The sequence below is a fragment of the Mesorhizobium sp. M0701 genome (assembly GCF_040320365.1).
Taxonomy (GTDB): Bacteria; Pseudomonadota; Alphaproteobacteria; order Rhizobiales; family Rhizobiaceae; genus Mesorhizobium.
In genome coordinates this window covers 1-57,671 of the sequence record NZ_JAMYPO010000003.1, presented here as the reverse complement: position 1 = coordinate 57,671, position 57,671 = coordinate 1, and the positions used below count along the sequence as shown (strand labels likewise).

At 60.1% G+C, this 57,671-nt stretch carries 46 protein-coding genes and 1 pseudogene (1 of these 47 running past the window's edge); 21 read left to right on the top strand and 26 right to left on the bottom strand.

All coding sequences use genetic code 11. From position 1 onward, the window contains the following. Window positions 1–334 carry the start of an arabinosylfuranosidase ArfA gene (arfA, locus tag NKI24_RS04190; RefSeq protein WP_352743557.1) on the bottom strand. 1,178 nt of this gene lie to the left of the window's left edge, so the window shows 334 of its 1,512 coding nt (coding positions 1–334); it begins with the start codon at window positions 332–334; its stop codon lies off the left edge, out of view. A 184-nt stretch (window positions 335–518) separates the two neighbouring features. After that, entirely contained in the window at window positions 519–1,445 is a 927-nt protein-coding gene (locus NKI24_RS04185) for an ArsR/SmtB family transcription factor (RefSeq protein WP_352449660.1), read from the bottom strand. Window positions 1,446–1,694: 249 nt separating this feature from the next. Between NKI24_RS04185 and NKI24_RS04180 the strand changes: the two genes are divergently transcribed. From NKI24_RS04180 to NKI24_RS04165, 4 genes are read left to right on the top strand one after another with little or no spacing between them, the layout of a single operon-like run. Next, window positions 1,695–2,573 carry an ABC transporter permease gene (locus NKI24_RS04180; RefSeq protein WP_352743555.1) on the top strand — a complete coding sequence of 293 codons (879 nt, stop codon included), beginning with the start codon at window positions 1,695–1,697 and terminating at the stop codon, window positions 2,571–2,573. Beyond that, window positions 2,570–3,391 carry an ABC transporter permease gene (locus NKI24_RS04175; RefSeq protein WP_352743553.1) on the top strand — a complete coding sequence of 274 codons (822 nt, stop codon included), beginning with the start codon at window positions 2,570–2,572 and terminating at the stop codon, window positions 3,389–3,391. The genes NKI24_RS04180 and NKI24_RS04175 overlap by 4 nt, the downstream gene beginning before the upstream one ends. 22 nt (window positions 3,392–3,413) lie before the next feature. Then, window positions 3,414–4,556, top strand: coding sequence for an extracellular solute-binding protein (locus NKI24_RS04170; RefSeq protein WP_352743551.1), 1,143 nt, complete (start codon window positions 3,414–3,416; stop codon window positions 4,554–4,556). Next, complete coding sequence (locus NKI24_RS04165) at window positions 4,549–5,727, top strand: ABC transporter ATP-binding protein (protein WP_352743549.1); 1,179 nt, start codon at window positions 4,549–4,551, stop codon at window positions 5,725–5,727. The genes NKI24_RS04170 and NKI24_RS04165 overlap by 8 nt, the downstream gene beginning before the upstream one ends. 19 nt (window positions 5,728–5,746) lie before the next feature. On the opposite strand, the pseudogene NKI24_RS04160 reads toward NKI24_RS04165, so the two are convergent. The 7 genes and pseudogenes from NKI24_RS04160 to NKI24_RS04130 all read right to left on the bottom strand — a co-directional run bounded on the left by NKI24_RS04160 (window position 5,747) and on the right by NKI24_RS04130 (window position 13,512). Further along, window positions 5,747–6,724, bottom strand: a pseudogene (locus NKI24_RS04160) (branched-chain amino acid ABC transporter permease). A gap of 1 nt (window position 6,725) precedes the next feature. Then, window positions 6,726–7,622 (bottom strand): branched-chain amino acid ABC transporter permease, encoded by an 897-nt coding sequence (locus NKI24_RS04155; RefSeq protein WP_352743547.1) that lies wholly within the window; start codon window positions 7,620–7,622, stop codon window positions 6,726–6,728. Window positions 7,623–7,724: 102 nt separating this feature from the next. Next, on the bottom strand, window positions 7,725–8,717 hold the full coding sequence (locus NKI24_RS04150; RefSeq protein ID WP_352449665.1) for an ABC transporter ATP-binding protein: 993 nt from the start codon (window positions 8,715–8,717) through the stop codon (window positions 7,725–7,727). Beyond that, window positions 8,714–9,739: an ABC transporter ATP-binding protein gene (locus tag NKI24_RS04145; RefSeq protein WP_352449666.1), complete on the bottom strand. Its 1,026-nt coding sequence runs from the start codon at window positions 9,737–9,739 to the stop codon at window positions 8,714–8,716. Before NKI24_RS04145 ends, NKI24_RS04150 begins: the two co-directional genes overlap by 4 nt. Continuing rightward, the gene (locus NKI24_RS04140; RefSeq protein ID WP_023675638.1) at window positions 9,729–10,703 is read right to left on the bottom strand and encodes an ABC transporter permease; all 975 of its coding nucleotides are present in this window, start codon (window positions 10,701–10,703) and stop codon (window positions 9,729–9,731) included. The genes NKI24_RS04145 and NKI24_RS04140 overlap by 11 nt, the downstream gene beginning before the upstream one ends. Next, complete coding sequence (locus NKI24_RS04135) at window positions 10,703–11,731, bottom strand: ABC transporter permease (protein WP_352449667.1); 1,029 nt, start codon at window positions 11,729–11,731, stop codon at window positions 10,703–10,705. The genes NKI24_RS04140 and NKI24_RS04135 overlap by 1 nt, the downstream gene beginning before the upstream one ends. Before the next feature lie 107 nt (window positions 11,732–11,838). Continuing rightward, on the bottom strand, window positions 11,839–13,512 hold the full coding sequence (locus NKI24_RS04130) for an ABC transporter substrate-binding protein (protein WP_352743544.1): 1,674 nt from the start codon (window positions 13,510–13,512) through the stop codon (window positions 11,839–11,841). 299 nt (window positions 13,513–13,811) lie between these two features. On the opposite strand from NKI24_RS04130, the gene NKI24_RS04125 reads away from it, so the two are divergent. From NKI24_RS04125 to NKI24_RS04090, 8 genes are all read left to right on the top strand, one after another. Then, the gene (locus NKI24_RS04125; RefSeq protein WP_352449669.1) at window positions 13,812–14,537 is read left to right on the top strand and encodes a LuxR family transcriptional regulator; all 726 of its coding nucleotides are present in this window, start codon (window positions 13,812–13,814) and stop codon (window positions 14,535–14,537) included. A gap of 173 nt (window positions 14,538–14,710) precedes the next feature. Next, on the top strand, window positions 14,711–15,610 hold the full coding sequence (locus NKI24_RS04120; RefSeq protein ID WP_352743541.1) for a proline iminopeptidase-family hydrolase: 900 nt from the start codon (window positions 14,711–14,713) through the stop codon (window positions 15,608–15,610). 500 nt (window positions 15,611–16,110) lie between these two features. Beyond that, complete coding sequence (locus NKI24_RS04115; protein ID WP_352743539.1) at window positions 16,111–16,359, top strand: hypothetical protein; 249 nt, start codon at window positions 16,111–16,113, stop codon at window positions 16,357–16,359. A 253-nt stretch (window positions 16,360–16,612) separates the two neighbouring features. After that, window positions 16,613–19,351, top strand: coding sequence for an AMP-binding protein (locus NKI24_RS04110; protein ID WP_502901430.1), 2,739 nt, complete (start codon window positions 16,613–16,615; stop codon window positions 19,349–19,351). After that, entirely contained in the window at window positions 19,348–20,331 is a 984-nt protein-coding gene (gene nadE / locus NKI24_RS04105; protein WP_352743785.1) for an NAD(+) synthase, read from the top strand. The genes NKI24_RS04110 and nadE overlap by 4 nt, the downstream gene beginning before the upstream one ends. A gap of 3 nt (window positions 20,332–20,334) precedes the next feature. After that, a complete protein-coding gene (asnB, locus tag NKI24_RS04100; protein ID WP_352743535.1) occupies window positions 20,335–22,356 on the top strand; it encodes an asparagine synthase (glutamine-hydrolyzing) in 2,022 nt (673 codons plus the stop codon). Beyond that, window positions 22,353–23,909, top strand: coding sequence for a class I adenylate-forming enzyme family protein (locus tag NKI24_RS04095; RefSeq protein WP_352743534.1), 1,557 nt, complete (start codon window positions 22,353–22,355; stop codon window positions 23,907–23,909). The genes asnB (NKI24_RS04100) and NKI24_RS04095 overlap by 4 nt, the downstream gene beginning before the upstream one ends. 56 nt (window positions 23,910–23,965) lie before the next feature. Next, complete coding sequence (locus tag NKI24_RS04090) at window positions 23,966–24,232, top strand: acyl carrier protein (RefSeq protein WP_023675628.1); 267 nt, start codon at window positions 23,966–23,968, stop codon at window positions 24,230–24,232. Between the two features lie 100 nt (window positions 24,233–24,332). On the opposite strand, the gene NKI24_RS04085 is transcribed toward NKI24_RS04090, so the two are convergent. Then, window positions 24,333–25,025: a N5-glutamine methyltransferase family protein gene (locus NKI24_RS04085; protein ID WP_352449674.1), complete on the bottom strand. Its 693-nt coding sequence runs from the start codon at window positions 25,023–25,025 to the stop codon at window positions 24,333–24,335. 407 nt (window positions 25,026–25,432) lie between these two features. Here NKI24_RS04085 and NKI24_RS04080 point away from each other — a divergent pair, with 407 nt between their 5' ends. Together NKI24_RS04080 and NKI24_RS04075 are read left to right on the top strand one after the other, a co-directional pair. Beyond that, window positions 25,433–27,184: a type I secretion system permease/ATPase gene (locus NKI24_RS04080; RefSeq protein WP_352449675.1), complete on the top strand. Its 1,752-nt coding sequence runs from the start codon at window positions 25,433–25,435 to the stop codon at window positions 27,182–27,184. A gap of 242 nt (window positions 27,185–27,426) precedes the next feature. Then, window positions 27,427–28,725, top strand: coding sequence for an HlyD family type I secretion periplasmic adaptor subunit (locus tag NKI24_RS04075; protein WP_352743531.1), 1,299 nt, complete (start codon window positions 27,427–27,429; stop codon window positions 28,723–28,725). A 24-nt stretch (window positions 28,726–28,749) separates the two neighbouring features. On the opposite strand, the gene NKI24_RS04070 is transcribed toward NKI24_RS04075, so the two are convergent. The 5 genes from NKI24_RS04070 to NKI24_RS04050 form a co-directional block, all read right to left on the bottom strand. Continuing rightward, entirely contained in the window at window positions 28,750–30,012 is a 1,263-nt protein-coding gene (locus NKI24_RS04070; RefSeq protein ID WP_352699395.1) for a polysaccharide biosynthesis/export family protein, read from the bottom strand. 81 nt (window positions 30,013–30,093) lie between these two features. Then, window positions 30,094–31,098 (bottom strand): SDR family NAD(P)-dependent oxidoreductase, encoded by a 1,005-nt coding sequence (locus NKI24_RS04065; protein ID WP_023675622.1) that lies wholly within the window; start codon window positions 31,096–31,098, stop codon window positions 30,094–30,096. A 74-nt stretch (window positions 31,099–31,172) separates the two neighbouring features. Next, window positions 31,173–31,847, bottom strand: a complete 675-nt coding sequence (locus tag NKI24_RS04060; protein WP_023675621.1) for a sugar transferase — start codon at window positions 31,845–31,847, stop codon at window positions 31,173–31,175. Beyond that, complete coding sequence (locus NKI24_RS04055; RefSeq protein WP_254819382.1) at window positions 31,844–32,980, bottom strand: DegT/DnrJ/EryC1/StrS family aminotransferase; 1,137 nt, start codon at window positions 32,978–32,980, stop codon at window positions 31,844–31,846. Before NKI24_RS04055 ends, NKI24_RS04060 begins: the two co-directional genes overlap by 4 nt. Window positions 32,981–33,027: 47 nt before the next feature. Next, window positions 33,028–33,750 carry a nucleotidyltransferase family protein gene (locus NKI24_RS04050; RefSeq protein ID WP_023675619.1) on the bottom strand — a complete coding sequence of 241 codons (723 nt, stop codon included), beginning with the start codon at window positions 33,748–33,750 and terminating at the stop codon, window positions 33,028–33,030. 511 nt (window positions 33,751–34,261) lie between these two features. Between NKI24_RS04050 and NKI24_RS04045 the strand changes: the two genes are divergently transcribed. Then, window positions 34,262–34,939, top strand: coding sequence for a LuxR C-terminal-related transcriptional regulator (locus tag NKI24_RS04045; protein ID WP_023675618.1), 678 nt, complete (start codon window positions 34,262–34,264; stop codon window positions 34,937–34,939). A 183-nt stretch (window positions 34,940–35,122) separates the two neighbouring features. Here the strand turns inward: NKI24_RS04045 and NKI24_RS04040 are convergent, their stop codons facing one another. After that, window positions 35,123–36,862, bottom strand: a complete 1,740-nt coding sequence (locus NKI24_RS04040) for a sensor histidine kinase (protein ID WP_352449678.1) — start codon at window positions 36,860–36,862, stop codon at window positions 35,123–35,125. 286 nt (window positions 36,863–37,148) lie between these two features. Between NKI24_RS04040 and NKI24_RS04035 the strand changes: the two genes are divergently transcribed. Further along, window positions 37,149–37,856 (top strand): helix-turn-helix transcriptional regulator, encoded by a 708-nt coding sequence (locus NKI24_RS04035; RefSeq protein WP_352743528.1) that lies wholly within the window; start codon window positions 37,149–37,151, stop codon window positions 37,854–37,856. Window positions 37,857–38,100: 244 nt separating this feature from the next. Beyond that, window positions 38,101–39,213 carry an NAD-dependent epimerase gene (locus NKI24_RS04030; protein WP_352743784.1) on the top strand — a complete coding sequence of 371 codons (1,113 nt, stop codon included), beginning with the start codon at window positions 38,101–38,103 and terminating at the stop codon, window positions 39,211–39,213. 149 nt (window positions 39,214–39,362) lie between these two features. Here NKI24_RS04030 and NKI24_RS04025 read toward each other — a convergent pair whose 3' ends face one another. The 8 genes from NKI24_RS04025 to NKI24_RS03990 all read right to left on the bottom strand — a co-directional run bounded on the left by NKI24_RS04025 (window position 39,363) and on the right by NKI24_RS03990 (window position 50,580). Continuing rightward, window positions 39,363–40,940 (bottom strand): lipopolysaccharide biosynthesis protein, encoded by a 1,578-nt coding sequence (locus tag NKI24_RS04025; RefSeq protein ID WP_023675614.1) that lies wholly within the window; start codon window positions 40,938–40,940, stop codon window positions 39,363–39,365. Beyond that, window positions 40,937–43,153 (bottom strand): GumC family protein, encoded by a 2,217-nt coding sequence (locus tag NKI24_RS04020; protein WP_352743526.1) that lies wholly within the window; start codon window positions 43,151–43,153, stop codon window positions 40,937–40,939. The genes NKI24_RS04025 and NKI24_RS04020 overlap by 4 nt, the downstream gene beginning before the upstream one ends. Window position 43,154: 1 nt before the next feature. Further along, complete coding sequence (gene asnB, locus NKI24_RS04015; RefSeq protein WP_352743524.1) at window positions 43,155–45,152, bottom strand: asparagine synthase (glutamine-hydrolyzing); 1,998 nt, start codon at window positions 45,150–45,152, stop codon at window positions 43,155–43,157. 4 nt (window positions 45,153–45,156) lie between these two features. After that, window positions 45,157–46,413, bottom strand: a complete 1,257-nt coding sequence (locus tag NKI24_RS04010) for an O-antigen ligase family protein (protein ID WP_352587405.1) — start codon at window positions 46,411–46,413, stop codon at window positions 45,157–45,159. Then, window positions 46,410–47,633, bottom strand: a complete 1,224-nt coding sequence (locus tag NKI24_RS04005) for a glycosyltransferase family 4 protein (RefSeq protein WP_023675610.1) — start codon at window positions 47,631–47,633, stop codon at window positions 46,410–46,412. Before NKI24_RS04005 ends, NKI24_RS04010 begins: the two co-directional genes overlap by 4 nt. A gap of 338 nt (window positions 47,634–47,971) precedes the next feature. Continuing rightward, the gene (locus tag NKI24_RS04000) at window positions 47,972–48,205 is read right to left on the bottom strand and encodes a Trm112 family protein (protein ID WP_352743522.1); all 234 of its coding nucleotides are present in this window, start codon (window positions 48,203–48,205) and stop codon (window positions 47,972–47,974) included. A gap of 292 nt (window positions 48,206–48,497) precedes the next feature. Continuing rightward, the gene (locus NKI24_RS03995) at window positions 48,498–49,781 is read right to left on the bottom strand and encodes a hypothetical protein (RefSeq protein ID WP_352449685.1); all 1,284 of its coding nucleotides are present in this window, start codon (window positions 49,779–49,781) and stop codon (window positions 48,498–48,500) included. A gap of 88 nt (window positions 49,782–49,869) precedes the next feature. Next, window positions 49,870–50,580: an AAA family ATPase gene (locus NKI24_RS03990; RefSeq protein WP_352743519.1), complete on the bottom strand. Its 711-nt coding sequence runs from the start codon at window positions 50,578–50,580 to the stop codon at window positions 49,870–49,872. A 425-nt stretch (window positions 50,581–51,005) separates the two neighbouring features. Between NKI24_RS03990 and NKI24_RS03985 the strand changes: the two genes are divergently transcribed. The 3 genes from NKI24_RS03985 (at window position 51,006) to NKI24_RS03975 (ending at window position 55,651) form a co-directional block, all read left to right on the top strand. Then, window positions 51,006–51,827, top strand: coding sequence for a class I SAM-dependent methyltransferase (locus NKI24_RS03985; RefSeq protein ID WP_352449687.1), 822 nt, complete (start codon window positions 51,006–51,008; stop codon window positions 51,825–51,827). 94 nt (window positions 51,828–51,921) lie between these two features. Further along, the gene (locus NKI24_RS03980) at window positions 51,922–53,031 is read left to right on the top strand and encodes an acyltransferase family protein (RefSeq protein WP_352743517.1); all 1,110 of its coding nucleotides are present in this window, start codon (window positions 51,922–51,924) and stop codon (window positions 53,029–53,031) included. Window positions 53,032–53,695: 664 nt separating this feature from the next. Then, the gene (locus tag NKI24_RS03975; protein WP_352743515.1) at window positions 53,696–55,651 is read left to right on the top strand and encodes a calcium-binding protein; all 1,956 of its coding nucleotides are present in this window, start codon (window positions 53,696–53,698) and stop codon (window positions 55,649–55,651) included. Between the two features lie 160 nt (window positions 55,652–55,811). Here the strand turns inward: NKI24_RS03975 and NKI24_RS03970 are convergent, their stop codons facing one another. Further along, entirely contained in the window at window positions 55,812–56,795 is a 984-nt protein-coding gene (locus NKI24_RS03970; RefSeq protein WP_352743514.1) for an aldo/keto reductase, read from the bottom strand. A 10-nt stretch (window positions 56,796–56,805) separates the two neighbouring features. Next, window positions 56,806–56,961 (bottom strand): YjiS-like domain-containing protein, encoded by a 156-nt coding sequence (locus NKI24_RS03965; protein ID WP_156937304.1) that lies wholly within the window; start codon window positions 56,959–56,961, stop codon window positions 56,806–56,808. A gap of 235 nt (window positions 56,962–57,196) precedes the next feature. Between NKI24_RS03965 and NKI24_RS03960 the strand changes: the two genes are divergently transcribed. After that, window positions 57,197–57,671, top strand: a 475-nt coding sequence (locus tag NKI24_RS03960) for a LysR family transcriptional regulator (protein WP_352743513.1), incomplete at its 3' end; no start/stop codon positions are given.

The following is a 57,671-nucleotide window of genomic DNA, read 5'->3' as shown; positions in this document are numbered from 1 at the left end:
AATCGGCAAATTCATGCAGGCCGACTTCGTTGCTTTCCGATGTGTGCCAGGCGAGGTCGAGGCGCACTGGGCGCTGTTCCTTGGGGCCAATGCCGTCTTCCCAATTGTAGGCCGAGACGAAATTGCCGCCGGGATAGCGGACGATCGGAACATTGAGTTCCCTGACGAGATCGATGACGTCTTGACGCATGCCGTTGGCATCCGCTGTCGGATGGCCGGGCTCATAGATGCCGGTGTAAACTGCCCGCCCCAGATGCTCGATGAAGGATCCGTAGAGCCTCGGATCGATTTCCGAGACGACATAATGCGGATGAGCCGTGACGGCTGCCTTCATGCATTCCTCCCATCGATATCACAAACGATGATTTAAATCATCTTGCCCGATATCAAAGAGGAATTGGTAGCCCTTCGTCAAGCCAAAATACCCAAATGTAGGACAATTAGACGAACGCTTTGGCACAGCAGAAAGCCAGATAGTTGAAATTGCTGCGTTATCTTCAGAACCCGGTTTCATGATATCAACCAGTTTTGATCCTGAGCAGGATGTCCTGATCGTAATTTCCAAAGCCCTTGCCGAAAATATTGATCCCGCCGGGGCGCTTGGCGTCGTCCTTGACGCCGATACGGACGCGGATTGAATGATGGCTCTTCAGATCGAGTGCGGCGAGGCCGGTTTCGGAAATCCTGAGGCCGTCGACATGGGTGCCGTCATTGGCAATTCGCCAGTTCTTCAGCTTACCGTATTGCGAGCCCTTGAGCTTCCACCAGGAGGGCGTGAAGACGCCGCGCTTGTCGCCGAAATCCCCCGGCGACGTCCAGGTGCCGACATCGACGCCATTGATCGTCAGCGTGATGTCCGAGGGCCAATCGGCGCTGGTACCCGGCACTTCCGAAGACAGCTCTATCGCAACTTCGAGTCCGGTGATCTCGGCATTGGCGAGCTTGGCATTGTTGGGGAACTGGTATTCGACAAAACCGCGCGTGAACCATAGCAGACCAGCTTTCATGCGGTCCGGATCGAGGAAAGTGTTGGGAACATCGAGCAGACCGATGATGCCGTCTGGCGAACAAAGGCCGCAGGGCGCGGTAACCTCGAAGCCGGTATAAAGCCCGATCGGCATCGACACTTCGATCGCGTCGTTCTTGACCGCACGATATTCGCTCTTGAACACGACGAGCACTTCTTCGGCCATCGGATAACAGATTTTCTGACTGCCTTTCTTCGCTTTCAGGTTCTCGGTGCGGATCAACCCCGCATCCTCCAGCACCTGGATGTTGGTCGAGACGGTCGACTGCGGAAGCGACAGCACGGCGGCGATTTCGTTGACATTCATCGGCCCCTTCTCATGCAGCAGTTTCAGCATCGAGATCCGCGCCGAGGAGGCAAGCCCCTTGAGCACGGCAATGCCTTCCTCAGGTTCAATCACCAGAAAATTGCGACTCATGAAATTGTCCGGCCCATGTAAAATCTATATCCGAAATTACCCTGTATATCGGGATATCTGATTTAATCAACATGCAGGCGGAACGCCGGGCAATTTGTTGAATCCGGCAGGGCGAGGGTCGCGCGGTGGCCCTGCACAGAATTTGTGCAGGAGCCATATGCAGAGTGGACACCTGAACGCCGATCGCCCAATCTAGTCCGGAGCCGAGCCCGGTGATGGCGGCTTGCACATAAAGTGGTTGGACGGGTCGTGACCAAAGGGTGGAAATTATACGATCAGCGACTGGCCTGGGTCCTCGTCGCGCCTGTGCTTTTACTGCTTACCCTGCTTCTGCTGCTGCCGATCGCGATGATGACGGTCTACACGTTTTTCACCTTCGTCACCGCGGGGGTGGAGTCGGCGGTGCTGACCTTCGACAACTGGAAGGAATTCCTCACCGACAGCTACTATCACGGTTTTCTTTGGAAGACCGTTCGCGTCGGCGCCATCACCGCTGTGATCTGCGCGATCCTTGGCTATTTCCCCGCCTATTTCATCTGGGCCACGACCTTCAGGCACAAATGGCTGTTGTTGCTGCTGCTCATCGTGCCGTTCTGGATCAGCTTCACCATCCGGACATTCTCGTGGATCCATATTCTCGGCGAACAGGGGCTGATCAACGTCGTGCTCATCAGGCTGGGGGTTATCAACGAACCGTTGCCAATGCTCTACACCGAGGGCGCCGTCATCATGGGGCTGCTGCATTTTCTGCTGCCCTATATGATCCTGAACGTCTATGTCAGCCTGGAAAGCATCGACCGCACGCTGATCGCCGCCGCCCGCTCGATGGGCTGTACCAGCGCGCAGGCGTTTCGCGAAGTGACCCTGCCGCTATCGATGCCGGGGCTGGGCGCCGGGCTGCTGCTCTGCTTCGTGCTGGCGGCCGGCTCCTATGTGACGCCGCAGCTGCTCGGCGGCAGCCGCGATGCGCTGTTCGGCAACTTGATCTACGACACCATCATGGGGCAGCTCAATTGGCCGATGGGCGCCACGCTTTCCATCGTCCTGTTCATTCTGCTCGGCGCGGCCGCGGCCGCCTACGGCCGCTATATGGGCCTATCGCAGATCATGAAGGGCCTCAGTGCATGAGAGCGGATCATCCCGATCGCGAAGGCAGATGGGCGTGGCGGCTGACCGGCGCGATCACGGTGTGCGTCTACGTCTTCATGTTTGCGCCGATCCTCGCCACGGTCGTGCTTTCCTTCAACGCCTCGATGTTCGGCGGCTTTCCCCTCACCGGCTTCAGCCTGCGATGGTACGAAAAGCTGCTCACCAACGAGCCGGTTCTCGACGCTTTCCGGACATCGATGTGGATTGCCCTGGTGACGGCAACGGTGACGACGCTGCTCGGCATCATGGCGGCATTGGCGCTGGTGCGCTTCGAGTTCCGTGGCAAGCAGGCGATCAACACGCTTGTCATTCTTCCCGCGCTGGTCCCCGAAACGATACTCGGCGTCGGCCTGCTGGTCATGATCAAAGCCGTCGACCAGCCGCGCAGCATGACGCTGCTGGTGCTCGGCCACATTCTGCTCACGCTCCCCTACGTGGTGCTGATCGTCCAGGCGCGCATGGTCGGCATAAAACGCTCCTATGAGGAGGCGGCGCTTTCGCTCGGGGCGCCGCGTGTGTCGACATTCCGCGAAATCACGCTGCCGCTGCTCATTCCCGCAGTGCTTGCCAGTGTTCTGCTCGCTTTCACCATTTCGTTCGACAACACCTCGGCCAGCCTGTTCTGGCGGCCGGCGGGCGTCGAGACCATGCCGACGCAAATCCTTTCGATGCTGAAGATCTCGATCAGCCCTGAGGTGAACGCGCTCGGAACCATCATGATCCTTTTGACGGTCGGCATTCCCTTGGCTGGCGGGCTCATCCTGCAAAGCCTCACCTGGTTCAAGGCAGGCAAGTGAAAATGAAAATGGGAGAATGGAAATGAAACTGACAACCACCAAACGACTGGAACGGCTCAACGAACGCTATGCCAATGGCGACATCAGCCGGCGATCATTCCTGACGCTGACGGCCGCCGCTGCCGCCGCCACCGGGCTTTCCGTGCCCTGGATGGGACGGGCGCTGGCCGCGGTTTCGGAAGTGCGCTTCGACGGATGGGGCGGCGTGGTGCAGGAGGCGATCGATAAGTACGCGTTCCAGCCTTACACCGCCAAGTCCAAGGTCAAGGTCGTCCAGGGTACCTTTGGCGACGAGAACGAGATCATCACCAAGATCAAGACGTCGAAACCAGGCGACTTCCAGATCGTCCATTCTTCCGGCGTCAACTACTACATCAAATACGTCAATGGCGGTTTCAATTCGGAGATCAACGAGGCGAACATTCCGAACATGGCGAATGTCCTGACCGCCATGATCGAGCCGTTCCGCAAGATCACGCCGAAGCTGTCGGCAGTGCCATATGATTACGGCACCACCGGCATCGCCTACAACAACAAGGTCATCTCGCCGGAGGAAGCCAAGGAAAAGGGCGCCAACCTGCTTACCGACACGAAATATGCCGGCAAGATCGGCGGCTACGCCGATATGACGACGCGCGTCTGGTATGCGGCGCTGCAGACGAAACAGGACCCCAACAACATTCAGGACATGGACGTCGTCTGGGCCAAGGTTCGCGAGACCCGCGACCTGGCCAAGAAATTCTGGAGTTCCGGCGCGGAACTGATGGACCTCCTTTCGCGCAACGAGATCGTCGTCACCGATGCCTGGTCAGGACGTGTCGCCGCCCTGCAGCAGCAGGGCCAGCCGATCGGCTATCTCGACCCTGCCGGCTCATACGCGTGGATGGAGGATATGCTAGTGCTCAAGGGTTCGCCGATGGCCGAATGCGAGGAACTGATCAACTTCATGCTGGATCCGGCCACGTCGATCGCCGTCGCCGAGGGCCAGAACTATCCGCCATCGCTTGACCCCACCAAGGTGAAGCTGACCGACAAGATCGCGACGCTTCCGGCCTTCGACCCGACTGGATCGATGAAATCGCTGACCTTCGCCGATCCGCTCTACTGGGCGAAGAACGAAGACGCCTGGACCAAGCAATGGGACAGGGTGTCGAAAGGTGCATGACGACAACAGCCACGACCCGCAGCCCCGGCCGGCTTCGGCCGGGGCTAATGGCGACCCGCTCGCCCAGAGCGAGAGGCAGCAGCCTATAGAAAAGCCTGCGGTCGAGTTTCGCGACATCGATATTTTTTACGGCAAGTTCGCCGCTGTGCGCGATTTTTCACTGGCGATCCACAAGGGTAGTTTCGTCACCTTGCTGGGGCCGTCCGGGTGCGGCAAGACGACGATCCTGCGATCGATCGCGGGCCTGGTCGACATCTCCGGTGGCCAGATCTCGATCGGCGGAAAGCGGGTCGACGACATCCCGATCTACAAGCGCAACATTGGTCTGGTGTTCCAGAACTACGCGCTCTTTCCGCACAAGAACGTCTTCGACAACGTCGCATTCGGCCTGAAATACCGAAACGTGCCGAAACCGGAAATCGTGCGCCGGGTCAAGAAGGCGCTGGATATGGTGCGGCTGCCCGGCAGTGAGACAAAGCTGCCGTCGCAGCTCTCGGGCGGCCAGCAGCAACGCATCGCACTGGCCCGCGCCATCGTCTTCGAGCCGGAAGTGCTGCTGCTGGACGAGCCCTTGTCGGCGCTCGACGCCAATATGCGCGAGGACATGCGCGTCGAGATCAAGAAAATCCAGAGGGAGACGGGCATCACCGCTATCTTCGTGACGCACGACCAGGAAGAAGCCTTGTCGATGTCCGACCACATTGTCGTGATGAACGCCGGCCTGATCGAGCAGAACGGCTCCCCCGCGCAGGTCTATGACCAGCCGGCCACCGCATTCGTCGCCAATTTCCTTGGCAAGGCCAACATGCTGCCCGGCAGCGTGACAGTGATGGACGGCAAGATGGCGACGATCGCGCTGGCCACCGGCCATGTCGTAAAGGCGGCCGCGCCGAAGGCGCTCGCGACCGGCAGCGCGGTCACCGTCGTCGTTCGCCCGCAGAAGCTTACCGTCGGTACCGCCGGTGCTGCCAACAGGCTGGCGGGACGGATCGTCTCGACCTCCTATCTCGGCGGCAATGCGGTCTACGAGATCGACATCGGCGCCGGCACGCTGGTGCGCGCCAACACGTTGATCGACGGCCAGCCGCTGCGTGAAGGCGAAGCGGTCGATGTCTGCTTCGACCCGCTGGGCTGCGTGCTTCTCGACGCGCAAGGCTTACGCATCGCCTAGCGAGGCGGAACTGAGCCGTTCAGTCTTTCGCGTCACCCTTTGGCCCGAGAAACCGCGCATAGACCTCACCGACAATACCGCGCCGGAAAACCAGCACGCAGGCCATGAAGGTCAGGCCGGTGGCGATGGTCACCGGAAAGTTCGAGGTGGCGAGCGTGTTTTCCAGGCCGACGACCAGACTGGCGCCGATGATCGGCCCGGCCATGGTGCCGATGCCGCCGAGGAGCGTCATCAGGATCACCTCGCCCGACATCTGCCAGGTGACGTCGGTGAGCGTGGCAAACTGAAAAACGATCGCCTTGAGCGCGCCGGCCAGCCCGGCCAATGTTGCCGACATGACGAAAGCCGCCAGCTTGTAGTTGGCGACGGAATAGCCGAGCGAAATGGCCCGGCTCTCGTTTTCCCGGATGGAACGCAGGATCATGCCGAAAGGCGAGTTGATGATGCGCCAGATGGCGAACACGCCGATCAGGAAGACCGCCAGCACGAAATAATAGATGTTCATCGAGACGTTCACGTCGAGCATTCCAAGCAGCCTGCCGCGCGGCACGCCCTGGATGCCGTCCTCACCTCCGGTGAACGGCGCCTGCACGCAGAAGAAGAAGAACATCTGCGACAGCGCCAGCGTGATCATGGCGAAATAGATGCCTTACCGGCGGATGGCAAAGAAGCCCATCACAAGGCCGAGCAGCGCAGCTCCCAGGACACCGAGCAGGATGCCCGCTTCCGGCGGGCAGCCCCAGACCTTGACCGCGTATGCGGTGAAATAGGCCGCCCCGCCGAAGAATGTCGCATGGCCGAAGGACAACAGCCCAGTGTAGCCGAGCAGAAGGTTGAACGCGCAGGCAAACAGCGCAAAGCACAGCATCTTCATAAGGAAGATCGGATAGACGAAGAAAGGCGCCACCGGCGGCGCCAGGATGCCGAGCCCGACCAGCGCCCATTCAAGCCGTGCCGAATTCTTGGCACACGTCTCGCGAAGTGTCAGTTCGGCCATCTCAGGCATCCCTTCCGAACAGGCCGGCTGGCCGGACCAGAAGCACGATTGCCATGATGACGAAGACCACCAGATTGGAGGCTTCGGGATAGAAGACCTTGGTCAGGCCTTCGGCGAGGCCAAGCATGTAACCGGTGACGATCGCCCCGAGGATCGATCCCATGCCGCCGACCACGACGACGGCGAAGACGACGATGATGAGGTCAGATCCCATCAGCGGGCTCACCTGATAGATCGGCGCGGCGAGAACCCCCGCAAGCCCGGCAAGAGCGGCGCCGAGGCCGTAGGTGAGGGTCAGCAGCAACGGCACGTTGACGCCGAAAGCCTGCACCAGCCCGGGGTTCTCCGTCGCCGCCCGCAGATAGGAGCCCAGCCTGGTCTTCTCAATCAGCGCCCAGGTGCCAAAACAGACGATCATCGAGGCGACCACTACCCAGCCGCGGTAAATAGGCAGGAACATGAAGCCGAGATCGGTTCCTCCCGAGAGCAGCGGCGGCACGGAATAAGGGCTTCCCGATACGCCATATACGCCATAGTAGTAACGGAACACTCCTTCGAGCACGAGCGCGAGGCCAAAGGTGAAAAGCAACCCGTAGAGCGGGTCGATGTCGTAAAGCCTCGACAGCGCCAGGCGCTCGACCACGACGCCGAAGCCGCCGACGATCAGCGGCGACAGGATCAGAGCCGGCCAGTAGCCGATGCCAAACCGGGTGAGAAGCAGGTACCCGACGAAGGCGCCGAGCATATAGAGCGCGCCGTGGGCAAAATTGATGACGCGCATCAGGCCGAATATGACAGCCAGGCCCAGGCTCAACATTGCGTAGAACGAGCCGTTGATGAGGCCGACCAGCAATTGGCCGAGGAATGCCTGAACGGGTATTCCGAAGATCATCGTCATAGCGTCGGATCGTGCGGCGTCCAGATCGGCCTCTATTCTCGCCGAAGCGACGATTACGGCTGAACGGTCCTGATCCGATATCGCTGAACGAGAATTCCCTCGTCAACCGCCGGCTGGATGATGGCAAGCAACCAGGCGGCCCTCGCCAATGCTTTGGAGAAGCGGACGGTCGCTGCGGCAGATCGGGGTGGCAGCTGGGCAACGGGTGTGGAACCGGCACCCTGAGGGTGGGCTCATCGGGCTGGGCAGGTCACCCTTGAGCACCAGCCGGCCGCGCCGCGCCCGGTCGATGCTGGGTATCGGCACGGCGGAACGCAGCGCCGCGGTGTAATGATGTCTGGGCGCCGCAAAGACCTCGTCGGTCGGCCCGCTCTCCACGATCGATCCCAGATACATCACCGCCACACGGCTCGAGATCTGACGCACCACGGAAAGGTCGTGAGCGATGAACACATAAGTCAGGTTGTACTCCTCGCGCAGGTCGGCGAGCAGATTGACGATCTGCGCCTGGATCGACACGTCGAGCGCCGAGACCGGCTCGTCGGCCACGATCAGCCGTGGCCGCAGCGCCAGCGCGCGGGCGATGCCGATACGCTGGCGCTGGCCGCCGGAGAATTCGTGCGGGTAGCGCGATGCGTGCTGGGGCGACAAGTCGACCCGGCGCAGGAGCTCGGCCACGCGGTCCGCCATTTCCGATGCCGAGAGGCGTTCATGGATGCGGAACGGATCGGCCAGCAGATCGCCGACCCGCCGGCGCGGATTGAGCGAAGCGCTGGGATCCTGAAAGACCATCTGCATCTGCCGCCGCAACGGACGAAGCTGGCGCTGGGAGGCGTCGCTGATGTCGCGGCCCTCGAATTCCAGCGACCCCGAGCTGATTTCGGTCAGACGCACCAGACACCGGCCAAGCGTGGATTTGCCGCAACCGGACTCGCCGACGATGCCGAGGGTCTCCCCGGGCCAGATGTCGAGCGACACCGTATCAACCGCATGCACGGTCCGGCGCTGCGCCGGGAAGATCGAGCGGCCGACGCTATAGCGCTTCGACAGGTCGCCGGCACGAAGCAGCGGACGTTCGCGTGGCATGGCATTCATCGTTGCATCTCCACCACGCCGCCAGGCCTCTGGGCAGCGAATTGTCTGCGCGTAGGCTCCGGCAACAGGCACGCGGCGCGATGCCTCTCGCCTTGCATGATCGGCAGTTGAACCAGACAGGCGTCATGGCGAAAGGCGCAGCGGGGGCTGAAGGCGCAGCCTTTCGGCAGGTTGGAGAGCGACGGCGGAATTCCCGGAATGGCAGCGAGCCGGGCTGAACGTGGTCCCTCCATCGGCGGGATCGAGCCGAACAAGCCCCATGTGTAGGGATGCAGCGGCGCCCGGAACACGCTGCTCTTGCCGCCCTCCTCGACAAAGCGTCCGCCATACATCACCAGTACCCGGTCCGCGACTTCGGCGACGACGCCAAGATCGTGCGTGACCAGGATCACAGCGGAACCGAACTGGTCGCGCAATCGTCCGATCAGTTCGAGGATCTGCGCCTGCACGGTAACATCGAGGGCTGTAGTCGGTTCATCCGCGACGAGCAGCGCCGGGTTGCACGAGAGCGCCATGGCAATCACCGCGCGCTGGCGCATACCGCCGGAAAGCTGGTGCGGGTAGCTGTCGATGACCCGATCCGGATTTGCGATGCCGACCGCATCCAGCAATTGCACGGCCCTCGCCCGTGCCGCTTTCGCCGACACTTTTTCATGCGCGCGGACCTGCTCGCCGATCTGGTTGCCGATCGTATGCACCGGGGTGAGCGCAGACATCGGATCCTGGAAGATCATCGCGATCTGGCGGCCGCGAATGGCATCGAGCGCACGCCGCTTGAGCCCGATCAGCTCCTGTCCCATGAAACGGATGGAACCGGAGACGATAGCGTTGGGGCTGTCGATCAACCCCATAATGGCGAGCAAGGTCTGGCTTTTGCCCGAACCGGATTCGCCGACCACACCGACGATCTCGCGCTGCTCGACGGAGAACGAAACACCTCCCACCGCGCGCACCAGGCCCTCGTCGCTGCGGAAGGAGACGGTGAGGTCCTTGACCACCAGAAGAGGAGCATCAGCCGACATCGCGAGCCCTCGGGTCGATGAAGACGAAGACCACGTCGACGACGAAGTTTGCCATCACCACGAAGAAGGCGGCGTAGATTACCGTGGCAAGGATCATCGGCAGATCGAGCGTCTGCAGCGCCTCGTAGGTCAGTTTTCCGACGCCCTGCAGTCCGAAGACCACTTCGGTCAGCAGCGCGCCGCCACCGACCAGGGCACCGAAGTCGAGGCCGAACATGGTAACAAATGCGACCAGCGAGGTCCTGAGGCCATGATGCAGCACCACCCGCCGCTCGCCGATCCCCTTGGCTCGGGCGGTGCGGATGAAATCCTCCTGCATCATCTCGATCAGGCTTGCCCGCAGCACCCGGCCGTAGAGGCCGACATAAAGGGTTGCCAGCGTGAACCACGGAATGACGAGCGCCTTGAACCAGCCCCAGGGATTCTCGGTCAGGGGGATGTAGCCGAGCGGAGGAACCCAGGAAAACAGCCAGCTGTCGTGCCAGCGGCTTTGCGTCAGCAGGTTGGCGACCTCGCCCAGCCAGAAGACCGGGATCGACACGCCTACCAGGCTCAGGATCATCAGCGCGCGATCAATGAATGTACCGCGCGTTGCGCCTGCGATCACACCGACGATCAATCCGCCGAGCACCCACAGCACTGCCGCGCCGCCGACCAGCGACAGCGTCACGGGAATGGCGCTTATCACGGTCGGGATGACGCGCTGCCCGCGATTGACGAAGGAGGTGAGATCGCGGCTGACGAAAAGCCGGTTCATCATCAGCCCATATTGCACCGGCAATGGCCGGTCGAGACCGAAATCGTGGCGCACCTGGATCAGCGTCTCTTGCGAAGCATTGCGGCCGGCAATGCGCGCCGATGGATCAGCGCCAGGCGTCGCAAAGAAGATCAGGAAAGCGACGACGCTGATACCGAACATAACCAGCACCATCTGGCCAAGCCGGAAGCCGAGCGCGGCAACCACTAGACGCCCCTCGGCGAGGATTTCGGATCGAGCGCGTCGCGCACGCCGTCGCCCAGAATGTTTAGGGCCAGCACCGTGATCACAATGGCTAGCCCCGGCGCCAGTGCCACGACCGGCCGCGAATAGAGCAGGCCCTGGCCGTCCTGGATGATCGTGCCCCAGCTGGCATCCGGCGGCTGCACGCCGATCGACAGGAACGACAGCGAGGATTCCGTCATCATGTTGAGCGCCAGGATCAACGGCACGAAAACGATGATGCGGGTCACCACATTGGGCATGATGTCGCGCAAAAGGATGCGCCAGGGCGATGCGCCAAGGCCGATCGCAGCGGTGACGAATTCGGCATGCATTAAGGTCAGGACATGGCCGCGGATCGGCCGCGCCACATAGGGCACATAGACGATGCCGATGATGAAGACCGGTAGCCACAGGCTGCCGGAGCGGATTTCGAACGGACCGATCTGGATACTCTGCGCAATCAGCACGATCGACAACGAAATCGCCAACAGGAAAATCGGAAAAGCCCAGAGCACGTCGAGAATGCGCGACAGGCCGATGTCGACGATGCCGCCGAAGAAGCCGGAAACGACCCCCAGGAATGTCGCGAGGACAAGGCACAGCACGGCTGCAGCACCCGAGATCAACAGCGAATCCCGTCCGCCGTAGAGCAGCCGCGCCGCGACGTCACGGCCCTGGTTGTCGGCACCGAGCATATAGGGGCCGATGCGCCAGGTCGGCCCGACCGGCGTCATGCCGAGGCCAAGGCCTTCGGTGGAGGGCTGCAGCACCGGCTGGGTCACCCCATCGACGACGATCTCGCCATTGAGATTGGTCACAAATGGATCGGTGCCGGAGACGTATCGCGCATAAAGCGGCGCCGCGAGCGAGGCGATCACGATGACGACGAGCACGGCGAAGGCAGATATTGCCGAACGATCGCCTTTCAGCTTGCGCCAAGCGGTGCGCCACGGGCCATCGGTGGCCCGGCGAACCGGGATGGCAGGCTGGTCCGCAATGACATTGACCATGAACAGGATTGCCTGGGAAAAATCGCGGCCTGGAAGATGCGCTGATCCGCCGGAAAAGGAAATGCGACGGAGAGCCAGCGGCACTCCGTCGCATTGGCTCCGGTCGGCTATTCCACCCAGGACTGGCTGACAATCCAGTAGAATTGCGGGCTGAAGGTGAAGTTCTTCAGCCTGGAAGAGATCACATCGACGCGCTTTGGCGTGAACAGGACAGCGACCGGAGCCTTGTCCGTCACAGCCTTGTCGATGGCGGTCCAGAGTGTCGCGCCCTTGGCCGGATCGGCGATGGTGGCTGCCTCTGCCTCGTCCATCGATGCGTCGATCGACTTGTCGCAGAGCCCCGAAATATTGACCGAGGCGTCGGAGCCCGGCGTAAACGAGGCACAGCTGAACAAGACCTGCAGGAAATTCGATGGCGCCGGGTAATCCTGGAACCATTGCGAGATCGAAATCTGCACCTTGTTATTGGTGTTCTGGATATAGGTGAACTGTATGTTCTGCGAGATCGGCTTGACCGACGTCTTGTAGCCAAGCTGGTTGAGCACATCCTGCAGGTAGACGCCGATCGCCTTGGAGACCGTGGTGTCCTCGGTGATGATCGTCACCTCCTGACCTGCGGTTCCCGATTCAGCGACCAATTGCTTGGCCTTGTCCATATCCGCCGCCGACCACTTCTCACCTGGATTGGCGGTGAACGGGCAATAGGCTGCGAATGACGGGAAGCCCGGCGGCAGGATCTGACAGGCCGGCTGCGCCAGATTGCTGCCGCCGAAGAGCTTGACGATCGCGGCGCGGTCGATCGCGAAGTTCACGGCCTGGCGAACGCGGATGTCGTTGAACGGCGCCAGATTGGTGTTCATCGGCGCATACCACATTGCCGTCAGCGGATGAACGGTGACCTGCTTGGCATATTTGGTGCCGAGTTCGGCGAGACGGTCGGACGGCGGCGGGTCGAACATCCAGTCCGCCTGGCCGTTCTCGACAGCGGTCACCGCCGCCTCGTCGGTTAGGCCGAATTCGTAGTCGATCTCGTCCGGATATCCGGCCGGCTGCGCTTCCTTGCTCCATTCCTTGAAATGAGGGTTGCGCACAATCTTCATCAGCTTGTTGGGATCGTAGCTGGCGATCATGTAGGGTCCGGTGCCCGGAATCGGATCGGTGCCGGCGTCCTTCAGCGGCGCGCTCGCCGGCAGGATCGACGCATGCGGAACAGCCAGCTTCTGCAGGAACTCGGCATCCGGCTGGGCCAGGTTGAAGGTAATATTTCCGGCCGCGTCGTCGACCGACAGGCCACCTTCGAGGGTACACGTCGCAGGCGTCTTCAAGCACGCATCCGCGCCGACGATGCCTTTGTAGAAGGTCCCGGCCGTCGGCCCGCTGGTCTTGAAGATGCGTTGGAACGAAGCCACCACGTCCTTCGTGGTGACATCCGTGCCATCCGCGAATTTGATGCCCTTGCGCAGCTTGAAGATGTAGGTCTTGCCGCCGTTCTCGACCTGCGGGAGGCTTTCCGCCAGGTCCGCGACGACTTCGAAGCCGGTCTTGTCCCCGGCCTTCTTGTAGGTCACCAGGCCATCGTATAGGACATAATTGATCTGGAAATACTGCAGCGTGTAGTTGATGTGCGGATCGGCGGTGCCTGCCGCGGCATTGGCCAGCAATCGGAGTGTGCCGCCTGGCTTGCCCTCGGTGGCCAAGGCACTGCTTGCCGGCGACATCATGGTCACGCCGAGCAGAGCCAGGCAGGGTATCAACGCTGCAAATGCTTTTTGGGGTCGCATATTTGTTCCCTCATGGAGGCGCGTCGGCTTTTGCCGCGCTGAACCCGGTCGATCGACCATTGCGCGGCTGAAACAGTCTGGGTTTGTGAACGGTGTCCGCTACTTGGCCCAATCGCAAAAGACTACGGCGAGCGAAGCCGGACGGGATAGCTATTAAGATAGATAGGGTCGGACAGGCTTATCCCCGCCTATTTGTTGAGCAGCCGGCCGACATGGCTATTTGACAAGCAATCATCAGCGGGTAAGCTTGCCCGATGCAAAGCCTTCCAGGCGATCTAGAGAGCCGGTTCCAAACCGGAATGAGCATCGACGCTGCCATGGCGGTGGCAACGGAGGTGCTGGAGCCCATCGGTTTCACCGCATTCATCTACGACTATACGCCCGTGCCGGTCAGTCACAAGGGCGAGCTTATCACGCCCTCGTTGATGGCTCTGCGCAACGTGCCGCGCGACATGCAGGATCTCTGGTGCAAGGGCGGATATTATCAGCTTGACCCGGTGCAGGAGGCCGCGCTCACCGTATCGAGACCGTTTCTCTGGTCGCACAGCGGCGTTCAGAGCACCGTCATGCAGCGCGTGCTCCAGTCCAAGCACGATCCTGTGGTCAGCTATTTGCTTGACACCAGGATGACCTGCGGCGTCACCGTACCCATTCGCCTTGCCGGCGGCGATCTCGCCACCTTCACCGCGATCCGTGCCGATCCGGAGGCCGGGTTCGAGCTCGAAGCCAGACCCTTGATCGCCGCGATCGGAGATCTGGGTCATCTGCTGCATGACTCCGCCTACGCCGGTTTCGACGCCGGAATCCGCACCTGCCAACATGTCCATCTGACGTCGCGCGAACGTCAGTGCCTGCGCCTGGCCGCTGCCGGACTGACGGCCAAGCAGGTCGCGCGTGAGATTGGCCGCGCGGTGCCTACCGCAACGCTGCACCTCAACGCGGCGACGCGAAAGCTTGGCGCGCGCAACCGCTTCCATGCCATCGCGCTCGCCGCCCATTACCGGCTGCTCGAACCGGAGCATTGAGGCTCGCGACCTGCGGGCGATCGGCCTTGCCTCGGGCAAACCTATAACCGGCGAACCTATAAATAGTGCTAGCTGTAAGTGCGCCGAGCCGCTTAGTACCGTCGGCCGCAAACAAGGCTTGGGAGGGGTGCACCAAAGTGGCTCCTGCCGCGCCATGATGCGGAGCTTGGACTGTGACGGCACATGCGATCACCGAAGGATTTAGCGACTACAAGGGCTATCGCACCTGGTACCGTGTGACCGGGGACCTCGGGTCGGGCAAGCTGCCCCTGGTCGTCGCTCATGGTGGACCGGGCTGCACCCACGACTATGTGGACTCATTCAAGGAGCTTGCCGGAACCGGGCGAGCCGTCATCCACTACGATCAGATCGGCAACGGCAAATCGACCCATCTGCCGGACAAGGGCGGCGACTTCTGGACCGTCGATTTCTTCCTGGGCGAACTCGATGCGTTGCTCGCCCATCTCAGCATTGCCGGCCATTATGCCCTGCTCGGCCAGTCCTGGGGCGGCATACTCTCGGCCGAGCACGCCGTGCGCCGCCCTGAGGGGCTCAAGGCATTGATCCTGGCCAATTCGCTGGCCTCGATGGCGCTGTGGGTGGAAGGAGCCCGGCAATTGCGCGCCGAGTTGCCGGCCGATGTGCAAAGTGCGCTCGACCGGCACGAAGCGGCGGGAACCACTGATCACCCCGAATATGTTGCGGCGACGAAAGCTTTCTACGACCGTCATGTCTGTCGCGTCGTTCCGATGCCGCCAGAGGTCGCCCGGACATTTGCGGCAATCGAGGAAGATCCGACCGTCTATCACACCATGAACGGTCCCAATGAGTTCCACGTCATCGGCACGATGCGGAACTGGACCATCGTCGACCGCCTGCATCGGATCGAGGCGCCGGCCCTGGTTTTCCGCGGCTTCTACGACGAAGCGACCGAGGCCTGCGTCCAGCCCTTTCTGGATCTTATCCCGTACGTTGAAGGCCTGGTCTTCCCGAATTCCAGCCACATGCCGCATGTGGAGGAAAAGCACGACTGCCTCAGCGCCGTCGGGCGCTTCCTGGCCAAATACGATTGACGTTCCAGCACCAGGCCTTCTGTTCCAACGGATCGTCGACACGACGCAGTCGTCGTGAGGCAGGTTCAGAAAACCACGACCGTCCCATTTCTCTGCCGACGCACATTGCTGTGCCTCGGTGATGGCGACGCCACGCTATGTGGATCTCCCGCAAAGGCCTGCAGGGTCGTCCGATGAGGCCAAATCACGGGCAGAATGCCAGATCACGGACAGCATACACGGACAGCATAAAGGAACCCATTCGAGCGCCTTTTCCATTGCCCGCGGAGGCGGAGGCCTAAACGTTGCGGCGCAGATTGGCATGTCGCCGGCATGGCCGCAATCAGCCTGCCTTCCCCTGAACTGGCATCCCGTCGCTGAAAAACCTGACGGATACGGAGGACCAAGTTGCCGGTGGGTACGGAAAGTATCGGACCCAAAGTTTCGCCAAGCAGTTGCAACCGAATTCATTAGCCGGCGTTAAAGTGCGGGTGATCTAGCGGGGGCATGGGGAGGCTTTCATGCAGACGTATCTCGTCGAGCGTATGGACGGCGACGATGTTATCTCGGTGCGCGTTGTCAACGCGCCGAGTCCGTTCAGAGCCGCAGCTATGATGACGGGCGGGCGTATTACCTTCCGAACGTGGGAAAGGGATTGGATCCGCGTGACCGACGAAAATCGGGGACAGATCTATGCCTATTGTTTCGTCCCCGGCAGCTATTCCGACACCGAAGCATCGCCGGTATCGTCCGGAAGAACCACCGAATAGGCAATATGCCTGAATAGCGGCAATTCCATCTTCGACCCCACCTTGGTCTTCGAGCCCGCCTTGGCATGTGTCCGTGTCATGCGCACCACAACAGCCAGCGAGCCCGGCATGATTGGCTCGGCCGGCGGCTTGCGAAACAGGCGAAGCGACTAACCAAGCGTCCTTGAGGGAAGATCAGGGCATCATCAGAATGATCGATGAAAAGATTGGGGCGGGGGGCGATAAGTGACCCTAATCTTAGCGTAGGCAACTCATGTCTTCGGCATATTTGGGATCAGAAGTCGCGGATCAGGATCTAGCGGTGGATTGTCAGACAACGACCTCCGATAATTGGTCAAGTGTCCCACAATACGCACTGGATCAGGGTGGTCCCGTACTGCGCCCATTTCAAAGATTGGGCGTCGATTTTACCAACATTGCGGCCTTCGATCACCTGAGAAATGTCGTCCGCCAGTACCCCGACAAGCTTGCAATCAGCGACGGCGCCAATCGTCTGACCTATTCCCAGCTCCTCCGGTCAGTCGAGACGCTGTCCCACCAGATCGCGGCGGCCGTCCCAGACGGACAGGCGATAGGGATTCTTCAGGCCAACTCGGCCTGGTATCCCATTGCCATGCTGGCAGGCATGACGGCTGGGCGGCCTTCGGTGCCACTCAACGCGCGAGATCCTAGCTCGCGTATCCTTGAAATCGTGGCCGGGGCGCGGCTCACAGCTGTCCTGGGCGAGGGCAATGTCCGACCCGATGGTTTGCCTCACCTGGTCAGTTGGATCGATGTGTCGACCAGTGCAGCCTCGCAGGCTGGGCAAGTGCCTCGTTCTTATTCCGTCTCGGTCGATGCGCCCGCTATCGTGCTTTATACGTCAGGGAGTACGGGCCGGCCCAAAGGCATCGTTAACAGCCAGCGCAGCTTGCTGTGCCGGGTCCAGCAATATGTCGATGCGTGCCACATCAACTCGGATGATGTTTTCCTGCCATTGACAGGACCCGCCACAATCGCCGGGTGCCGGGAGATTCTTGCTGCTCTTCTCACCGGCGCCACCTTGCATCTGGTCGAAGTCGAAGCGGTCGGCTTGCGCGCCGTTCAACGCCTGGTGCGATCCGAAGACGTGACAATCACCTATCTGGTGCCGGCACTGCTTCGTGCGCTTATGGCAGACGGACCTGCAGAAGCATTCCATTCACTCAGAGTCGCCCGGATCGGTGGCGAGAAGGTGCCCTGGACCGACATCGCCCTGCTGCGCAAGGCCGTCTCCGATACGTGCCTTATCCAGATCGGTTACTCGTCAACCGAGACCACCGGCTCGCAATGGTTCCTGCCGCGAGACTGGCAAGAGCATGGAGATTCGGTTCCAGTTGGCTGGCTGCTGCCTGGAATCACCTTCGCAATTGTCGACGAAGCGGGCCGCCGCGTTCAACCGGGCCGCAGCGGAGAGCTTCTGATCAGGAGCCCGTATGTCTTGCTTGGCCATTGGGAGGACGGGGCGGTTGTGCCGGCAACATCAGACCCGCACGATCCAGGCCTTCGGATTTTCGCGACAGGTGACCTCGTTCGACTTGATGATCAAGACCTACTGCACATCGTCGGTCGCAAGGGGCGCCAGGTAAAAATCAACGGTCGACGCGTCGAGCCAGCCGAACTCGAACGGGTGCTGCGTTGTGCACCCTCTGTCGCGGATGCCGTGGCAATCGTGACGGCCGCGAATGAGCTTGTCGCCTTTGCTGTTCCTCGGCGCTCGGCCGAAGCGACCTTTTCGGACGAGCTTCGCCAGCTTGTCAGGACCAATCTGCCGCCGCCGCTGCGTCCCTTGCGGTTGCACACGATCGCCGAGATTCCGCGTCTGCCGAGCGGCAAAGTCGACATCACGACACTTGCAGAGATGGATCTTTCAGCCAGAGAGACAGCGGCGACCGCGCGTCCGCTCGAGCCGCGAGGCAAGCTGACCGCACAGCAGGTTGTCCAGCGGGCATGGACCAGCATTCTCAACACGCGCGTGGCGGCAGGACGCTGGGATGACGCCGGAGGAGATTCGCTGAAGCTGCTGCACTGCGTCATGGAAATCGAAAGCGCCATCGGGCAGGAACTCGGCCTTGAGGCCTTCACCGTCGGGATGAGCCTGGAGCAAATGGTCAACGCGGTCGTGTCCGCCCAGGCAGGCGATCAAAGCGCGCGCGCCCAGAAGCACGACCCTCCCATTCTTTTTCTGTTCCCGGGGTCCGTCGGCTATGGCCCGAGCCTTGCTGCCTTTGCAGCAGCGATGGGCAAGGTGACCCGTGTTGCCCCGATCAGGTATCCGGCCCTGGCTATGATACTGCGCGGACAAGACAGCCTCGCCGATATGGCCGACGCCGCCGTCGACCAGATCCGCCGCGCCCAACCCTCGGGCCATGTACGACTTCTCGGCCATTCGCTCGGCGGCGCTGTTGCCTTCGAAGTTGCGGCGCGGCTGCTGGCAGCGGGGCGAACCGTAAAGTTCCTCGGCATCCTCGACACCAGCCTCGTCGGGGAGCGAAGCGCCCGCTGGGAGACGTTTACGCGCACATTCAATCGAATCCGAACCAACCGCGTGTCCGCTTACCGGATGGCTTGCCGCGCCCTCGCGAAAGTCGCCGTGGCAATGAAGCGCGAGGCACAACTGGTCCAGTTTCTCGACCGCTTCGCTCAAGGACAGTTCAACGCGACGAGCTTTAGAACCAAACTGGAACTGCAAGAGGTTTTGCGCGCGCAAGCCTTCTTCCAGTGGGTGGCCGAGCCAAAGCCGGCTCTGCCGATCACAGGCACCCTGTTCCGCTGTGCTCGACCCGGAATGCCTCTGGCAATCGGCTGGGATAGCGTCTTCGCCCATCTCGACGTGATTCCGATCGTCGGCAGCCACATCGATCTGGTTGTAGAGCCTCACCTCGCCACCAATCGTCCCCTTATCGAGAAAGCGGTGGCGAAAACCTATTCGCCAATCGAGTCTCGCAAACTGGAGTACAAGCCATCGACCTGATCTCAACATTCGGCAAAGACGCCCTGGTGCTCGACGCTGGCGCGGAAGTCGATCGCATCGTCCAGATCTTGCGCCAGCAGGTCTTCGGCACGCTGCGACGTCGAGGGGTGGTTGTCGGCCTCTCAGGCGGCATCGACAGCTCCGTCGTTGCGGCGTTGTGTGTTCGCGCCTTTGGGAAAGGCAAGGTCCTCGGGATATTCATGCCGGAGCGCCATTCCTCCGGCGACTCACTGAGGCTCGGCCGCATTGTCGCCGCACACCTTGGTATCGAAACGATCCTGGAGGATATAACGCCGGCCCTGGAAGCGATCGGCGCCTATAGACGGCAGACCGAAGCAATCCAGACCGTCGTTCCCGAATATGGGGGCGGCTGGAAATGCAAGCTGGTGCTCGCCTCGGTTCTCGAGAGCAACGGTCTCAACATCACGCGCCTCACGGTTCAGGACCCCGAGGGCAGGACCGACACGGTGCGCCTGCCGTCGGCAGCCTATCTGCAGATCGTCGCTGCAACCAACTACAAGCAGCGCCTGCGCAAGATGACCGAATACTACCATGCCGACCGCCTCAACTACGCGGTAGCGGGCACGCCGAACCGCCTGGAGTACGACCAGGGCTTCTTCGTCAAGCAGGGCGACGGAATTGCCGACCTGATGCCAATCGTCCACCTCTACAAGACCCAGGTCTACCAGTTGGCCGAATATCTTGGGGTGGAGGAAGAGGTCCGGCGCAGACCGCCCACCACAGACACCTTCTCGATGGCGCAGAGTCAGGAGGAGTTCTACTTCGCGCTTCCTTATTATCTGATGGATTTGTGCCTCTACGGCTTGAACCATGGGATCGCCGACGAAGACGTCGCTGAGGCAACCGGCCTCACCGTGATGCAGGTCCAGAAGGTTTTCAAGGATATCGACAGCAAGCGGCGCGCCGCACGTTATCTTCACGCGCGGCCGTTGGTGTCCTCTTCAATGGGCGAGGGCTAGGCGATGTGCGGCATCGCCGGAATTGTGTCGCTGAGCGCCGCAGCGGCGTCCCCTTCCCGGGATGCGCTGATACGTATGGCGGGGGCGCTGGCGCATCGCGGCCCGGACGAGCGCGGCCTTTACCGGGACAGACGTGCAGGATTGGCGCATGCCCGCCTGTCCGTCATCGATCTCGCAAGCGGCCAGCAGCCACTCGCCGGCGCGGGCGACACAATGTGGATCGTCTTCAACGGCGAAATCTTCAATTACGTCGAGCTGCGACAAGATCTGGTCGCGCTCGGTTATCGCTTCCGCACACGCAGCGACACCGAGGTCATCGTCCATGCCTATCATGCCTGGGGCGAGGCCGCCTTCGAGCGAATGAATGGGCAGTGGGCAGTCGCCATCTGGGACTCCGTGGCAGGTCGTCTCGTCTTGTCTCGGGATCGGTTCGGCATCTGCCCGCTGCACTTTTGCGAGCATGGCGGACGGCTTTACTTCGCCAGCGAGGTGAAGGCCATTTTCGCGGCCGATGCGGATATACCCCGCGCCTTCGATCCAGCCGGCATCGATCAGACTTTCACACTCTGGACTGTCGCGCCGCCACAAGGCGTGTTTGGAGGAGTAAGCGAACTCACGCCGGGGCATGTCCGCATTTATGACAGCGGCGTCGTCCGGGAGCGGGCTTTTTGGAAGCCTGACTATCCAGAGATTGACGGACCCGGCGATGATGAATTCACCGGCTCGCTTGATGACGCGGTGGAGGAAGTGCGCAGCGCCCTGGAAGCCGCGACGGCGCTCAGGATAGTACGCGCCGACGTGCCGGTCGGCTGCTATTTGTCCGGCGGGCTCGACAGCTCGCTCGTCGCCACGCTGGGGAGACGCTTCGCGGGCGAGCGCTTCCAGACTTTCTCGCTGCGTTTTGCCGACGCCGAGTATGATGAGACGCATTTCCAGCGCCTGGTTGCCGGCGTGGCCGGCAGTGACCATCATGAGGTGGTTGTTTCGCGCAGCGATATCGCTAGCATCTTCCCTGAGGTGATCTACCACACCGAGCGGCCAATCCTCAGGACCGCGCCGGCGCCGCTGTTCCTGCTCTCGAGACTGGTGCGCCAGCATGGCATCAAGGTCGTGCTGACCGGCGAAGGGGCCGACGAAATGTTCGCCGGCTACGATTTGTTCCGCGAGGGCAAGGTCCGCCGCTTCTGGGGACGCCAGCCCGCCTCGACGCGACGCTCGCGGCTGCTGGAGCGCCTCTATCCCTATCTCAGCCGCTCGCCGGTGCAGCAGCAGGCGATGGCACGCCAGTTCTTCGGGCGCGACATCCACGCCTGTGACGCGCCTGGTTTTGCGCATGGCACGCGCTGGCGTACCACAAGCGCCATCAAGCGGCTGTTTTCGGCAGACATGCGCGCTCAAACGGAGCGCCGCAACGCCGTGTCCGAGCTGCTTGCCCGCCTGCCGCCGGAGTTTTCGCGATGGGGCTCTCTTGCGCAGGACCAGTATATAGAGATTCAGACGCTGATGTCGGGATACCTGCTTTCCTCACAAGGGGACAGAATGCTGATGGCTCATTCCGTCGAGGGGCGCTTCCCGTTCCTCGATCATGGACTCGTGAGACTCGCGAATTCGCTTCCGGCCGCCTACAAGCTGCGCGTGCTCGATGAAAAGCATGTGCTGAAGCGCGTAGCGCAGCCGATCGTGCCGTCGGAAATCGTCACCCGCAAGAAGCAGCCTTACCGGGCTCCCAACGCGCTTTGCTTTGTCGCAGATGGCGCTCCGGCCTACATTCGCGAAGCACTTTCGGAGGCGGCGCTGCGCGAAGCGAACGTCTTCGATCCCAAGTCGGTTACCCGGCTCCTGAGCAAGTGCCAGGCCAGCGCCGGCGACGGCGACCTGTCCAACTCCGACAATATGGCGCTGGTCGGGGTGCTGTCGACGCAGCTTCTTCATCGGCAATTTATCGCGAGCCGTCCGAGTGGGGCTCGCACGCTCAAACTCAGCATCGATATCGACCGCGAACACCGCGAAGAGGTGCTCGCATGATGCATGGCGCCGTACCGCTCCTGCACGACTATCTCACCCACTCTGCCAGCCGGCTCGGCGAGAAGGTGGCCCTGGTGTGCGGCAATCAACGTGTCACCTATGGCGATCTTGATATGCGTTCGAACGCCATAGCGCACCATTTGACCGATGCCGGAATTGCGCGTGGCGATCGCGTGGTGGTCTTCGCCGACAACACTGTCGAGGCCGTCGTTGCGTTCTGGGCGGTGCTCAAGGCCAACGCCGTGGTGTGCATCGTCAATCCGCTCACCAAAAGCGACAAGCTTGATTATCTGCTCAACGATTGCCGCCCGACGGCACTGATCACCGACAAACACCTGCACTCGATTTTCAGGGAGCCGGCGCGGAATTGCCCATCGTTGCGCCGCATGATCGTCTCCGGGCCGATCGAACCCAGCGACCTGCAAGAATTGCCGCATGCTGTGCGCTGGGACGCCGCGGTCGCGGCAGCCCGCAGCACGCCGCCCGCTCGCCGCTGCATCGACATCGATCTCGCTGCGATCATTTATACGTCCGGCTCGACGGGCGAGCCCAAGGGCGTGATGCTGACGCATCGAAACATGATCGCCGCGTGCGCCTCGATTTCCTCATACCTGGCGCTTGCCGAAGACGAGGTGATCCTCAATGTCCTGCCGCTCGCCTTCGACTACGGTCTTTACCAGATGATCATGGCATTCGGCGCGGGCGCCCGGCTGGTGCTTGAGCGCTCGTTCGCCTTCCCGGCGCAGATCCTTGGGCTGATCAAGCAAGAAAGGGTGACGGGTTTTCCCGGCGTACCGACCATCTTCGCCGCACTCGGGGAGCTCAGGTCTCTCAGGGATCAGGATTTTTCGAGTATTCGCTACGTCACGAACACTGCGGCCGCCCTGCCGCTCAAGCACATTCTCCTGCTGCAGGAGCTGTTTTCTGGCGCCCGCATCTATTCGATGTACGGCCTTACCGAATGCAAGCGCTGCACCTACCTGCCGCCGGAGGATCTGGAGCGAAAGCCGTCGAGCGTCGGGATCGCCATCCCCAATACGGAAATGTGGATTGTCGACGAGCATGACAGGCGGGTCGGCCCCGGCGTCGTTGGTCAGCTCGTCATCCGCGGAGCGACGGTGATGAAGGGCTATTGGGGCAAGCCGGAGGCGACAGCCAGGAAGCTCAAGCCCGGCCCGCTGCCGGGTGAGCAGGTCCTATACACCGGCGACTACTGCCGGATGGACGCCGAGGGCTACCTCTACTTCGTCGGTCGCGGCGACGAGATCATAAAATCGCGCGGAGAGAAGATAGCGCCGAAGGAAGTGGAAAACGTGTTGATGAACATTGCGGGCGTGCGGGAAGCCGCGGTCATCGGCGTTCCGGACGAGCTGCTCGGGCAAGCAGTGAAGGCATTTGTCGTGATGGAGCAGGGAAGCATGATCGGTGAAAAACAGTTGCAGAAAGAGTGCCAGAGACGGCTGGAAAACTTCATGGTTCCGAAGTCCATCGTCATCGTACCCAGTCTGCCGATGACCGACACGGGCAAGCTCAAAAAAACGGCCCTGTCATGAGTCGGTACCAGGGCGAAGTTGATCAGCATTCATCTTTTGTACCGGAGGCGAAATCAATGTTATCTACCAAGGATAGAACCGATACCTGCAGCGAACAAATTCGCGCTTTCCTGGCTTCGAATTTCTATATAGCCGATCCCGAGAGCCTGGAGAGCGACACCTCGCTCCTCGACCAGGGCATCGTGGACTCGACGGGTGTGCTCGAGGTTATCGGCTTCATCGAGGAGACCTTCGGCATCACGGTCGAAGACAGCGAGCTGCTGCCGGAGAATCTCGATTCCATCGAGGGAATTGCGCAATACGTCATGCGCAAGAGAAACTGACGCAAGAGAAACTGATTCCCGAAATCTCGCGCAACTCTGTTTTCAACTTCCCGGCCGTTTCTAGCCGCGACAGCGCGTCTACCTGCCGCGGCTGCGATGCTTACGCCTGCGCCCTCGTATGTCCCACAACCACCCTGCCCTCACCGGCCTGGTTGGTGACTGCCCGGATACTCTCATAGGCCTTGGAACGCTCGAGCAAACTCATGACCTGCCGGTCCTGGCCAAGCCCCACCTCGAAAAGCAGGATGCCTCCGCGCCGCAAATAGCGCGGCGCCTCCTTGAGCACCCGCATGTGAATGCTCAGGCCGTAGGGGCCGGCTGCGAATGCTTCACGCGGCTCGAGCTCGACCAGATGCGAACGGTCGCCCTCGAGCCGTTTTTCCGAAATGTAGGGCGGGTTGCAAACGATCACGTCGATCGTGCCGTCGAGCTCCAACCCTGAGAAGGCGCTGAACAAGTCGCCCTGAAGCACCGTTACCCGGTCCTCGATTTCAAGATGGGTGACGTTGCGGCGCGCGACCTCCACGCATCCGTCGGTAAGATCGCTTGCCCACACGCGCGCGGTGGGAGCGTGGTGCGCGATGGCGCACGCCAGATTGCCCGCCCCGCAGCACATGTCGACAACGCGAGGCACCGGCAGGTTCAGTTGGCTCAGGACATCGAGAGCGGCCTTGCCGAGCAGTTCCGTTTCCGGCCGAGGAACAAGCGCACCGGGCGAGACCAGCAACTGCAATCCCATGAAGGTGCTGCGCCCCCTGCCGTAGGCATCGGCAACATTGATCTCTTCGCTCACGACACTCGCCTCCCCGATTTAGCCGGCGTTGGTGGCCGACAATTGCGTACCGATGAAGTGTATCTCAAAACCGTTTAACTCTCGATCGACAAAATCAAAACCGATCCCTCCCCAGACGCTTTGAAGCCTTGATGCTACAAAGATGACCATAAGCTTCTGCGCCGTGTCATGATTAGGAATATCTCCTTACTCGACCCGGTTATCCCCAGCCTAGCGAGCCGGTTGCCGAATTCTCAGCCTGGCGTCACGATTTTGCTACATTTTAATCAAAGAAGGCACGTATGTAAGCAATTCGTAATGTTTCCAGCAGCGGGGCGGGGCTGCTGCTTCCCGGAAGGTTAAAGTTTGTCCCTCATCGAAAGAATCGACGAGATTGCGCGGCAATTTCGCGTCAACGAGCGCACATCATGAAGTCGACCAAAGGGCGCTCGCTCGATCTCCGCTCCGCAATGTTCGGCTGTGTGCACGGCCTCGTCGGCGTAGGCGTTTTCTCGGCATTGATAAATATCCTCGCCTTGACCGGCTCCGTCTACATGCTCCAGGTCTATGACCGCGTGCTGCCTTCGCAGAGCGTGCCGACTCTTGTCGGATTTACAGTCGGGATGCTGGGACTTTACGCGGCCTATGGGCTCCTCGATTTTGTGAGGCTTCGCCTGTTGGTCCGCATCGGCAGCCGCCTGCATAGAAATCTGCAGCAAAAAGCGTTCGCAGCCTCGCTTTCCCTGCCCCTCGTCGCCGGGCCGGATGCGAACCGGGTACACCCGCTTCGTGATCTGGACCAGCTACGTGGCTTTCTTTCCGGGCTCGGGCCGACAGTCTTATTCGACGCTCCCTGGATACCATTTTATATGGTGGTCATCTATCTGCTGCACCCCGCGCTTGGCGTGCTGGCAACGCTCGGCGCATGTGCCGTTGTGTTTTTGACGGTGGTTGCCGAGATCATCGGCCGCAAACCTGCGGCTCGTGCATCTGAGACACTCGTAGCGCAGCGGCTTCTGGCCGACTCCGGCCGCCGCAACGCAGAGGTTGTTCAGGCGATGGGCCTTTCCGCCCCGCTTAGCCGGCGCTGGAACGAGGTCAGTCATCTTTATCTGAAGAACCAGGAACGGCTCTCCGACGTCGTCGGCGCAGCAAGCTCACTGTCGAAGACGCTCCGAATGGCCCTGCAATCATGTGTGCTAGGGCTTGGTGCCTACCTTGTGATCGGCGGCGAGGCCTCGCCTGGCGTGATCATTGCATCGTCCATATTGCTGGGCCGCTCGCTGGCGCCGGTCGATGTGGCGATCGCAAACTGGAGAGGGTTTCTGGCAACCCGCAAAAGCTATACCGAGCTGTCGGCAGCCCTGGATGCTTTTGATAGCCAGCAAGAGCCAATGGAACTGCCCGGCCCGAAGGCTGAGCTTGCGGTCGAGGAATTGACCGTCGCGCCACCAAGCCTGCAGAAGCCCACCATCTTCAATGTAAGCTTCCACTTGGCGAGAGGCGCAGGGTTGGCGGTCGTCGGCCCGAGCGGCTCCGGCAAGACCACGCTCGTGCGCGCTTTGGTCGGGGCATGGAAGCCGCTTCGTGGCACGGTAAGACTGGACGGCGCCTCGCTCGATCAGTGGAATTCAGAACTGCTCGGCATTCATATTGGCTACCTTCCGCAGGACGTTGAGCTGTTCGACGGGACGATCGCCGACAACATTTCGAGGTTCGGCGGCAAGCGCGACGCAAAAGGCGTGCTGGCAGCTGCCAAGGCTGCGGGCGTGGACAAGATGATCATGCGTCTTCCGCAGGGTTTTCAAACACGCATCGGAGAAGGCGGCGCGGCCCTTTCGGCTGGGCAGAGGCAGCTCGTCGGGCTTGCCAGGGCACTTTACGGCGATCCATTCCTCGTCGTTCTTGACGAACCAAATTCCAATCTGGATGCAGACGGTGATGCTGCTTTGGCCGGCGCAATCCTGGCAGTGCGTCAGCGCGGCGGTATCGTGATCGTCGTTGCGCATCGCCCCTCCGCTCTCGTCAACATCGATCAGGTACTCGTCCTGTCGAACGGGATGCTCCATTCGTTCGGCTCGCGCGAAGACGTTCTGGCAAATGTGATCCGGCCCTTCCCGCGCCCGGACAAGACAAACATTGTCGTTCCGCTGCAGCACGGTGCAAGCGGGCATGCGTGAGGTATTGCTTAGTGTCTAACGTGAGCATGTCGTCATATGCTGCGGTTGGCGGCGAAGGCCAGCCGACCGGGGAGAAGCCGGAGCCGGATGGGATTCGAGCCAATCTACCCTGGGATACTCTGGTCCGGAGCCTAGCAGCACATTGTCGTTCCGCCGCACAAAGGTGCAGCCGGGCATATGCGAGGTATCGCTCTGCTGTTGCCGTGTCGTCATACGTCGCAGCCGATGGCGAAAGCCGTTCGTTGGAGACGAAGCCAGAGCCGGATGGCATCCGGGCCAATCTGCTCTTGGGCCTGGCAACCAGCTTGCTGTTGATCTTTGGCGGAGGGCTCTGGTTGGGATTGACCAAGATTGCCGGCGCGGTGATTGCGCCCGCAACCGTGGTGGTCGAAAGCAACATTAAAAAGGTCCAGCATCAAACCGGCGGCACCATCGGCGGAATCTTCGCGCAGGACGGCGATCATGTGAAGGCCGGCGATGTGTTGGTCAGGCTGGACAACACATTGACCCGAGCAAACCTGCAGATAATCACCGAGGACCTCAATCGCGCCACCATTCGTCTGGCCCGACTGGAGGCCGAGCGCCAGGGTCTGCCGGAAATGCAGATCCCGCCCGACCTTCGCGCTCAAATGGGCGACCCGCAAGTGGTGGCACTTGTCAGTGGCGAGCGTGCCTTGTTTGAAAGCCGTGCTGCGGCGCTGGCTGGCCAGAAGGCACAATTACAAAGCCGCGCGAAGCAGCTGGAACGTCAGATCGATGGCCTCAAATCGCAGCAGTCTGCAACGGACGAGTCTCTGGATCTGCTGACCAAGAACCTTGCGGATGTCGAATCTCTCTACGCAAAGAAGTTGGTGTCCAAGGAGAGGTTGAGCAATGTCAGCCTGGACAAGACCCGGGCTCGCGGCGAATCGGGACGCCTTGTCGCAGCGATAGCAGAGGTACAAGCTCACATCAGTGAAACGGACCTGCAGGTGCTTCAGCTCGACGAACAAATGCGGAGCGACGTGACCAACGAACTTCGCGAAACGGAAGCCAAGCAGACCGAGCTCAGCGAGCGCCAGGTGGTGGCCGAAGACGAACTCAGCAGGACAGACATTCGTGCCCCGCAATCGGGCACAGTACAAGAATCCTCGGTCCATACCGTAGGAGGCGTGATTGGCGCAGGAGAGGTGCTCATGATGATTGTGCCCGATTCCGACAACCTTGTCGTCGACGCTTCCGTTCCTCCGTCGCGTATCGATGAGATTCATCCCGGACAGCAGGTGTCGATCCGCTTTCCAGCGTTCGACGCCGGCACCACACCTGCTTGCGAAGGCTCGGTCAAGCGCGTCTCAGCGGATCTGATCAAGGATCAGCAACGCCAGCTTTCCTTTTTTTCGGCGCGCATCGACGTCGAGAATGAAGCGACGTGCCTGACAGGAGAGAAAATACTCAAACCGGGCATGCCCGCCGAAGTCCACATAAGAACCGACGAGCGCAGTGTCTGGTCCTACTTGATGAAGCCCCTTACCGACCAGTTTTCCAGGGCCTTCAGGCAGTAAAGCGGTTGCGAAACGCGGCCCGATCTATCGGGTCGCCGCATTTTCGAGAGCGCTGCTGAATCTGACCTCGATCGTGTCTCCCGGCATGACCTCGGTGTCTTCTTGGGCAAGCTGTTTTCGCCATTCTTCGCCGACCTTGCGAATGATCGTGACCTCGGCCTGGACCTTCTCGCCGGCAACCGGCAACGGCAGTGCGGCAGCTCCCGTGGGCTGCAACTTTTGGCTGGCGGCGCGAAGCCTTGCGCTGACGTCGGCAAGGCGCACGTTGGTATCCTTCAACTCGATCAGCAGACCCATCCGCCTTTGGTTGTCATTGCGTTCGTGCTGTCTGGCAAAATCGTCCTGCTGACGTCGTGCTCTCATAAGCTCAACCGACGTTTCGAGTGCCCGGCTGGAAGAGAGAACCAAAGCGCGCCGAACGTCGGCGAGCCGGTTGTTGGTGAGATTTCCGGACTCAAACGCTTTCCTTACGCGCGCCAGATCGTCTTCGTCCGCCTTCACCCCATCCGCTTCGGCCTGCTCGCGTTTGAGCAAGGTCTCGGTTTGTGCGGCGGCATCCTTGCCGCTTTTATCCAGAAAGCCCTGCTCTTGCTGGAAGTTGTCCAACGAGAGCTTCAGCCCTTCCGCTTCAGCCTGCGCGATCGCCGACGCAAAACTTGCCGGCAAGGGAGATCCTTGTGGTGGCCGCATGTCGAAAGTCGGTTTGTCCTGAAGTTCGGCGCGGATGCGGGCGCTATGAAAATAATCTCTCGTATATTCCCCCCAAAGCGACTCGTAATCGCGCCGCAGATCCACCGGATCTGGGCCAACCTGGTTTGCCCGGGACCGCAAAAGGCTGAAACCGCCTGACACCGCAATCGCCTGCCGCACGGTCATCAGCGGGCGGTAGGCCTGCTGTCCGGGAGTGAGCACGTCGCCGGTCACATAGATGGGTCTGTACTCCGCAACCACAGCGGTCACGTCTGTCGGCTTGATGACGATCATTTGCTCCCGCCCATCAGGCAGACGCTGGTGGAATATCTTGGTCGGCAAGATCGTCTGCATGCGCGTTTGCAGTTCAGCCGGAGTTAAGCCGCCCACCGAAACCATACCGACTTCGGGAAGCGCGATCGTGCCGTCCATCTGGACCACCGCACGTTGCGTTCGCTCCGGGATAGAGGCAATTCCAATCTCGACGGTGTCGCCGGCAGAAAGTCGATAGGCGACCCGCGGTTCCGCTGCAGCAGCCGTATCCATGGCAGCCAGCATGCCGAGCACGACAATAAGGATTCGATCAACGAGGACCATGGGCGACAATCTCCTTCTGGCTCGAATCCGGCGATACCGCGGCCGCAATCAACAGCGGAGCCAATCCTCCCGGGCGAAAGCTCATGTCATGTAACCCATTTCGTGTCGCACCCGGCCTTCGCTGAGGCGCCCTTGCCACCATCCGATGGTCCGCTCCAAGCCTTCGCGCAGGCTGGTCTGGGCACGCCATCCGGTCTTGCTTTCGAGGAGCGAAGAATCGGCCAGCAAGGCACGCACCTCGGAATTCTGCGGCCGCAGGCGGCGCTCGTCGCGGTGAATTGGTTTCTTGCAGCCACTCAACTCGATCACCAGATCCAATATGTCCGAGATCGTCACAGCGCGCTGGCTTCCGGCGTTGTAGGCATGGCCAAATTCGAGCTCGGCCGAACCTGCGGTCAAAAACGCCGCCGCGGTGTCTTCCACGAAAGTAAGATCGCGGATTGGGCTTGTGTCTCCCACCATGATCGCCGGGCATTTTTTGTCGAGAGCCTGGCGTATAATGGTCGGTACGATGGCCCGCTCACTCTGGCGCGGGCCGTACGTATTGAAGGGCCGCATGATGACCACGGGGATGTCGAACGATCTGGCGTAAGACTCCGCCATCATGTCCGCGCCGATCTTGGATGCCGAATATGGTGACTGCCCCTGCAACGGGTGGGATTCGCTGATAGGCATTGTCAGCGCGGTGCCGTAAACCTCGCTTGTCGAAGTGTGCACTACACGCTCCGTCTCCCATTGGCGCGCCGCTTCGAGAACGTTGACCGTGCCCAGGATGTTGGTCTCCACATAGGATTGGGCAGCGGCATACGAATACGGAATAGCTATCAGTGCGGCGAGATGAAACACGACCGCCTGGCCACGCACGATCCGGTTAAGGAACGCGCTGTCGCGAACATCGCCGCGGACGAGATTCAACTGGCGTCGTATGGTGTCGGGCAAATCGTCCAGCCAGCCGTGGCTGTCGAAGGAATTGTAGAGTGCCAGCGCGGTGACGTCGGCGCCGCTGCGGACGAGTGCTTCGGTGAGATGAGAACCGATGAACCCGTCGGCACCCGTAACCAGAACTTTCCTGCCCTTGTATGCCATGACCCAAGCGTTCCCCCTATGACGTGAGGCACTGACTTTGCAAATCCACGAGAGCGCGGATGTCCCACCTGCTCTCAAGGTCCAATCGGCGGCGGCGAAACCACGCCAAGCACCGCCAGCAAGCCGCGCACCATCCACACAACATCGGAGCCGATCGTGCGCTGCGGATAATAGGAAAGGTCGAGCCTGGCTTTGGCAGGAAACAGAACCTGGCGATAGAACAGTAGCGGGTCCACCGATCGCGGATAGAAACGGGCTTCATGCCGGAAGAGAACCTGGGCCGGACCCAGCAAGCCTGGCTTGTATTGTAAAACGTCTTCGAAGCCCCCGCGAAAACAATCGGCGAAGGCAAGGCTCTCCGGGCGTGGCCCGATGATTGCCATCTCGCCTCTGAAGACGTTCCAAAGCTGTGGCAGTTCGTCGAACTTGGTGACGGCGAGGAACCGTCCTATCGGCGTCATGCGGCTATCATCGGCCATGGTCAGAGCCAAGCCACCGGGGTCGCATTGCACGCTGAACTTGCGGAACTTGTACATGCGGAATGGGCGAGCACCGGCCCCGACGCGGGTCTGTGTGAAGAAGATGGGCCGCCCGCCTTCCAGCAGCAGCGCCACGGCAATCAGCAGCATCAGCGGGGCGAAGACGATCGCCGCGGCTGCAGCAATGACGAGATCGATTGCTCGTCTCGCAGACCCATGGGCGGCGCTCGAGACGTTAGACCGGTGAATGGCTAGGTCCAGGGCATTCATGCGGCTGTTCCTGTCTGAGCGCAATTATTGACCGCCGCGGCAAGAGCGACGACTACCGATTCGACCAATGGCGCGGTGATCTGCGGATGCAGCGGTACAGTCAGTTCGCGCTGCGCGAAATCTTCAGTGCGCGGTAAGTGAGTACCGGGAATGAGCTCACGATAGAGCGTCATCTGGTGCACCGGCGGGTAGTGGATAGTGGTTTGTATCCCTTGCCCGCGCAGTGCGTCGATGACGTCTTGCCTGTCGGCGTAACGTGGCAAAAGGATAGGCATGATGTGGTAGGCCGACGTCCGCGGCTCGTGGAACGGGATGGTCACGGCCGGGCAATGCTTCGCTATGAGACGTCGATACAGCATGACCAGGATACGCCTGATCTCATTCCACTCCTGCAGATTTTGCAGCTGGACCAGTCCGATCGCAGCCCGCAATTCATCCATGCGATAGTTGAATCCGAGCATGGTGACATCATACTGAGGGGTGCGGCTGTTCAGTCTTTGACGTGTCCCGGTGGTCATCCCGTGTCCACGCGCCTGGCGGATTGTCTCGAGCAGACCGGCATCCCTGGCGATCACAGCCCCGCCTTCCGCCGTGGTCATGTTCTTGTTGCCGTAGAAGCTGAAGGCGGCCGCGGCACCAAATGTCCCCACCTCCTTCAAGCCCGGCGCATGCGCCGCGTCCTCGACGATGTGCAGCCCCCGGGCACGGGCGAACCTCTGCCATTGTTCCCGATCGGCGAGGTAGCCGGCGAAATGAACGAGAATGATTGCCTTGGTGCGGGCCGTGCATTTCGCTTCGGCTTCCACGATCGACATCAGCGGCACGTCGGCTGACTCGATGTCGACGAAAACCGGCGTCGCACCGACATAGAGGACCGCATTTGCGGTCGCCACGAACGTCAAGGATGGCACCAGCACCTCGTCGCCCGGTCCGATGCCAAGTGCGTGCAAAATGAGATGAAGCGCTGCGGTGCAAGAACTGACCGCGACGCAATCCTCCGCATCATGAACGTCGGCAAAAGCTTGTTCGAAGGCTCGTACCTGCTCCCCCATGGTCAGCCAGCCGCTGTCGATGACCTTGGTCAAAGCAGTCTTCTCCGGCACACCCAAGATCGGGGCACTGACCAAGAGCATCACAACCTCCTAGACTGATAACTGTGGGAACCGGGCTCGTGACTTCATCATGCAGCCGTCGCAGTGACCTCGATCGAGGCCGACTGGTCTTCCCAGGAAATGGTCTGTGCGTTCTGAAAATCGTCGACGCGCCCGATATCGAGCCAGAGACCCTCATGTTTGTACACGTGCACGGTTGTGCCGTTCTGCATCATCTGCAGCATCAGGTCGTCGAACCCAAAGGGTATGCCGGATGGGATAAACTGCAGAACATCCGGGTTCATGCAGTAAATTCCCATGCTGACCAGATGCGAAAGCGTCGGCTTCTCGCGAAAGACCTGCACGGTATTGTCGACTTCGTCGATGACGCCGAAATCCATCTTGATCAGGCGACAGGCTGTTGCGATCGTCACTGGATCGGTGTGCTTACGGTGCGCTGCTACAAATCGACTGAGGCTTAGATCCGTGAGGACATCGCCATTGAGAACGATGAATGGCTCCGTCAGTTCATCCCTGATCAAAGACAGTGGCCCGATGGTGCCAAGCGGCTCCATCTCCTGCGTATATCGAATTTTCAGGTTCCACTGCGAGCCATCTCCACACACGGTGCGGATCAAGTGGCCGAGATACCCGGTTGTAATATAAACTTCCTGAATGCCGTTGCGTCGCAACCATTTCAGAAGCATCTCGAGAACCGGCCGTGCGCCGATCGGCATGAGCGGCTTCGGCAAGACCGAAGTGAAGGGGCGGAGGCGTGTTCCCATTCCTCCACATTGAATAACCGCTTTCATCCTGGTCCTCCCTTGTTCATTCGGCCTGAACGCTATCGTCACGGGCCGGCTATCCTGCCCTGGTCAGCACCCGGGAAACGCGTTCTTGTCCCCTCAGAAGAACCGGTGAGATTTCCCGTAGAAGACCGGTGAGATTTCTCCACTGTCCCCTGATCCGGACATTGCATCTGGATGGTATGTGGCCGTCAGGGTGGATGTCGTCGTGCATTCGAATGGTAACAATTCAGCCGTTTTGCTGTTCTATATCTTTAGACCTATAGCACTGCTGAACGGCCGGCCGGTCTGTCAGCTGTCCAAAAGGTCAGAACGTATGTTCGACGACGTTCGGCGGGTTTCGCTCACAAGGGGCAAAAAAAGAGGAGCGTTTCCCGTCATTTAAGATTATATTAGAAATCTGGCGTTTGCGGTGTTGGGGGTGCCGCAGCGTCGGCTGGATGAATCGACGAGTGGATGGCCACGACTTTCAGGCCATTACCGTTCAATCCATTCAGATTGGCGTTGGGGTAGTTCAATGTATCGAATCGTCATCGCCGACGATCACGGCTTGTATCGTCGCGGCTTGCGATTGGCACTGACCGCAGGCATTCCAGGTGTGGAGATCTTTGAAGCGTCTTGTTTCGACGCGGTGCTCAGTTTGCTGGCAGAGCAGTCGTTCGTGGATCTTGCGATCCTGGATCTGAATATGCCGGGCCTGTTCAATCAAGAAGTGCTCGGCGGGATCCTGTCTGCCTATCCGGACACGCGATTTGCGATCGTTTCCGGAAACGATTCACGCTCGGAAATACTCACGGCTCTGTCGATCGGGCTTCACGGCTACATCGTAAAATCGCAGACGGACGAAGAGGTTGTTTTGGCCGTCAATGAAATCCTCTCCGGCCGCATCTATGTTCCTGCACTTCTGTCACGCCCGGGAGCGACGCAAACAACCCACGCGCATACCCATTCCGACGACAAAGGCCCACAGAGGCGTACCGCTGGCGTCAACCTTGGCAGGCTGACTTCGAGGCAAAAGGAAGTCCTCAAGCTGATGGCGGAAGGCTATTCAAACAAGGAAATTGCGCGCGATCTGGAAATCGCAGAGGCGACCACGAAAATCCACGCTGCTGCGGTTCTGCGTGAATTGGGGGTACGCAATCGGACCGAGGCTGCCGTTATGCTGAAGACTTGGCTTTCGAGACATGCCAGCTAGAGCGCCGCGCGTCCTTTTGGACGTGCAAACGGCGTCCCAAGACTCCTCATGCATTTTACTGCATATCCCAAAGCCGCGGCGCAGCTTTGGGCCGACGACATTCTTGGAAGGAACCCTGCGCATCTCAAAGGCCGCTCAGCGCGACCCGCCTTTAGATATCTGCTTTCCGATTGGAGCACTGCACTAAAATCCGATTTCCTTGCGTGACAGCCGCAGCGAATACCGCAACCCTTGGTCCGATATTTCCAGCCTGGGAGAGTGACCGACAAGCGGCGCTCCATCCACTCCGATTATCATGGAACCGAAGCCATGACGGACTACGCTTGAGGTCCTACGCCGCCCCGATTCCACCCACTCGAACACGATATCGCTGCCTGTTTCTTCAGGTGCGAACGTCCAGCTTACGTCGATCCGGCCTTTTGGATCGGCAAGCGCTCCGTATTTCATGGAATTGGTGGCAAGCTCGTGAACGATCATTGCAAAACTCTCGGCGGCGCCTCCCGACATCGCCACGGAAGGACCGCTGACCGATATCGCACGTGTTCCAATATATGGGTGCAATTCTTGCGCAACGAGATCGTTTATCGCCCCCGATACGCTGCCGTTGCGTGAAAGAAGCAGATGGGTTGCCTCGAGCGCGCGTATCCGGTCGATCAGCATTTCCTTGTATTTGGCGACGTTGTTTCCGGGAACATCGACCATTTTCACGAGCGCCGTGATCACCGCGAAAACGTTGCCGAATCTGTGACGCTGTTCGAGCATGATGCGCTCCCGCTTCTTTGCCGCGGCGCGCAGCAGCGTGGTTTGTCGTCTCTCGCTCAGGTCGGCAGCCACTCCAAGCCGCTGTCCACCATCATCATGTCTTTCCTCCCTTCCGCGCAGCGCAACCCAGCGGATATGTCCGTCCGGTCGGCGGACGCGTATCTCAACATCGTAATTCGTGACCGAGGGCGCGGCCTTTCTCGATGCCGCCAGCTTTGGCCAGTCCGCCGGATGAACGACAGCTGATAGCTCCTCCAAACTGCGGCTATTGGCCTGGGCCAGGCCGAGAATGTCCCAGAACGTGTCCGAGCCCGTGACTATTCCGTCTTTAAGGTCTATGCGCCACGTGGCCAAGCGTCCAGCAGACAGAGCGAGGTCCAGCCATTCCTTCTGGGCCCGAAGCGCTTCGTGAACAGCGCGTCGTTCCGAAATATCGTCGACCACCACGAAGATGCTCTCCGAGAGGCCACCCTCGGGCACGGACGAAGAAAGCGTTAGCCTGGCCCAGAATGCCGTACCGTCCTTTCGTGACAGACGCACCTCCGAAACGAACGAAGAAATGTCATTGCCCAACCTCGCCAGCAATTGCGCCAAGGTATCCCGGTCGTTCGGATGGGCGAGCGTATCGAGCTGCAATTGGGCAAGCTCCTCCTCCTTGTACCCGGTCATCTCACAAAGGCGTCTGTTGGACTGCAGCAACTCACCTTTCTTGTTGGTGTTCGCGAATCCCATGGCAGCACGTTCGAAGGCCCAACGATAGCGGCTTTCGGTCGCCTCGACGGCAGCGAGCCTGGCCTCCGCGACTTCCAGCAACTCACGCAAGTCCTGCCGCAGACGATGGAAGGTCATGGCAATCACGCCACCCGAAACCAGAAGCAGGATTGCGCGTGCCCAATCTCCACTTGAAATCTGATCGTGTCCTCGTGCCCACAGCCCGACAGCCACCATCAGAATGGTCGCAGCGAGCGCCGGTACACGGTCTTCGAGATAGGCGATAATAATAATAGCCGGAATAAATTCCAGAAAACTGGCGCCTTGCCCAATATAGGCTGACGATTTTATTTCAAATATCAGTGTGGCAGCTAACACCGATGCAGAGGCAATATGAGTTAGCAATCTGCCCGACGGGTTCGAATTCGACCTGCGCGACTGCGAGCTCATGGACACAGACTACAACCTTCTGACTAGCCCGTCGAGACTAGAGCAAAAAACGTACAGCTTAGTACCACTGCCGGATTGCCATACCGCTATCATAGCGCGCATTTTATCGGACGCAGCGGGGCCTAAGAGCTGCCTTAGAACTGTCGGATCATATTAAGTTTTCAAGGTGGTGATGAACGTATTATCCGTCAGCGCATAGAAGACTAGAATCCAGCTACACATAGAAGACTACATGAATCCCGAATATTTATTTCGGGCGTGTGAAACTTTGGGTTAGGGGTAGAAAATGAATCTGATCGATAGACAGGTCGATGCTTCGAGCAATCGGTACATTGTTACGAGGACCAAGCATAATTTTGAAGCGCGGAATACGCGGCCCTCTTCTGGTCACCTTCCCGATCGCGCATCGGATCCATTGGACGCAAGGTTCGGCGAACCAAAAGGCCGCAGTCTGGAATCCATAACCGGCGTGCTTGATCGCATTGGCTGTGGCTATCTCGTGCTGAATCGCGAAAGAAAAGTAGTCGAGTGGAACGCAGCCGCCCAAACCACGCTTGAGCGCCAGGGCGAAGCGGCCGACACGGCGAGCGGACTTACGGCCGCCCTAAGGCGGCTGATCGCGAATGTTCCGGGCCAATTCCTGCCGGGCTCGTTGTCTTGGGTGGTGATCCGCAGCAGGGGCGACCGACCGGTGATACTGAACGAGAACGGCGTTATCGCTCCCGACGGAACGAGCATTGTGGCGCTGCTGGATCGCGACAACAGGTCGGGGCCAAATCCTCGGACGCTGCAAAGAATGTTTGGCTTGACGAGCGCAGAAACGCACCTCGCCTTGCGCTTGGCCCAGGGCGACGCACCTTTGGAGATCGCTCGCAGCTGGCGTCTCAGCCGCACCACGATCCGTTCCCAGCTTGCCTCGCTGTTCGCCAAGACCGAAACAAAACGCCAGGCGGAACTGGTGGCTCTTCTTGGGCGTATTTCGGTCCTGCCGTAAGGCCGGCCACTTAGATCCAATCGCCGGACGTCGGCATCCGCCCGGGATTCAAACTACGCAAGTTGGCGTGTCATGACTTGGCAGGTCGTGCACCGCATTGCGCACTCCACTAGGTTCGATGCGCCAGCGTAAATATCGAAAGCCGCAATCCCGGACCGGCTATTCGGTACTGTCGAACGGATTCGAAAGGCGACAAGTGGACAACGATCTATGCAGCGATTCTGTCCTTGCCGCAGCGGAGAAGATGGAAATCGCTCGATCCCGTTCGGACCGCGCGGTGAAGAAACTTGCACGGACAGGACCGATCGTCGTCACCGGCGCCGCGGGCTTCATTGGTTTTCACGTGGCCTCACGGCTTTTGCGTCTTGGTGTCAAAGTCGTGGGCGTCGACAATTTCACGCCCTATTACGATCTGCGGCTCAAGGAAGCGCGGTTTGCACGCCTCTGTAGCGAGGCGAAATTCACGCCGGTACGAATGGATCTGGCGGATGCCGCGCGCGTTCAGTTGCTGTTTTCAAACGTTCGCCCCTCACATCTTGTCCATCTCGCGGCTCAGGCCGGCGTGCGTCATTCACTTGTTGACCCGCACGCCTATGTGCAATCGAATATAGTGGCGTTTCTCAACGTCCTTGAGGGCTGCCGGCATCATGGCGTCAGTCATCTCGTCTACGCCTCTTCGAGCTCCGTCTACGGCTTGAATCGAACCATACCGTTTTCCGAAAACAACGGCGCCGATCATCCCGTCAGCTTCTACGCCGCCACCAAGCGTTCGAATGAATTCATGGCGCATTCATACAGCCATTTGTTCGGCTTGCCCGTGACCGGACTGCGCTTCTTCACCGTTTATGGCCCTTGGGGCAGGCCCGACATGGCCGTCTACTTGTTCACGCGCGCGATCGTCGAGAGCAAACCAATTGAAGTAGCCAATGCCGGCCGCGTGTGGCGAGATTTCACCTATATCGACGATATCGCTGAGGGCGTGGTTCGAGCACTTGCTACACCGCCGCAGCCAGATCCGAATTGGGACCCTTGCACCGCCGACCCTGCCACAAGTTCCGCGCCGTATCGCGTCTACAATATCGGCAACGACCGGCCCGAGGAGATCAACCGGCTGATTTCGATCATCGAGACCGCTCTTGGCAGCCGGGCAGTTCGCGTGGATGTGCCGTTGCCGCCTGGCGACGTTCTGGAGACGCGTGCCGACGTCAGCGATCTTCGCCAGGCCGTCGGCTTCGCCCCGGCAACACCGCTAGAGGACGGAGTGCGACGCTTTGTCGAATGGTACCGGGACTTTCATGGAACGGATGCCGCGGCCAGCATACGGCAACAGACGTTGGTGAATGAGGCCACCGTGTAGGCCGCGGGCCCTGTCGGGCGATGATCTGCCACTCGGCGCGTAACGCGTCGGCCACAAAGCCGCTCTCGCCAGTCTCTATCCGACACAACCCTGGACTCGAAATTCCTGAACGCTGATGCCGTCGCGTATCGGGGCGCGACGGTCTCAAATCAGCGCAGGAACCAATGTCGCCGCTGGCCTTCGACTGCGTGCGTTCTGAACGATGTTAGCGCAAAGATCAGCCCAGGGATAATTTTCAGCCGTTTGCTGATGTAGATCGACATCGCCACATTCCAAATCGCCAACGCAAGCGCGAGGCCCACTGCGGCGCCCGGCGCGCCGTAGAGCGCAATTCCTGTGGCACAGCCTATGATACTGGCCGCAGCGCCGACGATCATGGTTGCGGCTGCCGCCCATTCGTTTCCGGTCATCATCAAGAGGAGCATCTGGGGTCCGCACAGCGCGACAAAGACATATCCGAGAATGAGTATCCGCGCGACGGGTGCCGCGGTACTGAAATCCCCGCCGAACCAGCTCAACAGAGGTTCAATAATCGCAAGCATCGGGATGGCCATCGTTAGAGCCCCACCAGAGGAAAGTAGGGCGGCCCGTGAAAACAGCTGCTGCAGAGCCAGCCGATCGCCTCGGGCATGAAGGGCAGCCGCTGTCGGCGCAAACATCGTAGAGACGGCAACCAGGGAAAGGCTCACAAGCAAGGCGACGTTCAATCCCAATGCGAAAATGCCTGCTTCGCGAATGTGATGCGTCCAGCCCAGCACCATGACTCCGGCCCGGCTGATGAAAACATCGAGCCCAGCCATGAGCATCATTGGCGGAACCGCGGACCACCATTCCCGCGACTCGTCGCCTGGCTGAACCTGCCGCAAGCCAGGCGGCTGAAATTTTGTCGCCATGACGAACACCAGGCCGACCGTGATGGCTGAACTTGCCAGCACCGCCTGCATCACCAAGGGTGCGTTGGGGGTCCATGATCCGGATAAGCCCGCCATTCCCAGCAACGTCAACAAGAGGCCGTCGCGCACTATGCGTTCCGGCAGGAGGGCCGAGACACCGCCGCCGAAAGCACGAACAAGTGTTGCGCCCAAAGCGTAGGCGGTGACCAAAGGCACTGCTGCCATGCCTAGCAGCTGGCTGATTTGAAGCTCCTTGTGAGAAGGATCTGAAAAGAAAAAGATCAAGGCGGCGCCAACGATGCCGAATAGTGTCGCCGCCGCCAGCGACCTCTGCAGAGCAAACCTGATTACGCCGTGTACCAGGTCAAGCCGCCCTTTGGCACTGTAGGCGGAGACGAAACGCAACAAGGATACATGGAAACCAAGCGTTGCAAGATAGGCAAGCACCGAGGTCCAGGCCAGAACATAGGAGTAGATGCCATAGCTGGTGGAGCCAACGATGCGCGCAATCAATAACTGCGCCAAGCTGGTCAAGCCCGCACCCCCGATATAGACCAAAAGAGCGAAGATGCTGGCATAGCCGAGACCCCGGCCCGTGTCCTCCTTGTGCGGCAAAACCATATTCGTTGGAGCAACGGAGGCCGCAGGGAAGCGGGCGAGCTTCGGATCGCTGAAATCGTCGATGTCTTTTGCGCCGGCGTCGCGCATTTCATCGCCTTGATCGCCTTTGGCCGCGGACCCTGCTCCGGACTGCGAGATCGTCGATATTATCTTCCGCTCGACAGGTCGAATGCCGTGGCGGTCGTTACGCGGAATCCCGCATGTGACATTCATGATGTTCTCTCGAGCAAGAGATCCGCGCTGTCCCCAAACCGGTAGCCGGCGTGTTTCCTAAGATTGACCTGCGTGAGAACGCTGCCTACGGGGACCTGAGCCGTCTCGTCCTCCGTCAGCAACTGCAGAACACCACGCGCGATGCTGCGACGCGTCCTGGCCCAGCGAACAGCGAAAAGAACCGCGTCAGCCCAGCCCGTCAGTAGCCTGGCCTCAGGTCCTCCAAGTCCCAGCGGTCCATTTATGATGACGATGCTGTACATCGAGCGCAGCTCATCTGTGACCAGGGACCCGTCGATCATGGACAGTTGCGGCAGCAGATCCTCTGATGGTGCGAGTGCCATGAAGTCGATTCCAATTTCAGGCATTCCCGTGACCGCGTCGTGCAGCGGACAACGGTCGCTCATATAGTCTCCAAAGGATTTATGTGGCTTGAACGCACCGAATTCGTTCAGAAACTCGTTCGTGAGGCGGGCGCCCGTGCCGTCAAGATCGAGAAAAAGCACTCGTCCCCCAAGTCGGGTAGCTGCCAAGGCGAGGCTCCATGCGAGCTCGGTCTTGCCATCATGCCGGACGCTGGACGTGACGAGGATGACGTGCGACGCACGGCCTCTCGCCTTGTTGAGAGCCACGGTGACAAGGAGAGAAGTGACGGCTCGGCTGTAGCTGCAGTTTTGCTGGCCGAGAACCAGCTGCTGTAGTCGTTTCGCGTGTATCGTGGGCGCTTCCGGTATCAGCCCCAGGCACGGAACCCCGAGCGCGGCTTCAGCTTCGGCCCCGCCGCGCAAGGTCTGATTGAGACGGCTGCGGACCAAGACGAAGACCCCGCCAATGAGGCCAAACACGATCATGCCGGGCGGAATAAGAAAGATGGGCGGCAGGGTTTTTGGATTCGTTGGCGGCCATGCCGCTGAAAGGATCGAGACCCCGGGCAAGGGAGTTGCGATGCGCTGCACCAGATCCTGTTGTTGGGTGAGAAGCTGGTTGTATCGCTGCGTCAGGATGCTGACCTGCGGCTCGAGCGCACGCAAGCCGGAAAGCCGGCCGGCTGTGTCGGCCACCACCGCATCGAGCACATTCTTACGGCCCTCCAGAGCAGCGATCTGGGCACGGTAGATGTTCCCCTCCGCCGCAATGCGAGCAGTGCCTTGTTCGATCTCGCCGTTGATCGCAGTGCTAAGGCCCGCATCCGCATTGTCGTTGGCTTGGCGGGCCGCCATGTCGGCCAATACCGGAGACCCGATCGCTTCGGCGAGCGCCGCCACCGATGCTCCTTCCTCTCGCAAAGCCTCGATGTGCTGAAGGCGAGATTCCGTCGCTGAGAGATCCGCTTTCGACAAGGATATCTGCTGACTAAGTTCGGCTGTCTCCTTGGCAGCGTTATCCGCCGCACCTTGATCGACCGCGCCATGGCTCAGTCGATACTTTTCCAGGCGGTCGGTCGCTTTCGCCAGGTCGCTTTGTACGACCGGCAGGCTGGCGACGATCGAGGCGAGTTCCAGCCTGTCTGACGCCCTGCGCTTCTGTGCGAGATCGTCGATGTATACTTGGACGAACGTATTGGCCACCACGGCGGCTCGCGCCGGATCGTCGTCGGTGAAGCCGACGGTGATCACCCTTGATCTCAGTTCCTGTCCAACCCTCATGCCCTTGCGCAATGCCTTGAGTTCGGCTGCATCGGCCGCCTCCGGCCCGCCCTGCGGCCAAATCCTTTCTAGCAGACCAGCTGCAAAGGTGCGTATGTTCTGCAGGTTGCCGCCTACCGGGGCGGCGCGGGAATTTCCGACATCACCTTGCTCAGCAATGTTGCCGATCTTTGTCTCGCGTAGGGCTGCCACCAGGCGACGCAGATGCCCCTGCGAAGAGAGCATGGTTAAGTGGTCATCAATGCTCGCATCCAGCATCTCCTGAGCGGAATCCGCACCTCCGGGAGCCGCGTTCCTGCCAGGAGCATCGACAATCACCTGTGCGGTCGCCTCGAACAGGACAGGACGCACAAAACCCGCAAGCCCAGCCAACACTCCGCCCAAAATCACCATTGCAAGCAGGAACCATTTTCTCCTCGCGATGGTAATGAGGAGTTGATGGAAGGGGGTCTGCGCGTCGACCTGTTCGCGCAGGAATGGCCTCATGCGCGGATTGATCTCGCGCGTCGGCACGTGCATTTCAGTGGCGTGCGGAAGGTGAATTCGGCTGACTATGGAACCTTCCATCTCATACTCCTGTCAGTTCGAGCGCTGTGGACATGCCCGTTGCCGGCCCGGCGGACCGCCCGGCCTCGTTGCGCCAGGCCTGGAACATCAACGCGGGCCACAAATCGCGAGAATGATCCTGTCTTCCGTCAAGATGGTCGCGCCAGCAGGTTTCGACCTTCGCAAAGTCGAAGATCCCATCTCCGGAGAGGCGTATATCGGCAACTAGATCGCTGGCCCAGATGCGCAACGGGCCGCTCAGCCAGACTGCTATGGGAACATCGAAACCCTGCTTCGGCCGGTCGATCAGCCGTTGCGGAACATAGCGGCTAAGCAGCTGACGAAGAAGCCACTTGCCTTTGCCATTGCGGACCTTCGCATGTGCCGGCAGCCGCCAGGCGAATTCGACAACCCGATGGTCGAGAAGCGGGCACCGGCCTTCGAGGCTATTGGCCATGCTGGCGCGGTCCAACTTCACCAATATATCGTCGGGCAGGTAACCGGCCATGTCGTCGTACAAGAGACGGGACAGCAGGCCATCAAGCCGGGGGGACCCTTGAATTAATGTGGGCGGCGTGTGGAGTGCGAGGCTCCCGGTCGATGCTCCGGTCAGCCGTCGATGCAATTCGTCCTCATCTGGCGCAGCGAGCAGCCGAGCGAGGCGATGCAGCCGGTCGCTCCGCAGCGCGTGCCGTCCACTCGCCGAAAGCGGCAGCTTGCCGACGAAATCGTGACGCGCTGCACGGGCCAGCAATCCGACCCCTGCAGCAAGCGCGTGACGCAGCGGCGACGGCAGCGCATGCTGTCGTTTCAACCGCGCAGCCATGAAATGACGGGCGTAACCGGCGAAGCATTCATCGCCACCGTCGCCTGATAGGGCCACCGTAACGTGCTGGCGAGCGAGCCGCGCCACGAGCAAAGTCGGTATCTGCGATTCATCGGCGAACGGCTCATCCCAGATCCGCGGCAGTTCCGGAATGACTTCACGCGCAGCGGCTGCTGAAAGGTGGAGTTCAGTATGATCGGTGCCCAGGTGCCGCGCGACCTCCGCCGCGTGGGGAGCCTCATCAAACCCGCCTTCTCCGAAAGCGATCGTGAATGTGCGCACCGGTTTTGGCGATTGGGCCTGCATCAGCGCCACAACCGTGGAGCTGTCGAGGCCACCAGACAGAAAGGCACCCAGCGGCACATCGGCTATCATGCGTTCCCGGACGGCAAGTCGAAGCAGGTCGTCGAGTCCATCGGTCAGTTCTTCGTCGGTACCGGCGATTAGATTCTGTCGACCGTTCGCGGCGACTTCAGGCAGCGACCACCAGTGTCGGGCGCGTTGCGAAAGGGATGCGGCGCTGCGCGCCTCGGCAAAATCCGCCGCCGTCACAGACAGGACCGAGCCCGGAGGTAGCTTGAACACGCCTCGCCAGATGCAACAGTTACCCGGTACCCATCCCTTCGAAAGCATTGTCGCGGCCGCGTCGAGATCGAGCTCCTGACAGAAACCTGGAAAACGATGGATTGCCTTCAACTCGGAGGCAAAAACGAGCGCATCGCGCGTTGCAGCAACATAGAGCGGCTTCTTGCCCATTCGGTCGCGGGCGAGATGGAGGGTCCTGGTCTTTAGATCCCACAATCCAAATGCGAACATGCCAGCGAGGCGGGTGAGTGCGGTGTCGAGACCCCAGCTCTCGATTGCGCACAGCATCACTTCGGTATCGCTGGCGCCACGGAACCGATGGCCAGCGTCTTCAAGCTCGCGGCGCAGATCGCGGAAATTGTAGATCTCGCCGTTGAAGGTAATGGCATATCGGCCACTTGCCGAATGCATCGGCTGGCGTCCTGCTTCCGATAGGTCGACTATAGCCAAACGCCTGTGGCCGAAGGCAATGCCGGCTTCGCGATTGATCCAGAAGCCTTCGCCATCAGGCCCACGATGACGAAGGGCCGTCGTCATCTGGCCAATCGCCCTGAGCGGCTTGATATTGGCGGCATCGGGTGCAAGGAGAATTCCGGTAATCCCACACATGCCATCACCTCAGGTCGCTAGAGGTTGCCGAAATCGTTCGCGGCGTTCCGGCAACAAGGCAAATGGTAAGCGCAAACCACACGATTGGATGGCGGATGATCAGATGTGGCATTCCGAAGATGACGATCGACACCACCAGCACGAACAGGGCATCGAGCTTCGCACGCCATGCGCATAAAGCCGCCGCGCCGACAATCCAGGCCAGGGCCAGGACCGCAACCAAACCACCTTGAGTGTACAGATCGAGAATCGTGTTGTGAGCCTCGAAAGGCCGGGGCAGAAATTGGCTGTAGGAAATGGGCGGGCGCTCCAGATGCGGGCCAGGACCAAGGCCCAGGGATCCTGACGTTAGGCCCTTGCCCAATGCATCTCCCCAGAGATGGATTCGAAGTGCAGCGGTTTCGGCGGTCGCTTCGCCGCCCTTGTCTTTGGTAAGACTCAAGGCGAACTGTTCGACGCTGCCCACCTCCGTGACGATGTAAGGCGTCATCGACATGGCCAACGGAAGGAAGCCAATCATCAGCAGGAGGGTAACTTGCCGGGACAGGCTGACCTTGCCGTCACCGGCTGCGAGCCATGTCCGAACCCGCAGCCCAAGAAATATCAGGCCGACCAGGACCGTCGTGTAAAGATAGGTATCACTCTTCGTCAGCCTTCCGACATAGATGGTCAGGATAAGGCTGCTGAGCCCGGCCAACCTCGCCCACGGCTTGCTTGTAGTCGTCGCAAGATGCAAGGCGAGCGGACCAAGGAGTGCGCAATAGAGCGCGAGCTGGTTGGGGTTCTCGGACCAGCCTCGGAAGCGATCCCAGTACCAGGGATCGACGCCGGATTGGTGGATCCAACCCCATCCAAGTGCCAGCTGAACAATAAAGCATGCATTCGCAATAGCGACCACCCACCAGGCAGCACTGCGCAGACGGCGATCCGCGTCGGGCTCCGCGGCGGCGAGGCAGGTGACGCAGATCAGCAGCAGGTAGGCTACCACATCGTGCATCACCACCGACAGATACAGTACCGTAGTCAGGTAGCCAACGATGGTGCCAATACCCAGAGCGAGCGTGATGATCAGCCAGAAGCCCGCAACACGGATCAGGGCGGGCCTGACTACCAAGTGACCGCCGGCGAGCACCCGCCCGATCGACAGCATGATCCAAAGCGCGAGAAACAATTCGCCATAACCGTAGGGCAAGCCCGGAACTGAGAGCTGCGCCGCATACGACATGGCCACGCCGCAGGCCAGGATCGCGTCCCGGATCATCGGCGCGCTCCACCCGATCCGCGGTTTGCAGCAGGCTCTTCAAGCAACACCGGCGATGCCGGTCGAGCGAAGCCGCCCTGGGATTTGGCACTAAGGACATTGTCGTAGAGATCGCAATATTGCTCGACCACCCAGGGCAGCGAGAACTGCGTCCGGACGAGCTCGACAGAGCGAGCGCCCATGGTCCGTCCTTTCCGGCGGTCGGACAGGACCTCTATAATTCGAGAGGCAAGGCCGTTCGCATCGTGCGGGGGGACGAGATGGCCGTTCCATCCGTCCTCGACCACCTCATTGCAACCAGGCATCATCGAGGCGACGATAGGCAATCCCGCGAGCCCTGCTTCCAGCAGGACGCGCGGAATCCCTTCTCGGTATTGTGTTGGAAAGGCGAACAGATCGGCCATGCCAAGAAGGGCAGGAACGTCGCGTCGTGGACCCAAGGCGATGACATGCGGCACATGTCGATCGATCTCAGCCTTGTCCACTGCAAATGGGCCCTCGGATTCCAATGGGCCGACAAGCACGAAACGGGCATTGGGCCTTTCCGACAGGATGCGAGGGACTGCCTTGAGGAGTGTCGGGATGCCTTTCTGGCGCGTTAGCCGGCCGACAAAAATTACGATCTCGGCGGATTGGAGCCCAAGCTCTTCGCGCATTTTCATCGCCGACGGGGCAAGATGCCTTGCCATGGCGAACGCATCGACGTCGATTCCAGAACTGCGGATCACTCGTCCGCTGCCGCGTCCGATCAGTCGGTAGCGTTCAAAGAATGCCTGATCGTCCCGATTCTGGAACACCGTAGCCGCCGTCCATAACGACGAAAGCCATTGCAGTCCGCAAAAGATTGGGCGCAGGGCAAGGGCGCGCGGTTCCAGGGACGAGAACGTCCAGCCCAGACCGTTGATAGTGCGCACGACTGGAACGCTTCCGCGCACCGCAAGTGGCGTCACCAGGTTGGGCTTGGTGTCGAAGCTTTGGATAATGTCCGGCCGGAGTTCCGCCATCAGCTTTCGAATGGTTCTGATGGCGGCCCATTCTCCGCTGCTGCTGGAAAATCGGTCGAAACCGTAGCTGCGATGCGGAATGCCATGCCGCAGGAATGCGGCTTCACCGCCGCTCGACACCGCAGTAACACGGAATCCCTTCTCTCGCAGCGACATCAAGAACGGAATTCGCAGGGCATGATCCTCGCCTCCGACACACACCAGATGCGGATTCATCCTGCGTCTCCTGACCGTTCGCTGTAGCCCGATCGCGCGAAGTGGCCGGCCCTTGAATTTGCTTTCATGGTGTTGGTTTCGCTACCCATCTCGCCCAGGTCACGGTAGGGGCAGGTCTTGCCACTGTCCTCGTCTGTTTAAATGACGCAAACCCCTGTCCCGGCAGCGGGCCGCCGTACCCAGCCGGTTCAGGTCGCCGCGCCTTGCATCAAAGAGGTCGGCACTGCCCGGGTGCCGAGCGCAGAGTGGTCCGCAGACAAACGGCTCGCGCTCCGCGGCACACGTTCCTGTCATTGCTGGCTGTCGTCGGAAAGCCGCCTACTTTAGCGCGGCTCCCATCATCGTCTGGATGCGCGAAGTTTGACCACGCGGGAGGTGATCGTCCGTGCCTCCGAGGCTAGCAGGATTGGAATGCCGTCGCGAACCGGATAGGCAAGTCCTGCGCTCTTCGAAACGAGTTCATCGCGATCCGAATCCCAGGCAAGTGAGCCCTTGGTCATTGGGCATACCAACCATTCTAACAACTCATGGTTGAAAGAGGCATTCTCTTCGGCTCGCTTATCCGTATCCATCTGCTGTTCCTTTCTCGGCCGTGACATCAACAGTGTGCTCCGGCGCGAGCGCCCTTGGCGATACAAGCCGTCACCCGACGTCATCGCTGTAATTCGTAGGATTCCGGCAAGGCTCATAAGCCTTGCAAACTGCACAATCACGCTAGGTGCAGGCTTGGCCACTGTCGTCGTCCGTTTGAATGAATCGACATCGAACGGAGCCGTATGGCGGCGAAGTTGAACGTGAGGCGTTAAAAGCGTGAATGGAGCAAGCACGATCGGCGATATCGCCATAGGCGACCGGAAGGTTTCGTTATTGAAGACCGCTCGCGGCTAATGCTCTCGAGCCGGTGTCTGATCCTTCCGGCCAGTCAATACGGGCGACGAAATCGTAAACCGGCCCGCCGGGTACTCCCCAATTGCTTGACCAGATCACCTGTGAACCGTCCGGGGACGGCGAGGCGTGGGTCTCACTCCAGTAGTCGAATGGAACGTTCTTCGTCTGCACAATGCGCCGGACCTCTCCGCTGCCGTCGATGCGCAACGCGATGACTTCCCGCGCATACGGCGCCCAAGCCGGATATTTCGATACTTCGTCCGGATTGCCCGAATAGGTAAGGAACACCCAACCGGGCCTGTCCAGCGACCTGAGCGATGCATGCTGTGCTTCACCATATCTCATGAGCGAGGTGACTTTCCCATCTGACAGCCTTCGCTTGATCACCTGGTATATGTCTGGATCGGACTTACTGATCCCCACATAGATTTCGCTGCCGTCGGCATCGACGGTCATGTCGCCATGGCCAGGCCGATGATGCTCAGTCCATTTCTGGCGCAGAACGCCGTCAACAGAAAAGATGAACGTCTGTTCAGTGTCGTCTTTCAGGTTCTGAATGCATAAGATGTTGACGCCCAGCGGCGAGATTGAGCAGGCGCCGTTGGCTCCGACAAGCTGTGCGAGATCGATTTCCGGAAATTTCCGCCGCTGTCTGAGATCGTAGGCAAAGACGACCGCTTTGCCGTCCCGGCGAACCGCGCGTACGGCAATACGGCTGCCATCACGGCTTGGATTACCTTTGTATGGCCCGAACTGGAGATTGCTACTGTCAGCCGAAACAAACAGGACCTCCTCATGATTGGTGCGTGGCGCCCAGGTCGAGATTTTCCGACCACCGACGCAGATCATCAGGTCGGGATCGTGAGGATGCCATTCGCATTCGGTCGATCGATCACGGCGAAAAAGCGGGGCGTAGGTGCGCCCATCCAGGAAGCATAAGCCGCCGCAGCCGTTGCTGATGACAAGAAGGCTCTGATCCGAATTCCAGGCCTGGGCGCTCGAATAGCGGTGGCTGCAATATTTGCTCCCGCATGCGATGCCGGCGCCGAGGATTCCGGGTTTGGTTATTCGGGTGAAAGTTGTGCCAAATGCCGCATCCTTCGCGGCGTGCAGGTAATCCGGCAGGTCCATGGCTACCGGCGCGACGAACTTTGTCGATGCGACGTCCTCTCCACTCACCGCCCCGTGGATAACTATGGATATCGCGCTGACAGCAGCTAACGTCAACGCCAAGGCAGTCTGGTAGCGAGAAAAGCGCATGTCATGTCAACTCGCGCGGTTCCTTTTCAATAATTCGATTTTCCATATTATTGGATATCTCTTGTCGACGCTTCAAAACCGCATCTCTCTAAGCTTCAACTCTTTTAAATTTCGCCCGCGTCGCGCCGAACTTGTCGACTACTCCACGCGCTATCAGTTCTGTGGCGGCTGTGAGCCCGTTCGAATCTAAACTTTCGACGCAAGTTGTTGGCACGGGAAACGATCCAAGTTGTTCCCCAATGAGATTAACGTGGTCAATATGATCAAGACTGCTCTGCAGATCGACTTCGAGGAACTTCTGAATGATACCGAGGTTACGCCGGCGTTCCTTCAGACGGACCTCTAGAATTTCCCTTGGCGCCTGCAATCGGACAAGCAGATCCGGTTTGGGTAGAAGCTCGAGCGCGCGCGACACCCTTTCACGATCCGTTATGCCGCTGAACAAAACCAGTGAACATACGAATTGCACCATACCCTGGTCAAAAATTGAGATCGTGTCATTGGACGCTATTGCCGCGCGCCAAGCTTGAAGAAGAGCTTCAAGATGCCAGTTCAGGCGAGCCGCCCACAGCTCATTCTTGGGTGGAAGAATCTTAAGCACTTCTGCACCGAGAGAACGCTGTCCGATCCACTTTGAATGCAAGCCGGAGACCAGTTTGAAGGCGGCCCTTCTAACCGGATGTCGGCGGTCACCGGTCTGCAAAACAACACAGTAGCCCTGAGCTCGCAAAACGTGCACCAGCTCGGACGCTAACGTCGTCTTACCAGCACCGGACGGCCCAAATAGCTCCAAGATCATCTTTCAATCCAGACTGAGGGAAGCCTACTGGCAGTGACGTCATGTCCATTTGCTGAAGCGAACGCCCATCTCTTCCTGGGATGTCTAGCCGACGAGCCAGGAATCCGCGCCATCCGTATGAATGACGGTGTGGTCACGTTAGGATATCGACGGACGCCAAAATCGTGAACGGAAGGAGTGCGTTTCGGTCACTATCCTTCCGGATTGCCTACCGTCCGTTTACCGTTCCGTCTCCGAAAGGGGTGTGCAGTAGCCCTATTCCCCAGCACACTTCCGCGAGGGCGCGGCAGTCATGAGTTCGGCATGTCTCATCCGTTCGAGGGATGCGAGACACCCAGCCTTCTGGAAACCTTCTCTGTGATGGACGCAGCCAACTGGCCGTTTATCCCCTCTATCGCCAATAGGGCAGCTTGGTCGGCTATCCAATGAACGTGTCGGACAAAAATCTTCGATCTCATCTGCAGGAGAAATCGTATGAAAGCAGGCATATGAGCGAGAACCTCGAGCCACATCAGACGGCAGCGGCAAATACGGCTATACCTGCCAATTACAACGCCAAGGTCGCGGCAGTCGCGGCCTATGAGCTCCCGACAAAACAGAGATATCAAGATCCGGGTTTTGCGAGCTGGTACCTGAACGGCTATGCAGGCCGGTTGAAGCTGTCCACCGTTGCGTCATACGTCATTGCGCGACGGGAGCAACGCTGCGTCGCCAAGGCGCTGGAGAGGTGCAGCCCGCCTCCATCTCAGGTGCTCGATATCCCATGCGGAACCGGGAAGCTGGCCGGCGTGCTGGGCCAGCATAATTGTCGGGTGCTGGCTGCAGACATTTCAATGGAAATGATGGCCTTGGCTAAATCAGCATATGAAGGTCAATCCGGATTTCGGGGATTCATCCGATGTGACGTGACGCAGCTGCCGTTCGCCGACGAAAGCTTTGACACGGTGGTCTGCCTTCGCCTCATTCACCTTATCCCGCCACATCTCAGGCGCGACATTATCATTGAGCTCGCGCGCGTTGCCAGCCGTCGCCTGATCGTATCCTACGGCCTTGGCACCCGCCTCCAGAGAATACGGCTAAGGCTGCGGAAGATGATCACCGGAAGGATGTCGGCGCCTCATCCCGTCAATCTCACCGTTGCACGACAGGATTTCGCGGCGGCGGGGCTCAAGCTGGTACGCTCTTTTAGCGTCCTGCGGTTCCTGTCCTGCGAGCAGCTGTTCGTACTTGAGAAGGTAAAGGCTTGACCTGCCGCCGGTTTGCAGTCTTCGCGTTAGCACTGGTATTGCGGATCAGGCCGCTGATGGGTGTCAAAAGCTGAAACGGCTGTGGGAGGTAGCTGTGGAACCGGCAGGCAAGGCCATTCCGGCGCGCATGGCATCACTCGACCTGCTGCGCCTGGCTGCAGCCCTCGCGGTCGTGCTCTTTCACTATCTTTTTGGCGGCGCGATCGCGGGCAATCTCGACGTGGAATATCCTGCCGCAGCACCTTACGCCATCTACGGCTATCTCGGCGTCAATCTGTTTTTCCTGATCAGCGGTTTCGTCATCGCGTGGTCGGCCGAAGGTCGAACCTGGCAGGAATTCGCGGTCGCCCGCTTCGCCCGGCTTTATCCCGGATTCCTCGTCTGCATGACCGCGACGTTTGTTGTTCTCGTCGTCGCCAAAGATCAGCGTTTTCCGACCGATGTTCCAACCTATGTAGCCAATCTTTCCATGTTCGCCCGCCTCTTCGGCAGGCCGTCCATGGATGGCGTCTACTGGTCGATCATGCTCGAGATCCTGTTTTACGGCTGGGTTGCAGTGCTGATCTTTGCCGGCGCCTTTCAGCGCTGGAAAATACCCATCGCGGCCATCTGGCTCGCAATTTCGGCGACCAACGAGTTCTTCTTTGGGAACCCGATGATACGCATTCTCTTCATTACAAACTATGCGCCTTTGTTTGCCGCGGGCATCCTCGCGGAAGACATCGTTGCAAGGGGCCGTTCACCGGCTGCGTTCCTGTTTCTTGCCGTCGCGTTCCTGGTGTCTTGCCAGACCGCAATGTTCTCTCATAACTGGATGCAGGAGCACTTTGGCGCAGCCATTTCGTATCCTGCTCTCTTCACCGCCAACATGGTGGTCTACGGAGTCTTCGCTGGCGCGATATTGCTCCGCTCCGTGATTGCTCCATCCAAGGCTATCATGATGCTCGGAGGGTTGACTTATCCGCTGTATCTTTTGCACCAGTATATCGGCTACATTTCGCTTAACGCGCTGGCGCCTCATGTCGGCAAGAACGCCGCATTCTTCGTCGTGTTGGCCGGGGTCCTCCTTGCCTCTTTTATCGTCTGGCGCTTCATCGAGACGCCGGTACGCAAGCCGCTCGTCCGCGCCCTGGTGTCTGGGATATATCGCTTTGCACCAGCCTCGCGGCCAATCCGGCAAACCTCTTCCGCGCGAACGTCATGATCAGGAGCTTTCGGCGGATGCCGCAGAAGATGTTTGAGTCCAACCGCCGCCTCGCGGAAAAGGCAACTGGGTAGCCCCACGACGCCTGCGCAAGCGAATACATGATCTGTGGGTCAATCCGCAGGCGAGCAGCAGGCCGGCGATCAGGCGAGACAGCACCGGGGTTCCTTCCAAGCCGCCGATGTTGCACGGCACCGCTGTTGCGGCAATGCCGGCTGCGAGGCGCATTCGCATTTCGGAGAGGCGCCGTCTAGATCGGCAGCTTCGTCGATTGCGTCACATTTTGTTCTTGCTTTGTGCCGGCAGCTATGCTAGTAATTTGGCTACGGTGCAGATTCGCACTGACGACCCGCCGGTAGGCGGGTTTTGTTTTTGGTCTGGTTTTCAGATTTCCCGGCCGCCCTGCGTCGGACGGCTTCTCGACCGCGCCATTCGAGCCAAGCTCCACACGGTCGGATCAAGTTAGCCGAGTCTTATCCCGAATAGAACCATCCTTGGCTGGTCGTCGATACCGTTGCGGAAACGAGTTCGAAGGGAGCGCCCCTCCAACGCTCAATCCTACTTCAAACCTCAATATTTCTGTCAGAGGGTGTCGGTATGTGATTTGGCGCTAATATACGCCGTCTGTAAGTAGGCACGGTCGAAACAGAAAAAGGAATATTGGATGACAACTCTGCATTACACGTCAGGTGGATCGGGCACGGAAATTGCGCAAGCCGGATTCAATCTGGCCGACGTTTCATCTGTTGACCAACTCAATGCGCTGCCGGACGGTATGAAGGGCTTGGTCTACCTCAACGAAACCGACGGAGCGACGTCGTCCTTTATCGACAAGATCACGCCTTTCATCGGCAATCCGAAGCTGTTCGGATTCTTCCTGGTCGACGAGCCGGATCCCACCGGCCAATGGGGCACCTACGCCTCTGCCGCGAATCTGAAGGCAGAATCCGACTGGATTCACGCCAATGTGCCGGACGCCAAGACCTACATCACGATGATGAGCTTGGGGACGTCCGCGAATCCGGATTTTTCGAACACGTACAATCCCGCCAATACCGGTATCGATTACTACGGCGTGGATGTCTATCCTGTCCGCACGGATGGCGCGGTCGACTATAACATGATCGACAAATTCGTCGCTGCCGCTCAGGCATCGGGCATCCCGACGAGCAAGATCATTCCAGGCTACCAGACGTTTGGCGGTGGCGACTATAACACCGACATGGGTGGCAAATATGTCGTGCCCACCGCCGCCCAGATGGAAACCATGATGGACCACTGGGCCAAGCTGGTTCCGTCACCCGCCTTCGAGTACGCGTACGCCTGGGGTTCACAGCGAGGCGACACCGCGCTTGAGAGCTCCCCGGAACTGCAGGCCGTTTTCCGGCAACACAATCTCAGCATCGCCGGGACTGCTCCTTCCGAAGCTGCGGCCACCGATCCCATTTCTACGGCGACGGTCCCTTCCGAGGCCACCACCGGCGATAGCACCTCGACTGTCACCGCTCCTTCTGAAGCCACCTCCAGCGGCGGCACCTCGACCGCCACAGCCCCGGCCGAAGCCACCTCCAGCGGCGGCACCTCGACCGCCACCGCCCCTTCTGAAGCCACCTCCAGCGGCAGCACCTCGACCGCCACAGCCCCGGCCGAGACGATCACCGGCGGCAGCACCTCGACTGCCACCGCCCCTTCCGAAGCCACCACCGGCGATAGCAATCATGGCAAGACCACGCTTTCGCATCTCCTCGCCGGCAACGGCGGTTCGACTACTACCGCCGCCTCCGGCGCTACCGCCAGCGATGGCAGTCATGGCAAGACCGCGCTATCGCACCTCCTCGCCAGCGACGGCAGTTCGACTACTACCGCCGCCTCCGGCGCTACCGCCAGCGATGGCAGTCATGGCAAGACCGCGCTGTCGCCCCTCCTCGCCAGCGACGGCAGTTCGACTGATACCGCCGCCTCTGGCGCTATCACCAGCGATGGCAGCCATAGCAAGACCGCGCTTTCTCACCTCCTCGCCAGCGACGGCAGTTCGACTGCTACCGCCGCGTCCGGTACCACCACCAGCGATGGCAGTCATGACAAGACCGCGCTTTCTCACCTCCTCGCCAGCGATGGCAGTTCGACTGACACCACCCACGATAATGCCGGCGACAAGGTAAGCGAGGGCAGCAGCGTTGACCGTATATTGGCCTCGTTGAGCCATTCTCTTTCGGCCGGCTCGGAACTTCTCCCGACCAACGATCCATCCGACAAGACGGCAACCAGCCTGATCCGCCACGGATTCGCGCAAACCGTCCAGCCCGATGAAAGTGTGGGCGCCCAGGCAAAAAACGGCGCCGCCGCCGAGATCATGTCTGGCCACGGAGGCAACGATGCCTTCGACTTCAGCAAGCTTCAGGACAAGCTCCACCTCGATCAAGCCGCTCTTACCGAGCTTAAGTCGGGCGGGCTTTCATTGCATACTTCCCCTGCTGGTACGGCCACGGATGATGGTTCCCACCACATCATCTTTGACAGCTCAACCGGGTCGCTCTCTCTCGACAGCGACGCGGTCGGCGGCGCAACTCAAGCGCAGCTCGCTACCCATCTCCCGTTGCAGCATTACTCTTTGATCTGAAAACCGGAGCGGCGGACCTTCAACTCGAGCGTGTCCGCCGCTCCGTCCGTGTTCAATTGCGCCACGGAAGCTTGACTAAGAAAAATGCGATATCGGCAGACATCAGAGAGATCGAAGTTGGTCGCATTATCGCCAATGCGAATTCCGGATTCACCACACCCTACGCAGTCTCGGCAATTTTCAGCACTGCGTCGATCTCGGCCATCACCGTTGCCGGCAGCGGCCCTTTCTCCAGCGCACCGAGATTGTCCTCGACCTGCTCGGGCCGCGTGAAGCCGGGAACCGGCAAGGCGATTGCCGACTTGGCGAGTATCCAGCCGAGCGCGCCTTGCGCAAACGTGCGTCCGCCCGAGCTGAGCAGGTCGCGGATTGCCGAGAGCCTTGACAGATAATGCGGGTTGGCGGCGCCATCCCTGAAAAACACCATCCATTCGGCATTCCCGCCGCGCACATCGTTGGTGGGCAGCCGCATGGCCGGCGTGTATTTGCCGGTGAGCAGCCCCATTGCCAGCGGCACCCGGCTGAACGAGACGAGGTTCTCGCGCGCCGCGACGGCCATCAGCTCGTTCGCCGGGGTAAACACATTGAAGTCGTTCTCTACGGCGACGAACCCCTCGCGCGGCGCGTAGGCGGCAAGCCGTTCGCGGTGATCGGTGCTCCAGCCGAAGCCGCCGATCTTGCCCTCCTGGCGCAACAGGCCGAGCGTATCGAACACCTCGCCGGCGCGCTCGATCGGATACTCGTTGATATGTAGCAGCACGACGTCGATACAATCCCGCTGCAGGCGCTGCCGCGAATTGTCGATCGATGTCCGGATTGCCGCGGCAGAGGCATCCTCGGGTGCGATCTTACGCGTTTCGGGATCGCCGAAATAGCCGACCTTGGTGACGATGACGGCTTCGTCCTTACCCCTCAACGCCCGCCCGAGGATCAGTTCGGCATTGCCGGCGCCGTAGGCGGCAGCCGTGTCGAACACCCGCGCGCCGATCTCATAAGCCATCGCCAGCGCGGCTTGCGACCTGATATCGTCGACCTCGCCATAGATTGTCGCCGTGTCACGCCAACGCGCGGGGCCACCTGCCGCCCAGGTGCCGATGCCGATGCGCGGTACCGAGCGGCCATCCCAAAGCATCATCATCTGCATGCCCGGCTCCTCAACGACGCAAGCTGGCGTGGCGGGCACGCTCGCGGATCTCTTCGCGAGAAATGCCGGCGTCCGCCAGTGTGCTGTCCCGGGCCTGCCTCAAACTCGCAAGCGTCTGGCGATAGGCAATCCAGCGGGCGAAACGGTATCGAAGTTCATCCAACATGATCGTCTCCTTTGGTACGCAGAATGCCTGCGCGCCTGGGTTGGTCGGAAGCGCAAAACCTCTGCGCCAATCGCATGCGCGATCGAAAGGGTTCAGTTCGCTTCTTGGCCAGCCGAGGCGCTTGTCCCTGTCCCGCCAGGCAGGATTGTCCAACGCCTCCAATGCCTGCATACTTGCGCACGATGCCCGCTTTGCGCTACAGCCACGGTCGCAAGGAGTTTTTCATTTCTGCAAAATGGATATCGGCTGGGACGATCTGAGGTTGTTTCTCGACGTTGCGCGGCTGGGTGGCTTGAGCGCAGCGACGGGAACCACGCGCCTCAGCGCAGCCACCCTTGGACGACGCGTCACCGCGCTCGAAAAGCAGATCGGCGAACCGCTGTTCGTGCGCCAGCAGACCGGCTACCGGCTGACCCCGGTCGGCGAGGAACTGCTGCGGCGCGCCGAAGACGTCGAGGCGGCAATGCAGTCGCTGACCCGCTGGCGCGAGGGAAACCTGCCCGACCGCATTGTCCGCGTCTCGGCCGGGCCATGGACCTCGGCCTTCGTTTCCGCCCATATCGGCGATATCTGGACGGTCGATGACGGCATAAGGGTAGAGCTTGTCACCACCACCGACCGGGTTGACATCGGCCGCCGTGCCGCCGACATCGGCATCCGCAGCGAGCGCCCGACCGAGCAGTGGCTGGCCGGCCGTCAGAGCGGCAAGG

Excerpts from the sequence above, each read along its gene's own strand:
- NKI24_RS04185 (WP_352449660.1), bottom strand. The coding sequence starts at position 1,445 with ATGAGTCGCAATTTTCTGGTGATTGAACCTGAGGAAGGCATTGCCGTG.
- NKI24_RS04175 (WP_352743553.1), top strand. The coding sequence starts at position 2,570 with ATGAGAGCGGATCATCCCGATCGCGAAGGCAGATGGGCGTGGCGGCTG.
- NKI24_RS04170 (WP_352743551.1), top strand. The coding sequence starts at position 3,414 with ATGAAACTGACAACCACCAAACGACTGGAACGGCTCAACGAACGCTAT.
- NKI24_RS04155 (WP_352743547.1), bottom strand. The coding sequence starts at position 7,622 with ATGACGATGATCTTCGGAATACCCGTTCAGGCATTCCTCGGCCAATTG.
- NKI24_RS04150 (WP_352449665.1), bottom strand. The coding sequence starts at position 8,717 with ATGAATGCCATGCCACGCGAACGTCCGCTGCTTCGTGCCGGCGACCTG.
- NKI24_RS04145 (WP_352449666.1), bottom strand. The coding sequence starts at position 9,739 with ATGTCGGCTGATGCTCCTCTTCTGGTGGTCAAGGACCTCACCGTCTCC.
- NKI24_RS04135 (WP_352449667.1), bottom strand. The coding sequence starts at position 11,731 with ATGGTCAATGTCATTGCGGACCAGCCTGCCATCCCGGTTCGCCGGGCC.
- NKI24_RS04130 (WP_352743544.1), bottom strand. The coding sequence starts at position 13,512 with ATGCGACCCCAAAAAGCATTTGCAGCGTTGATACCCTGCCTGGCTCTG.
- NKI24_RS04125 (WP_352449669.1), top strand. The coding sequence starts at position 13,812 with ATGAGCATCGACGCTGCCATGGCGGTGGCAACGGAGGTGCTGGAGCCC.
- NKI24_RS04115 (WP_352743539.1), top strand. The coding sequence starts at position 16,111 with ATGCAGACGTATCTCGTCGAGCGTATGGACGGCGACGATGTTATCTCG.
- NKI24_RS04110 (WP_502901430.1), top strand. The coding sequence starts at position 16,613 with ATGTCTTCGGCATATTTGGGATCAGAAGTCGCGGATCAGGATCTAGCG.
- asnB (WP_352743535.1), top strand. The coding sequence starts at position 20,335 with ATGTGCGGCATCGCCGGAATTGTGTCGCTGAGCGCCGCAGCGGCGTCC.
- NKI24_RS04095 (WP_352743534.1), top strand. The coding sequence starts at position 22,353 with ATGATGCATGGCGCCGTACCGCTCCTGCACGACTATCTCACCCACTCT.
- NKI24_RS04090 (WP_023675628.1), top strand. The coding sequence starts at position 23,966 with ATGTTATCTACCAAGGATAGAACCGATACCTGCAGCGAACAAATTCGC.
- NKI24_RS04080 (WP_352449675.1), top strand. The coding sequence starts at position 25,433 with ATGAAGTCGACCAAAGGGCGCTCGCTCGATCTCCGCTCCGCAATGTTC.
- NKI24_RS04070 (WP_352699395.1), bottom strand. The coding sequence starts at position 30,012 with ATGGTCCTCGTTGATCGAATCCTTATTGTCGTGCTCGGCATGCTGGCT.
- NKI24_RS04065 (WP_023675622.1), bottom strand. The coding sequence starts at position 31,098 with ATGGCATACAAGGGCAGGAAAGTTCTGGTTACGGGTGCCGACGGGTTC.
- NKI24_RS04060 (WP_023675621.1), bottom strand. The coding sequence starts at position 31,847 with ATGAATGCCCTGGACCTAGCCATTCACCGGTCTAACGTCTCGAGCGCC.
- NKI24_RS04055 (WP_254819382.1), bottom strand. The coding sequence starts at position 32,980 with ATGCTCTTGGTCAGTGCCCCGATCTTGGGTGTGCCGGAGAAGACTGCT.
- NKI24_RS04050 (WP_023675619.1), bottom strand. The coding sequence starts at position 33,750 with ATGAAAGCGGTTATTCAATGTGGAGGAATGGGAACACGCCTCCGCCCC.
- NKI24_RS04045 (WP_023675618.1), top strand. The coding sequence starts at position 34,262 with ATGTATCGAATCGTCATCGCCGACGATCACGGCTTGTATCGTCGCGGC.
- NKI24_RS04040 (WP_352449678.1), bottom strand. The coding sequence starts at position 36,862 with ATGAGCTCGCAGTCGCGCAGGTCGAATTCGAACCCGTCGGGCAGATTG.
- NKI24_RS04035 (WP_352743528.1), top strand. The coding sequence starts at position 37,149 with ATGAATCTGATCGATAGACAGGTCGATGCTTCGAGCAATCGGTACATT.
- NKI24_RS04030 (WP_352743784.1), top strand. The coding sequence starts at position 38,101 with ATGGAAATCGCTCGATCCCGTTCGGACCGCGCGGTGAAGAAACTTGCA.
- NKI24_RS04025 (WP_023675614.1), bottom strand. The coding sequence starts at position 40,940 with ATGAATGTCACATGCGGGATTCCGCGTAACGACCGCCACGGCATTCGA.
- NKI24_RS04020 (WP_352743526.1), bottom strand. The coding sequence starts at position 43,153 with ATGGAAGGTTCCATAGTCAGCCGAATTCACCTTCCGCACGCCACTGAA.
- asnB (WP_352743524.1), bottom strand. The coding sequence starts at position 45,152 with ATGTGTGGGATTACCGGAATTCTCCTTGCACCCGATGCCGCCAATATC.
- NKI24_RS04010 (WP_352587405.1), bottom strand. The coding sequence starts at position 46,413 with ATGATCCGGGACGCGATCCTGGCCTGCGGCGTGGCCATGTCGTATGCG.
- NKI24_RS04005 (WP_023675610.1), bottom strand. The coding sequence starts at position 47,633 with ATGAATCCGCATCTGGTGTGTGTCGGAGGCGAGGATCATGCCCTGCGA.
- NKI24_RS04000 (WP_352743522.1), bottom strand. The coding sequence starts at position 48,205 with ATGGATACGGATAAGCGAGCCGAAGAGAATGCCTCTTTCAACCATGAG.
- NKI24_RS03995 (WP_352449685.1), bottom strand. The coding sequence starts at position 49,781 with ATGCGCTTTTCTCGCTACCAGACTGCCTTGGCGTTGACGTTAGCTGCT.
- NKI24_RS03990 (WP_352743519.1), bottom strand. The coding sequence starts at position 50,580 with ATGATCTTGGAGCTATTTGGGCCGTCCGGTGCTGGTAAGACGACGTTA.
- NKI24_RS03985 (WP_352449687.1), top strand. The coding sequence starts at position 51,006 with ATGAACGTGTCGGACAAAAATCTTCGATCTCATCTGCAGGAGAAATCG.
- NKI24_RS03975 (WP_352743515.1), top strand. The coding sequence starts at position 53,696 with ATGACAACTCTGCATTACACGTCAGGTGGATCGGGCACGGAAATTGCG.
- NKI24_RS03970 (WP_352743514.1), bottom strand. The coding sequence starts at position 56,795 with ATGCAGATGATGATGCTTTGGGATGGCCGCTCGGTACCGCGCATCGGC.
- NKI24_RS03965 (WP_156937304.1), bottom strand. The coding sequence starts at position 56,961 with ATGTTGGATGAACTTCGATACCGTTTCGCCCGCTGGATTGCCTATCGC.